At 34.4% G+C, this 57,671-nt stretch carries 54 protein-coding genes, 2 tRNA genes and 1 pseudogene (2 of these 57 cut by a window edge); 25 read left to right on the top strand and 32 right to left on the bottom strand.

Annotated elements, in window-relative coordinates; genetic code table 11:
* The 3 genes from CXF59_RS12245 to CXF59_RS12255 all read right to left on the bottom strand — a co-directional run.
* Window positions 1-1,851, bottom strand: the 5' portion of a protein-coding gene (locus tag CXF59_RS12245; RefSeq protein ID WP_101138041.1) for a TonB-dependent receptor. 987 nt of this gene lie to the left of the window's left edge; the window shows 1,851 of its 2,838 coding nt (coding positions 1-1,851); its start codon is at window positions 1,849-1,851; the stop codon falls past the left edge of the window.
* Window positions 1,852-2,517: 666 nt separating this feature from the next.
* Window positions 2,518-3,558 (bottom strand): Gfo/Idh/MocA family oxidoreductase, encoded by a 1,041-nt coding sequence (locus CXF59_RS12250; protein ID WP_101138042.1) that lies wholly within the window; start codon window positions 3,556-3,558, stop codon window positions 2,518-2,520.
* Between the two features lie 357 nt (window positions 3,559-3,915).
* Complete coding sequence (locus CXF59_RS12255; protein WP_101138545.1) at window positions 3,916-4,986, bottom strand: NADH:flavin oxidoreductase/NADH oxidase; 1,071 nt, start codon at window positions 4,984-4,986, stop codon at window positions 3,916-3,918.
* Window positions 4,987-5,188: 202 nt separating this feature from the next.
* Here CXF59_RS12255 and rseP point away from each other — a divergent pair, with 202 nt between their 5' ends.
* From rseP to CXF59_RS12330, 15 genes are all read left to right on the top strand, one after another.
* Window positions 5,189-6,532: an RIP metalloprotease RseP gene (rseP, locus tag CXF59_RS12260; RefSeq protein ID WP_101138043.1), complete on the top strand. Its 1,344-nt coding sequence runs from the start codon at window positions 5,189-5,191 to the stop codon at window positions 6,530-6,532.
* Between the two features lie 103 nt (window positions 6,533-6,635).
* A tRNA-Asn gene (locus tag CXF59_RS12265) sits at window positions 6,636-6,709 on the top strand.
* A 226-nt stretch (window positions 6,710-6,935) separates the two neighbouring features.
* Entirely contained in the window at window positions 6,936-8,150 is a 1,215-nt protein-coding gene (locus tag CXF59_RS12270) for a site-specific integrase (protein WP_101138044.1), read from the top strand.
* 339 nt (window positions 8,151-8,489) lie between these two features.
* Window positions 8,490-8,876 (top strand): hypothetical protein, encoded by a 387-nt coding sequence (locus CXF59_RS12275; protein WP_101138045.1) that lies wholly within the window; start codon window positions 8,490-8,492, stop codon window positions 8,874-8,876.
* Between the two features lie 126 nt (window positions 8,877-9,002).
* The gene (locus tag CXF59_RS12280; protein WP_157824578.1) at window positions 9,003-9,641 is read left to right on the top strand and encodes a hypothetical protein; all 639 of its coding nucleotides are present in this window, start codon (window positions 9,003-9,005) and stop codon (window positions 9,639-9,641) included.
* Between the two features lie 237 nt (window positions 9,642-9,878).
* Window positions 9,879-10,223 (top strand): hypothetical protein, encoded by a 345-nt coding sequence (locus CXF59_RS12285; protein WP_101138047.1) that lies wholly within the window; start codon window positions 9,879-9,881, stop codon window positions 10,221-10,223.
* A gap of 107 nt (window positions 10,224-10,330) precedes the next feature.
* Entirely contained in the window at window positions 10,331-11,224 is an 894-nt protein-coding gene (locus CXF59_RS12290) for an AAA family ATPase (RefSeq protein ID WP_101138048.1), read from the top strand.
* Window positions 11,205-12,182 (top strand): DUF3871 family protein, encoded by a 978-nt coding sequence (locus CXF59_RS12295; RefSeq protein WP_101138049.1) that lies wholly within the window; start codon window positions 11,205-11,207, stop codon window positions 12,180-12,182. The genes CXF59_RS12290 and CXF59_RS12295 overlap by 20 nt, the downstream gene beginning before the upstream one ends.
* 72 nt (window positions 12,183-12,254) lie before the next feature.
* Window positions 12,255-12,503, top strand: coding sequence for a hypothetical protein (locus tag CXF59_RS12300; protein ID WP_198554693.1), 249 nt, complete (start codon window positions 12,255-12,257; stop codon window positions 12,501-12,503).
* Between the two features lie 456 nt (window positions 12,504-12,959).
* Entirely contained in the window at window positions 12,960-14,483 is a 1,524-nt protein-coding gene (locus CXF59_RS12305; protein WP_101138050.1) for a hypothetical protein, read from the top strand.
* A 66-nt stretch (window positions 14,484-14,549) separates the two neighbouring features.
* Window positions 14,550-15,209 carry a GIY-YIG nuclease family protein gene (locus CXF59_RS12310; protein ID WP_101138051.1) on the top strand — a complete coding sequence of 220 codons (660 nt, stop codon included), beginning with the start codon at window positions 14,550-14,552 and terminating at the stop codon, window positions 15,207-15,209.
* 162 nt (window positions 15,210-15,371) lie between these two features.
* Complete coding sequence (locus tag CXF59_RS12315) at window positions 15,372-18,536, top strand: DNA methyltransferase (RefSeq protein WP_101138052.1); 3,165 nt, start codon at window positions 15,372-15,374, stop codon at window positions 18,534-18,536.
* A 3-nt stretch (window positions 18,537-18,539) separates the two neighbouring features.
* Window positions 18,540-18,872 carry a hypothetical protein gene (locus CXF59_RS12320; RefSeq protein WP_101138053.1) on the top strand — a complete coding sequence of 111 codons (333 nt, stop codon included), beginning with the start codon at window positions 18,540-18,542 and terminating at the stop codon, window positions 18,870-18,872.
* A complete protein-coding gene (locus tag CXF59_RS12325; RefSeq protein WP_101138054.1) occupies window positions 18,862-19,542 on the top strand; it encodes a hypothetical protein in 681 nt (226 codons plus the stop codon). Before CXF59_RS12320 ends, CXF59_RS12325 begins: the two co-directional genes overlap by 11 nt.
* Window positions 19,542-20,453: a DUF5655 domain-containing protein gene (locus tag CXF59_RS12330; protein WP_369828569.1), complete on the top strand. Its 912-nt coding sequence runs from the start codon at window positions 19,542-19,544 to the stop codon at window positions 20,451-20,453. The genes CXF59_RS12325 and CXF59_RS12330 overlap by 1 nt, the downstream gene beginning before the upstream one ends.
* A 41-nt stretch (window positions 20,454-20,494) precedes the next feature.
* Here CXF59_RS12330 and CXF59_RS12335 read toward each other — a convergent pair whose 3' ends face one another.
* Window positions 20,495-21,787 carry an AAA family ATPase gene (locus CXF59_RS12335; RefSeq protein ID WP_101138055.1) on the bottom strand — a complete coding sequence of 431 codons (1,293 nt, stop codon included), beginning with the start codon at window positions 21,785-21,787 and terminating at the stop codon, window positions 20,495-20,497.
* Between the two features lie 760 nt (window positions 21,788-22,547).
* Between CXF59_RS12335 and CXF59_RS12340 the strand changes: the two genes are divergently transcribed.
* The 3 genes from CXF59_RS12340 (at window position 22,548) to CXF59_RS12350 (ending at window position 24,275) form a co-directional block, all read left to right on the top strand.
* The gene (locus CXF59_RS12340; RefSeq protein ID WP_157824579.1) at window positions 22,548-22,979 is read left to right on the top strand and encodes a hypothetical protein; all 432 of its coding nucleotides are present in this window, start codon (window positions 22,548-22,550) and stop codon (window positions 22,977-22,979) included.
* A gap of 4 nt (window positions 22,980-22,983) precedes the next feature.
* The gene (locus tag CXF59_RS12345) at window positions 22,984-23,916 is read left to right on the top strand and encodes a carboxylesterase (RefSeq protein WP_101138057.1); all 933 of its coding nucleotides are present in this window, start codon (window positions 22,984-22,986) and stop codon (window positions 23,914-23,916) included.
* Between the two features lie 287 nt (window positions 23,917-24,203).
* Window positions 24,204-24,275 (top strand) — tRNA-Arg (locus tag CXF59_RS12350).
* Window positions 24,276-24,747: 472 nt separating this feature from the next.
* On the opposite strand, the gene CXF59_RS12360 is transcribed toward CXF59_RS12350, so the two are convergent.
* Window positions 24,748-25,146, bottom strand: a complete 399-nt coding sequence (locus tag CXF59_RS12360; protein WP_101138059.1) for a DUF2452 domain-containing protein — start codon at window positions 25,144-25,146, stop codon at window positions 24,748-24,750.
* Between the two features lie 640 nt (window positions 25,147-25,786).
* Between CXF59_RS12360 and CXF59_RS12365 the strand changes: the two genes are divergently transcribed.
* The 3 genes from CXF59_RS12365 to CXF59_RS12385 all read left to right on the top strand — a co-directional run bounded on the left by CXF59_RS12365 (window position 25,787) and on the right by CXF59_RS12385 (window position 29,295).
* Window positions 25,787-26,260: a hypothetical protein gene (locus CXF59_RS12365; RefSeq protein WP_157824580.1), complete on the top strand. Its 474-nt coding sequence runs from the start codon at window positions 25,787-25,789 to the stop codon at window positions 26,258-26,260.
* Window positions 26,261-27,589: 1,329 nt separating this feature from the next.
* Window positions 27,590-28,705, top strand: a complete 1,116-nt coding sequence (locus CXF59_RS12380; protein WP_101138063.1) for a PQQ-dependent sugar dehydrogenase — start codon at window positions 27,590-27,592, stop codon at window positions 28,703-28,705.
* Window positions 28,706-28,839: 134 nt separating this feature from the next.
* A complete protein-coding gene (locus CXF59_RS12385) occupies window positions 28,840-29,295 on the top strand; it encodes a cytochrome c (protein ID WP_101138064.1) in 456 nt (151 codons plus the stop codon).
* Window positions 29,296-29,557: 262 nt separating this feature from the next.
* Here CXF59_RS12385 and CXF59_RS12390 read toward each other — a convergent pair whose 3' ends face one another.
* Window positions 29,558-31,648 (bottom strand): TonB-dependent receptor, encoded by a 2,091-nt coding sequence (locus CXF59_RS12390; RefSeq protein WP_232758849.1) that lies wholly within the window; start codon window positions 31,646-31,648, stop codon window positions 29,558-29,560.
* A gap of 312 nt (window positions 31,649-31,960) precedes the next feature.
* Here CXF59_RS12390 and CXF59_RS12395 point away from each other — a divergent pair, with 312 nt between their 5' ends.
* From CXF59_RS12395 to CXF59_RS12405, 3 genes and pseudogenes are all read left to right on the top strand, one after another.
* Window positions 31,961-32,986, top strand: coding sequence for a hypothetical protein (locus CXF59_RS12395; RefSeq protein ID WP_101138066.1), 1,026 nt, complete (start codon window positions 31,961-31,963; stop codon window positions 32,984-32,986).
* A gap of 11 nt (window positions 32,987-32,997) precedes the next feature.
* Window positions 32,998-33,852: a polysaccharide deacetylase family protein gene (locus CXF59_RS12400; RefSeq protein ID WP_101138067.1), complete on the top strand. Its 855-nt coding sequence runs from the start codon at window positions 32,998-33,000 to the stop codon at window positions 33,850-33,852.
* A gap of 381 nt (window positions 33,853-34,233) precedes the next feature.
* Window positions 34,234-34,620: pseudogene (locus CXF59_RS12405) on the top strand (transglutaminase family protein); the annotation flags it as partial.
* A 105-nt stretch (window positions 34,621-34,725) separates the two neighbouring features.
* Here the strand turns inward: CXF59_RS12405 and CXF59_RS12410 are convergent.
* The 26 genes from CXF59_RS12410 to CXF59_RS12535 all read right to left on the bottom strand — a co-directional run bounded on the left by CXF59_RS12410 (window position 34,726) and on the right by CXF59_RS12535 (window position 57,441).
* Window positions 34,726-36,015, bottom strand: coding sequence for a murein hydrolase activator EnvC (locus tag CXF59_RS12410; protein WP_198554694.1), 1,290 nt, complete (start codon window positions 36,013-36,015; stop codon window positions 34,726-34,728).
* Between the two features lie 23 nt (window positions 36,016-36,038).
* Window positions 36,039-36,812, bottom strand: a complete 774-nt coding sequence (locus CXF59_RS12415; RefSeq protein WP_101138069.1) for a DUF4292 domain-containing protein — start codon at window positions 36,810-36,812, stop codon at window positions 36,039-36,041.
* Between the two features lie 10 nt (window positions 36,813-36,822).
* Entirely contained in the window at window positions 36,823-38,163 is a 1,341-nt protein-coding gene (locus CXF59_RS12420) for a lipopolysaccharide assembly protein LapB (protein ID WP_101138070.1), read from the bottom strand.
* 76 nt (window positions 38,164-38,239) lie between these two features.
* Window positions 38,240-39,256 carry a sugar phosphate nucleotidyltransferase gene (locus CXF59_RS12425; protein WP_101138071.1) on the bottom strand — a complete coding sequence of 339 codons (1,017 nt, stop codon included), beginning with the start codon at window positions 39,254-39,256 and terminating at the stop codon, window positions 38,240-38,242.
* A gap of 117 nt (window positions 39,257-39,373) precedes the next feature.
* Window positions 39,374-39,808, bottom strand: coding sequence for a dUTP diphosphatase (gene dut / locus CXF59_RS12430; protein ID WP_101138072.1), 435 nt, complete (start codon window positions 39,806-39,808; stop codon window positions 39,374-39,376).
* A 143-nt stretch (window positions 39,809-39,951) separates the two neighbouring features.
* Entirely contained in the window at window positions 39,952-41,409 is a 1,458-nt protein-coding gene (locus CXF59_RS12435; protein WP_101138073.1) for a lipopolysaccharide biosynthesis protein, read from the bottom strand.
* 38 nt (window positions 41,410-41,447) lie between these two features.
* Entirely contained in the window at window positions 41,448-41,945 is a 498-nt protein-coding gene (locus CXF59_RS12440) for a hypothetical protein (RefSeq protein ID WP_101138074.1), read from the bottom strand.
* An 11-nt stretch (window positions 41,946-41,956) separates the two neighbouring features.
* Window positions 41,957-42,400 carry a GNAT family N-acetyltransferase gene (locus CXF59_RS12445; protein ID WP_101138075.1) on the bottom strand — a complete coding sequence of 148 codons (444 nt, stop codon included), beginning with the start codon at window positions 42,398-42,400 and terminating at the stop codon, window positions 41,957-41,959.
* Between the two features lie 88 nt (window positions 42,401-42,488).
* Window positions 42,489-43,349 (bottom strand): ATP synthase F1 subunit gamma, encoded by an 861-nt coding sequence (atpG, locus tag CXF59_RS12450; protein WP_101138076.1) that lies wholly within the window; start codon window positions 43,347-43,349, stop codon window positions 42,489-42,491.
* Window positions 43,350-43,420: 71 nt separating this feature from the next.
* Entirely contained in the window at window positions 43,421-44,998 is a 1,578-nt protein-coding gene (gene atpA, locus CXF59_RS12455) for a F0F1 ATP synthase subunit alpha (protein WP_101138077.1), read from the bottom strand.
* A gap of 38 nt (window positions 44,999-45,036) precedes the next feature.
* Window positions 45,037-45,570 carry an ATP synthase F1 subunit delta gene (gene atpH / locus CXF59_RS12460; RefSeq protein WP_101138078.1) on the bottom strand — a complete coding sequence of 178 codons (534 nt, stop codon included), beginning with the start codon at window positions 45,568-45,570 and terminating at the stop codon, window positions 45,037-45,039.
* 4 nt (window positions 45,571-45,574) lie between these two features.
* On the bottom strand, window positions 45,575-46,075 hold the full coding sequence (locus CXF59_RS12465; protein WP_101138079.1) for a F0F1 ATP synthase subunit B: 501 nt from the start codon (window positions 46,073-46,075) through the stop codon (window positions 45,575-45,577).
* A gap of 86 nt (window positions 46,076-46,161) precedes the next feature.
* Complete coding sequence (gene atpE / locus CXF59_RS12470) at window positions 46,162-46,353, bottom strand: ATP synthase F0 subunit C (protein ID WP_101138080.1); 192 nt, start codon at window positions 46,351-46,353, stop codon at window positions 46,162-46,164.
* 34 nt (window positions 46,354-46,387) lie between these two features.
* Window positions 46,388-47,539, bottom strand: coding sequence for a F0F1 ATP synthase subunit A (gene atpB, locus CXF59_RS12475; protein ID WP_101138548.1), 1,152 nt, complete (start codon window positions 47,537-47,539; stop codon window positions 46,388-46,390).
* A 578-nt stretch (window positions 47,540-48,117) separates the two neighbouring features.
* On the bottom strand, window positions 48,118-48,342 hold the full coding sequence (locus CXF59_RS12485) for an AtpZ/AtpI family protein (protein ID WP_101138082.1): 225 nt from the start codon (window positions 48,340-48,342) through the stop codon (window positions 48,118-48,120).
* Window positions 48,311-48,718 carry a polymer-forming cytoskeletal protein gene (locus tag CXF59_RS12490; protein ID WP_101138083.1) on the bottom strand — a complete coding sequence of 136 codons (408 nt, stop codon included), beginning with the start codon at window positions 48,716-48,718 and terminating at the stop codon, window positions 48,311-48,313. The genes CXF59_RS12485 and CXF59_RS12490 overlap by 32 nt, the downstream gene beginning before the upstream one ends.
* A gap of 2 nt (window positions 48,719-48,720) precedes the next feature.
* The gene (locus CXF59_RS12495; RefSeq protein ID WP_101138084.1) at window positions 48,721-51,354 is read right to left on the bottom strand and encodes a tetratricopeptide repeat protein; all 2,634 of its coding nucleotides are present in this window, start codon (window positions 51,352-51,354) and stop codon (window positions 48,721-48,723) included.
* Between the two features lie 87 nt (window positions 51,355-51,441).
* Window positions 51,442-52,137 (bottom strand): ABC transporter ATP-binding protein, encoded by a 696-nt coding sequence (locus CXF59_RS12500; protein WP_101138085.1) that lies wholly within the window; start codon window positions 52,135-52,137, stop codon window positions 51,442-51,444.
* Window positions 52,138-52,197: 60 nt separating this feature from the next.
* The gene (locus CXF59_RS12505) at window positions 52,198-53,667 is read right to left on the bottom strand and encodes a DUF5687 family protein (RefSeq protein WP_101138086.1); all 1,470 of its coding nucleotides are present in this window, start codon (window positions 53,665-53,667) and stop codon (window positions 52,198-52,200) included.
* 47 nt (window positions 53,668-53,714) lie between these two features.
* The gene (locus CXF59_RS15460) at window positions 53,715-53,960 is read right to left on the bottom strand and encodes a hypothetical protein (RefSeq protein ID WP_232758853.1); all 246 of its coding nucleotides are present in this window, start codon (window positions 53,958-53,960) and stop codon (window positions 53,715-53,717) included.
* Complete coding sequence (locus CXF59_RS12510; RefSeq protein WP_232758855.1) at window positions 53,945-54,421, bottom strand: hypothetical protein; 477 nt, start codon at window positions 54,419-54,421, stop codon at window positions 53,945-53,947. Before CXF59_RS12510 ends, CXF59_RS15460 begins: the two co-directional genes overlap by 16 nt.
* 114 nt (window positions 54,422-54,535) lie before the next feature.
* Window positions 54,536-55,075, bottom strand: coding sequence for a hypothetical protein (locus CXF59_RS12515; protein ID WP_101138087.1), 540 nt, complete (start codon window positions 55,073-55,075; stop codon window positions 54,536-54,538).
* 6 nt (window positions 55,076-55,081) lie between these two features.
* Complete coding sequence (locus CXF59_RS12520) at window positions 55,082-55,753, bottom strand: hypothetical protein (protein ID WP_101138088.1); 672 nt, start codon at window positions 55,751-55,753, stop codon at window positions 55,082-55,084.
* Between the two features lie 9 nt (window positions 55,754-55,762).
* Window positions 55,763-56,422 (bottom strand): hypothetical protein, encoded by a 660-nt coding sequence (locus tag CXF59_RS12525; protein ID WP_101138089.1) that lies wholly within the window; start codon window positions 56,420-56,422, stop codon window positions 55,763-55,765.
* A complete protein-coding gene (locus CXF59_RS12530) occupies window positions 56,419-57,090 on the bottom strand; it encodes a hypothetical protein (protein WP_101138090.1) in 672 nt (223 codons plus the stop codon). Before CXF59_RS12530 ends, CXF59_RS12525 begins: the two co-directional genes overlap by 4 nt.
* A gap of 9 nt (window positions 57,091-57,099) precedes the next feature.
* Window positions 57,100-57,441, bottom strand: coding sequence for a PadR family transcriptional regulator (locus CXF59_RS12535; protein WP_101138091.1), 342 nt, complete (start codon window positions 57,439-57,441; stop codon window positions 57,100-57,102).
* Between the two features lie 130 nt (window positions 57,442-57,571).
* Here CXF59_RS12535 and CXF59_RS12540 point away from each other — a divergent pair, with 130 nt between their 5' ends.
* Window positions 57,572-57,671: the 5' end (the start) of a ferredoxin--NADP reductase gene (locus CXF59_RS12540; protein ID WP_101138092.1), read on the top strand. Its footprint extends 950 nt past the window's final position; only the first 100 of its 1,050 coding nucleotides appear in the window; its start codon is at window positions 57,572-57,574; its stop codon lies off the right edge, out of view.

Genomic DNA, 57,671 nt, shown 5'->3' on the forward strand with positions numbered 1-57,671 from the left:
GCCTTTAAAACCAAAATTCTCAAAGGGTACTTTCTCGCTTTTGCCAAAGGAAATTGTTTCATAAATTCCGTTTTTGTACATGCCCTCTCTTTGATAATTCGTACTGGAGAAAGATTGCGCCAAATAGAACTCAATTTTGTCATAAGAAAATTTAAACTGAGTAAAAGCATCAAAAATAGTGGCAGCATACTTATAATTGTATCCATAAGCATCTCCTACAACAACCTGTCTGTTTGGATTATTCAAATCAGATTGAGCCTGATTACCGCTATAGAAACCATCAATATCCTCAAAATAGGCACCGCCCAACAGATCCAAAAGCTGTTGGTAATTATGCGATTTCAAATTCCGCAACGACCCTCCCGCATTCATAATAAGATTTTCATTTAGTTGCGTATTGAAATTAGAAGAAGCCACCACCGTTTGATCGTCCGTCCGGTCTTCGTATAAAACATAATGACTTTTGGCTGCTTCATACCCCGTGATATTTCCATTGGAATCTATTATTGCTTTTTGATTGGCCTGATACAGGGCATTCCAATCAATTTGGGAATTTGCCAAAAACTGAAGACGGCTCTTTTCTGCATTTTCATTATCTGGCGTAAAAGCTCCTGAATATTCTCCCTCGTCTTTTCCGTAAAGCGAACTGTAATAACTGGGTAGTTTTCTAAAGTAAGTTGGATCTGGACTGTTGGCATTTTGGTAATCCAGGTTGCTGTTGCCTATTTTGCCGAACTGAACCATCACACTGGAGTTAAGATTACTGTGATCATTAATCTTAAAATAATGATTCAGCATCAAGATTGGTTCTTCAATAGTTTTTACTCTAGCATTTCTTTTCTTTCCGTCCTGATATCCCCAATAGGAGTTGTAGGTTTCGCTGGTCAATTCAGTCACCTCAGCGCTATTTGGCGAATTTTTTCCTCGGCTGTTTGGAGTATAAAATCCTGTAAAATTCAGGGAATGACTATCGTTTAATTTCTTTTCGACACTCAAAAAAAGAGAATTCCCATCGTAAGTCGTTCCTTCAAAATAGCCTTCATCTGCATATCGCTTTCCCGCCGAAACTACGAAAGCCCACCCGCTGTTACCCATTCCTGAGGCAAAGGTCCCCATCATGCGTCCCCTGTAATTCGTGTTGGTTGCCGAAACAGTAATTCTTGTTCCTGTTCTATAAATGGAAGCACGGGTATTGATTTCCTGAGTCCCTAATATTCCACCAAAAGTATAATCGGAAGGAGCGGTCCCAATAGCAAATTCCTGGTTTCGAGTGGCATCGTTTAGTCCACCCCAATTGCCCCACTGCGGCCTGCCATCATAAGATTTATTCATGGAAACCCCATTGATCATAGTCATCGCATTTTCACTGTCCAGTCCCCGAATCCGGAAACGTACCTGACCCCAATTGAAAGCGGCAGCTTGTTGAAACGCATCTTTAGAAGACTGCAGCAATCCTGAAGTACTCTCTGAACCGCTATTGTCATCAGTTAACTCATTTTCGAAAAGTCGGATTAAACTCCTTTGCTGGTCTAAAATTTCATCTTCTTCCAGCATTATCGTGCCTAAATCAAGTAGTTGCCCGATACGGATTGTTACCGGAAAAAGCGCGTCTTTGTAGCCTTGACTGTGGAAAAGCAGCAATTGATCACCCACAATTAAGTCGTCAAAACTAAATTGTCCGTCGGAGGCGGTCAGCTGCATGGCATTCGTGTTTTGAACAGAAACGACTACATAAGCTAAAGGCCGCTGTGTTTTGGCATCCAATACCGTCCCTGAAATTCCCGTTTTGTTTTGTGCGAAAGCAAATCCCATTTGTAAAACAACAAAAAACATCAACCCAGCTTTTTTCATAAATCCATTTTCTTTATCACCACAATAAGTCCACCAACCAATTTGGGGACTTTATCTTTTAAATAAAATAGGATAGATTTTACTACCAGGCATAAAAAAAATCCAAAATAGGATAATGCATCGGCAATAAAAGAAAAGTGTTTTTGGTAAATTTGGTTTAAAACCAAAAAGGACTAATTTGAAAGCGGTTCTAAAAGTGGTATTTAGAAACCAAGAGAATAGTTCTATTCTTTTTTTCAAGTTATAAATGTAATTAAAATACAATGCCTTTGTTAATTTTTGATGAAATAATATAAATAATTGTTAATTTAATCGTTTTTTACACGTTAGACCTCTTGTAATACTGTGTTTGAGATAAAGAAAATATTTTATCTAGAGACAAATTGTTACCTGTAAAGCACCTCTGTTTTTCTGGAGAAGGTAAAAAAGCTGATTTTTAAAACATTAAGGAATTAAGGTTACCTGAGAATAAACTTTTAATTTTTCTTAATCTCTTAACAGTTACTTTTTTAAAACTGGAATAATAACTAACTCGTCGAATGTAGTTATCAACAACGTCCGTTCAGTTTATCCCGAACTTATTCTCGATACATCTCGCTAAAAAGCGTGATACTCGACCTGAGGAAGGTTTTCATCAAAAACAAATTAAACCCCGGGGGTCAGCGACTATAAATCAATCACTTTTTTCTGAGCACTGCTTTGAATCGCCGCTTCAATAATTTGCATAACCCTCAGCCCGTCTTGTCCGGTAACGGGTTCTTCTTTGTCGTTTGTAATGGAATCGTATACCCCATCAAAAAAGTCGTAATAATTCCCCTGTAGAGTCGGTATTTTACCCTGCACTACTTTGCCGTCAATTTCGGTATGTACGAGCCCTTCTTTTTCGATAGACTCGGTTCCCCAACTCTCCAGATTCGGTTTTTTGCCCAATTTCAAATCGTCTTCCTGCACATCGCCCCGTGGTTTCAGGAACGATCCTTTTTTACCGTGAATGGTATAAGCCGGATTCGCTTCCCGAACAAAAAAACTAGCTTTTAACCGCACTCGAAAATTGGTGTAATACAGTAAAATGTCAATCCAGTCGTCCACCAAAGAGTGTTCACGTGTCGTGCGGATATCAGCATTAACAGCTTGCGGAAATCCAAATAAATACAACGCCTGATCAATTAAATGTGGGCCTAAATCTTTTAGGATTCCTGCACCGGCATTGGCAGTTTCTTTATGTTGCTTCGGACTCAAAAGCGGGTTGTAGCGGTCGAAATGGAATTCAGCTTCGACGATGTTACCCAATACACCATCCAAAAGAACCTGGCGCACTGTTTTAAGATCGCTATCCCATCTCCTATTTTGGAAAACTGAAAGTTTCACTTCTTTTTCCGTGGCCAAGGCAACCAGTTCCTCTGCTTCAGCCACTGTGGTGGTAAAGGCTTTTTCTACTACGACATGTTTTCCCGCCAACAGCACTTTTTTGGCATATTCAAAATGGGTTCCCACCGGCGTGTTCACGATGACTAACTGAGCATCAGACGCCAAAACGCCCTCTAAAGTGCTATAGCTCTTTACGTTGGGGTAATCCTGTTGAATCAATTTTTTACTTCGCTCCCAAGACCCGACCAGTTCGAATCCAGGGTGAAATTCAAGAAATGGTGCATGGAATACTTTTCCGGACATACCGTAGGATAGCAAGGCTGTTTTTATTTTTTGCATACTTTTTATTTTATAGCGGTAAGGTTTTTTACCACATAAAGAAGTGAGTTAATTTTGATTAAACCGAGAAAGCTTCGCTTTAACAAAAAGCAAACTTATTATAAACTTTTCTTTTAAGCATCTACGTCCTATAAATCCATTTAAACATTCGGGCGCTTTTAAAAGCCAAGCTTAAATTATTTCGTGTTTTCGGCATTTGCTATCGGGCAACATAGCTATGCGATGTCAAAAAAAAGGTGAAGCGCCTTGTAAGGCTTGTAAATTCTATGTGTCTCGGTGTTTAAAAAACTAACCAGTCTCAACTTTTCTAGATTACTTAAGAGTTAAAAACAGCATCAATTTAATGAACGTCTCTGCTTATTTTGTTTTAGCGCGTTCGTACTGTTTTGGCCAAGAGACATCTTCATTTAAATCTCGAGCAAAAGTTAAAGCTAAATAAGGATTTCTCAAAGATTCTCTAGCAAATAAAACCAAATCTGCTTTTCCAGAGCTAATGATTTCTTCTGCTTGATGGGCTTCAATTATTAGGCCTACAGCTCCAGTTAGGATTCCGCTTTCTTTTTTGATTTTTTCAGCAAATGGCACTTGGTAATTAGGAGCTACAGGAATCTTTTGATAAGGTACCAAGGCACCAGACGAAACATCGATTAAATCAACTCCTTTTTCTTTTAAGATTATAGAAAGCTGTACAGATTCTTCTGTATTCCAACCTCCATCTGCCCAGTCTGTGGCCGAAATACGGACAAACAACGGCAATTCTATTGGCCATTCCGATTGTACTGCTTCGATCACCTCAAGTGTCAGACGAATTCTGTTTTCAAAACTTCCTCCATACGCATCCGTTCTAACATTGGATAAAGGAGAAAGAAACTGATGCAATAAATACCCGTGAGCCGCATGAATTTCCATAACCTGATACCCTGCTTTTACCGCTCTTATAGTTGCTGCCTTAAAATCAGCAATCACTTTATGGATGCCATTTTCATCTAATGCAATAGGTGCTTTTTCTGATTCATGATAGGCAATCCCACTAGGAGCTACTGAATCCCAACCTCCTTGATCAGCGGCTACCTTTCGTCCACCACTCCATGGAGATGCTGCGCTAGCTTTTCTACCAGCATGCGCCAATTGAATTCCAGGAACTGAATTTTGACTCACGATAAATTGATTTATTTGAGCTAATTTTTCTATATGCTCCTCTTTCCAAATACCTAAATCTTCTGGAGAGATGCGTCCTTCTGGAGAAACACTAGTGGCTTCTTGGATTATTAACCCTGCACCACCCGCAGCACGACTACCTAAATGCACTAAATGCCAATCATTAGCAAAGCCATCGACAGCTGAATATTGACACATCGGTGAAATAACAATTCTGTTTTTAAGCGTAAGGCTTTTTATCTGTAAGGGGGAATATAATAGAGGTGACATAATGATGATTTTATAAAATATGAGTTGAAATTTTAATCGTTCTAAATGCGATACCGTAAAGTTACGCGACATCCAGCCAAGTAAAAAACCATACAGCATAATTGTTGACTAAGCAATTGTAAAATAGCGTAATTATAAGACTTTCAAAATAAAATAGAAAACCCTACTTTTGTGCAATTCAAATAAGAACTTAAAATAAAAAATGGATATATTTATCAAGCTTTCGCAATTTTTAATGAGTTTATCATTATTAATAATACTTCACGAATTAGGACACTTTATTCCCGCTAAATTATTTAAAACCAGAGTCGAAAAATTCTATTTGTTTTTTGACGTTAAATATTCTCTTCTAAAAAAGAAAATTGGAGATACAGAGTACGGTATCGGATGGTTGCCTCTGGGCGGATACGTTAAAATTTCAGGGATGATTGACGAAAGTATGGACAAGGAACAAATGGCTTTGCCCCCTGAACCTTGGGAATTTCGCTCTAAGCCAGCTTACCAACGTTTGATTATCATGTTAGGTGGGGTGACGGTCAACTTCATTTTAGCCTTCATCATATATATTGGGATGGCGTTTGCTTACGGAGACACTTATATTGCCAATGCAGACATGAAAGACGGTCTATTAATTGAAAATCAGGCATTGCTGAACGCCGGTTTCAAAACGGGTGATAAAATCATTTCTGTTGACGGCACAAAAATAATGAAGTTTGACAATGACATCAATATGAAAGTTGTTTTGGGAAAAGAGATCCTTATCGAAAGAAACGGAACCCAGCAAACCATAAAAATGCCTATTGATTTTATCGATCAATTGTCTAAATTTGAAAAAGGAACCTTACTGGACATCAGAAGGCCGTTTGTGATTGGTGCGGTTACTGACGAGTCTACCAATAAAGATTTACAAGCCAAAGATGTTGTAGTTACCCTTAATGGTCAAGCTGCAAAATACATAGATCAGGCAAAAGCTATATTAGAAAACAACAAAGGAAAAACCATTTCTGCAACGGTATTGCGCGATCAAAAAGAGAAAAAAATCCAAGTTACAATTAACAATGACGGAGTGTTAGGAGTTAAACTTGCTGGATTAAGTTTTGCTTCCATGGAAAAATTAGGCTACTACAAAGTAAGCCAACAAGAATTTGGTTTCTTAGAATCTATTCCAGTAGGGATTATAAAAGGAAAAAACCAAGTGGTAGGATACGGAAAACAACTAAAAATGATTTTCAGTCCTAGCACAGGGGCCTACAAACAAGTGGGTGGTTTTAAAGCCATATTTGATATTTTCCCTAGTACATGGAGCTGGGAAACGTTCTGGAACATCACGGCTTTATTATCAATTATGCTTGGGGTAATGAACTTATTGCCTATTCCAGCACTCGATGGAGGTCATGTCATGTTTTTATTATATGAAATTATCAGCGGTAAAAAACCAAGCGACAAGTTCCTTGAAAATGCACAAATGGTTGGTTTCGTATTACTTATATCACTGTTATTATTTGCCAACGGAAACGATATTTACAAGGCAATTGTAGGGAAATAAAAAAAATTAAAAAAAGTTTAATTTTTGTTTGCACAAATCAAATGATAGCCTATCTTTGCACCGCTTTACAACTGTAACAAACGTTACAATTTATTGCTCAGTTTCCTTCTTAGCTCAGTTGGTTAGAGCATCTGACTGTTAATCAGAGGGTCCTTGGTTCGAGCCCAAGAGAGGGAGCTTTTATTAAAAAGACTTTACAGCAATGTAAGGTCTTTTTTGTTTTTAAGCCATAGTGAAATCAGTATTTCACGGAGATTCAGTAGATAAAAGCTAATTCTGGATTTTGCCAAATTGCCAAGTTATTTTACTAAAAAAAGGCAACATATTAGGCATCATCTCTTTTTCTAAAAGGCATCACTTTTTTTATCGTAACCATTTGCATGTCTGACTAAAACAAAAAGTTATGACTACAGACAATTTCAAAATTCTATTTATTGAAGGAAAGAATAGAAAAAACAAGAAGAATCAATCTCCATTATTTTGCCGACTAACCCTAAATGGGAACAGAAAACAGCTTAGCACAGGCATTAATATTGAGTCCGAGCATTGGGATACCAAAGACCAAGTAATTCTAAAATCCCACAAATCTGCAATTCTATACAACTCTCAACTTGACAAGATAAAATCTAAGGTCAATAGTATCTACATGATTTTAAGATTACAAGAAAATCCTTTTTCTATTGAAGACATTCACGACAAATACTTTGGTAAAGAACTAAAGAAAAGTGAATTTATTCTCTCCTATTATAAACAGTATCTCTCCAAAATTAAAAAACTAGTAGGACTAGAAATCAAAGATAATACCTATAACAAGTTCGTATATGTAGGCAACCACTTAGAAGCTTTCCTCAAATGGAAATATAAGAAAACAGATTACCCACTAAAAGAACTAAGTCTACAGTTTTTAACTGATTTTGACTACTATCTTAAGACAGAAAAGAAGCAAGAGCAAATTACGATCAACAAAACCATTCAAAGACTAAGAACACCTATAAAGCAAGCTATCTCAGAAGGCTATTTGGATAGAGACCCGTTTATAATGCACAAGTCTAAAACAGTCCGTAAAACCGTTATATTCCTTTCTACAGAGGAACTCAAAACCCTTGAAGAAGCTGTATTACTACAAAATAGACTTAGTATAATTCAAGACTTATTCATTTTCTGTTGTTACACAGGATTAGCCTATAATGAAATGGCACATCTTGAGAAATCGAATATTCAAATAGGTTTTGACAATGTTAACTGGATTCAGATGAAGAGAGAGAAAACACAACGTCAAATCTCCATTCCAATACTTCCTAAAGCTCAAGAGATAATTGAAAAGTATTCAACTGACGGCAACCTCATATTCCCATCTATAAGCAATCAGAAATTCAACTCGTACTTAAAGGAGATTGCGGATATAACTGGAATTGAGAAAAGATTGACACATCACACCGCACGTAAAACCTTTGCCTCAACTGTCCTCCTATACAATGATGTTCCAATGGAAATCGTATCAGAGTTATTGGGGCATTCCAACATGCTTATTACACAGGAAAGTTATGGGAAAGTAGTGCAAAGAAAAGTGAGCGACGAGATGAAGAAATTAAACTTAAAAATTAGTAAAAATCACTAAAAGTTGGTATTGTATATGTTAAATAATATCTATTTATTTGTTCAATATGCCTAATTCTTTAAACTATTTCCCTACAGATGAGCAAACTCGTAATGAAATGCTTTTTAAAAGAATTTACTTTGTAAATAACCATCGCGCAACAATTTAACAACCTAAATTCAATTAGTATTATCCCATAAATAGATTTATCACAAAACTACTTCTACTTTCATTTCTTATAATTTTGCATTTATCAGCGTTTGGGCAATACAACATTAAAACGATTAATCGACCTGACGACATACACACTGGAGTATTTTAACTGCCAGAGACAATTAAATATTAACTTAAATCAATACTATGTTTGGATTCGCTAAAAAAATTAAGGAATATTCTAAATTGGGTTCAGCAATGAACGAACTGAATAGACAATTAGATTTACTTGGAAATCATATTGAAAACAGCACTTTTCCAAGTGACTTTGATGAGAATGTAATAGGTCTAACGTTCATTATTCGTAATGAAATTTTAAATAGAATGGACGAATATAATTGGAATATGGAAGGACCTATTTTGGTTGCCTCTATACATTCCCGTAACATTACCCTATTAGAAGCTTACAGTGTAATAATCACTAAAACACGTAATCTTTCACTTCAATTGGAACCAATGGTTCAGAAAGGAGTGGAAGATATTTTAGCTAAAGGTGAAGCTTATTATGAATTAGAAAGAATTTCGAGAAAGTAAATAAAAAAACAACGGATAAAACTTGCTATAATTAATTTGACCAATGCCTTAATGGAAAAATGGTTTTGCATTTGATTGAAACAATCAAAAAATTTAATTAAACAAACAATAATTAATTTAATAAAGATGATGTACCTTATTTTATCAGCAGTAATACTTATTGCAAGTAAATTTATCTACGATAGCTTTTTGACTAATAACACAGAAAAAAATTGGGACGCCTACAAAAAAAGTAATCCTCACGGATCAATCGTATCTGAACACAGCAATGCATTCAATTTAAATACTAATGCAAAACTAAGAACGGATGGTTATTATTTATCCATTTTTAATGGAACTGATTACAATGGAGATATTTTCAAGATGTTTTTCATAATGTTTTTTACTAAAAACGGATTTGTAGCTATCGATGAATTTGAGAATTTAGAGAATTATATGGATCTTAATAAAAATGATTTCAAACAAGTTTTAATAAATGCTGATTTAGTTTTAGAAGCTGATATAGCGTCAGGTATCGTAAAGTATCAAATTAAAAATGGAGGGATTTCAATGCAGTTTTATGACCCTAACGAATATTCTAATTTAGATCTTAATAACAATTCGTTATTAGAGCCAAACGTCTTTAATGAATGGAAGGGTACGATTCTTCATAACGGACTTCTACTAACATTTTCAGAATCTTTCTATAATGAATCACTTAAAGACTATACAAAAGAGAGTAGAATAAAAGATTTAAAATTTGAATTTACACAAATTAAATTTTAATAAAGTAAATAAGAGCAGCCAATACGGTTGCTCTTTTTGGTTTAACACAATTCCAAAAATATTTTTTTAAAAATTTTTCAAAGCAAGCGTAACCTAAGCTAAATTCATGCCCCGACTTTCATAAGGTTTTGGGCGATGCCCCTGCCAGAACATGGGGAGAGTTGAATCTTCATCCTCATAATTCCGCCAAGGGCAATGTCTTATCGTATTGTATAATCTTATAAATCACAAAAAACTATGGTAAGTGTAATTGGTTACAAATCTATTGAAAAAGAAGACGGAGAGAGCTTCTTAGTGTTGGTACTACAGGGAGGAGTTGAGTCTGTAAAAAGTCAAGCTACGGGTAAAATGTATTTTACTGCAAGAACGGTTAATGTACCCGCCACCTTTGACGAAGAAACGTGTAAAAGTCTGATCGGTTCACAATTTGAAGGTATTGTTAAGAAAGTGGCTAGCGATCCTTATGAATACACGATAAAGGAAACTGGCGAAGTTGTCGAACTAAATTTCCGTTACGAATTTGTAGCAGATACTGAGGAAATAATTAAAGAACAAGTTGTTGCTGCAGAATTCGTCGCATAGAAATTCGCTAAATAATGATAAAGGTCTCCCTAACAAGGAGACTTTTTTTGTTTAGTGCATAACGGAAATGCAAGATTACCTCCTATTAAACATTTAAATCTAAAATCATGAAATTACAAAAGGCAGAACGCCATCAAGTTAAATTACGCATTGGACTTTCAGGTCCTAGTGGATTTGGGAAAACCTATTCCGCATTATTATTAGCGTACGGAATTACAAATGATTGGAACAAAATTGCTTTGATCGACACTGAAAATAAATCAGCTAGTTTGTATTCCCATTTAGGGGATTTTAATACCCTTTCATTAGAAGAACCATTTAGCCCAGAACGCTATACTACGGCTATTCAGCTATGTGAAAACTCAGACATAGAAATCATCATTATTGATAGTATCAGTCAAGAATGGATGGGAAAAGGCGGTTGCTTGGAAATTCACGAACAGTTGGGTGGTCGATTTCAAGATTGGGCACGTGTAACTCCTCGTCACCAATCTTTTATAGATGCTATCATATTGTCTAAATGTCATATTATCACTACTTCAAGGAGTAAAGTGGATTACAGCTTAGACAAAGATGGTAATGGGAAAACAAAAGTAATGAAATTGGGTACTAAGTCAATTACAAGGGAAGGTTTTGAATACGAGCTTACGGTCAATTTTGAACTTCTAAACGACAATCACCTCGTGTCAGCATCTAAAGATAGAACAGAATTATTTTCTGGAAAACCTGAATTCATTATCAACTCATCAACAGGGAAAAAACTAATCAAATGGTGTAATCAAGGAATTTCAATTGAGAGAATAAAAGATGAAATCAGCTCTTGTGAAACAGCTGAAGGATTAAAACAGATCTACAATAAATATCCAAATCTAAGTACTGAACTTTACTCTATTGTAATGGCTAGAAAACAGATTTTAGACCAAACATCAGCACAATTAATCTACGAAGAAGAAATTATTAAAAACTTAAACCCACTAGAAAATGAATTTAGTATTAAATAATCACAGTAGTCAAATTATAGATAAAGCAGAAGTTATTGTTTTTCCAAAAAGGAATTTCATAGAAGCAAATACAACTGAAGTATCCCTGAATCACCTCAAAAACGACTGTACTATTCCTGTTTTTGCAAAAGACAACGAATGTACCATAAGTCACTATGAATTTATCAACAGTGCCAAAGAAGTTGTGGAAGATATCTTAAATTACAAAGGCGTTTTAAAGCCCGATATACGAGTTTCTCATGTAATAAAAGGAAGAATACCAACTGCAATTGGAAAGCCTGCAAAGGACCTCCTAGAATACGAAAAAACCATTTATTATGAGCGAATGGCATTTGTTATTGAGGTACCTGAAATTAGCGAAGTTATTAATGGGAATAAACTCAACTTGACCATTGGCGGAGTGAGAAGTTACAATCAAGAGAACCTCTTCAGTAAAAAATCTATGGAGAAATTTAAAGTTTTTGTGGGCTTCCAGAACACGGTTTGCACAAACCTTTGCATAAGTACTGATGGACTTAAAGAAGATCTTCGGGTCAGCTCAATTATGGAGTTAAGAGCCAAAATTTACGAGCTCATTAATAATTACAAGAAGAAAGAACACCTTATTAATATGGAACGTATGTTTCGTTACTCCTTAACAGAAATTCAATTTGCACACCTAATTGGTAAGATGAAGCTATTCGCTTATTTGAGTAAAGAAGAGAAGCAGATGCTTTTTCCTTTAGTAATGAAAGATAGCCAATTAAACATAGTTGTCAAGGATTATCATACAGATGCTCACTTTTCTAAATCCGAGAACAATACCATTAGCTTTTGGAACCTTTACAACCTGTTCACTGAAGCTAATAAGAGCACTTACATTGATAGTAACTTAGAAAGGAATGTAAATGCGTATGCTTATGTAAACTACCTGTTAAACAGCGTTAAAAAGGAGGAATTGAACTATTTCATCCATTAATATTATATAGCATTTTTATCGGTAAATAGGTAACAAACTTACCCACTAATAAACAATAATATCTCTATAAAAATGACAAAAAGAGAGCTGGCAGAGCTGTTAAAATTCAGTTCTCCGCGAGAAATCTATGTAATTACGCATTATAATGTACTGAAACGTGTCTTTTGTCCTTTTCGCGTGACTGTTTTGCAAGAAATTGGAACACTAAAGAGAGGACAGATTGTTTTAGTGCAAGAAATCAAGGTTACCTATGAGTTAAAAACCGTTTACATAATTAATAATGACGCCTATTTTTACTATCACTTTGATATTATAATGTAATTAGGCAAAGCTGTTATGCTGTATTTTGTATAGTATAAAACTTTTGAGACGGTTTCAGCTTTATCAAAAAACCCCTGAAAACGTAAATAGCTATTGTTTTAAGTTGCACAAACTACATTTATTGCATTTTTAAGTGTAGTTTTGCTTCTTATTTTAAGAATAAGTAAGTTATTTAACTTTTAACATGATAATAACTTAATAAATATTAGGAATTGTCAATAATATTTACTATCTTTGTGCTTATAGAATCGAGCTAACTTCATAAGGTTCGTGATCACAAAAGAAAATACAAAAAATCTACAAAACACATAACATCACTTCCGCTTTTTATTAAGCTTAATTCCATTTTGCAAATTATCTAAGTACACTTTTACCTGAAAAGAATCAGTCAAAAGCAATAAAGCATTTAGAGTAATTGCATTTCAAATTTTTTTTTATTCAATTAATTTTTAAGAAATGGTTTTAAAACACGATGAGTCTCAGAATAACACTGGGCAAATGGCAATGGTAAATTGCAATGACAAATTAATTAATCAATCAAGTACTTCAACTCCCTCTCCTTCTTACTCCTATTCATCTATGTCTCCCTTCATATATGTTACTGATGATAGAATAGAGGACAAACCTCTTGAAAAGCCAGTAAAATCAAGGGTTAAGGAGTGCTATGACATCGAAATGACAGGTGAAAATCATACAGGTTTTCCGCTATTTTTTCAAAGCAATATAGCCACAATCTTTATTCCTAAAAAGGTCAAAACTCATTTAGAAAGATTTGTGCCAAACCAGTATTTGAAAAATATTGACAGGGATAAAAATATTGCCATTGAAAAATGCCTCGCCTTTGTTTCAAACCTATCTTCAACATACTATGCTGATGATAGATTTAAGAGTTTGTCCTCAACAAACCTGGACGAACAAAGTAAAAGAGGAAGAGACAATACATTTGTCTATAACCACATTATTAAAGCGCTTACGTATTCTACGAATACTATAGAAGCAATAATTATGGTTAAAAAAAATAAATTTGGAAACGAAACCTACCAAGAAGGCGTAGTATGCAAAGAATACGGCTTCACAGACGCCTATTTTAAGGGCGATTTAGTCGAGTATATCATCAAAGACAAAGGAATTCTTCAAAAAAGAAATAAGTTCTTTTACAGTCAGTTAAAAAAGGCTCATGACAATCCCATAGCAAATAACTTAATTAGTTTGTATTCTACAATTGAACTTCCAAGTCATGCTGAGATCAGACTACAGGGGAAAAGATTAACAAAAGTAAATTATAGAACTAAAAAAGGTAAGATCCTTACATTCTTAAATAAACACCCGAAGTCATATTATAAAGATGCCAGTGCAAGAAGTTTTGTTGAACAAAACATAAAGTTATTTGATTATTTAACCAAGCGAGGATTTATGATTCCAATCATAGGTACAGATAAATCTGGTGGAAGAGTAGTAGACAGCTTTACTCTAATGCCAAGTTGGATTAGAAGCCTAGTTAAAATCGATGGAAAATCTATCGTTGAAGTTGATTACAGTGCTTTGCATCCAAATATCGCAATGTCACTTTACGGAGGTTTAAGAAAATATTTGACTCATATTCAAGTTGCAGAGAATAGCAATATTGACTTGTCTAATGTTAAAATAGCACACCTCTCTTATTTCAATGAAAGAGTGCAAGGAATGAAGCGTAGCCCCATTTATAGCTACTATAGTGAATCAGAAATGGTGATGAATGAAGCAATCATTAAGGAGAAACAAATGAGCTTAAAAGAGTATAGAATCACCTCTATGAGGATGTTTGCTAAAGAAGTTGAAATAATGACAGAATGCATTAAACAGCTAAATTATAAAGGGATTTACGTTGGATATGTCTATGACTCTTTGTTTTGTGAAGAAAGTGATGCAAAATTAGTAGCAGAAATAATGAATACAGTTGTTTTAAAGTTTAATGTATTCACAACCGCAAAAATAGGATAGAAATAACCCTATACTTTATTAAAACAACTGCCTTTTATCAATTTCAAAATTAATTACTTATCACATATGGAAAACACTATAAATACTTATATTATATACAAAGCGCAAAACACTTTTACAAGTGAAACATACATCGGCGCAACTACAAAATCTCTTGAGGAGAGAAAAGCAGACCACCTACAAAAAGCCAATAAAAAAGTGGGTGGTTATTTTCAAGAAGCAATCGGTACTTATGGTTCTGATGCTTTTACTTGGGAGCAAATTGACATAGCTTCAAGCAGTGACGAGCTCGCATCTAAGGAGATCAACTATATTTCAGAGTATTCCGCCCTTGAAAACGGCTATAACTCCGACAAGGGTGGTGGCATCAAGAAAACTGTCTATAAATATAATTTAAATGGCTCATTAAATGCCACATTTGAAAACTTGACCCTCGCATCAGAAACAATATCAGTAAGAAAACAAGATATATCCCGTGCCTGTTGGAGTGTTAATAACAAATTAGGAGATTATTTATGGAGCTATGAATATGTAGAGCCATTTATTCCTACAGAAGATTACAGGCGTAAAGTAGTAGTACAGTATTTATTAGATGGTACTGTTGTGTCTAAATTCCTTTCAGTTGCAGAAGCTTCAAAGGAAACTGGAGTTTCAAAAACCTGCATTTCAAAATGTTGCCGTGAAGAACGGGATAGTTCCGGAGGTTTTATCTGGGAGTATTTGTAAAAACTAAGACGGTGTAATAGCCGTCTTTTTTTGTTTAATATATAAATAGCTTTCAAAGTAATATTGAATAAAGTAAAAAGCGTGAGAAATATTGTGCAAAATAAAATATACTTCCAATAAAGATTACTATTTTTAACGGTACAAAATAAGTCTTTCAATAAAATGGCATTATATCAAAAATCAGTTCTTAATAAATATCTCAAACAATTAGAACAACCTAAAGTAAGTAAGGCTTACAAAAAATATGTCAAGTATTTTCTAAATCCAACAATTCAAAATAACATTCGTAATTCTAAAGAAGAGGAGTACCAAGGTATTTTTCTAACTGAATTGTTTGTAAACGTGTTGGATTATACTTTAAAGCCCAATGTTGACTTTAATTTAGTTGCAGAATATAAAAATCAAAGCAATTCACGTAAGGCTGACGGTGCAATACTAAACAACAATTTAGCTATAGGAGTAATTGAGTTAAAAGGAACAAAAACCAAAGATTTAGAAAGTATACGCCAACAAGCTTTTGATTATAAAGCCAATCATAAAGAATGTACTTATGTAATTACCTCCAATTATGAAAAGCTACGTTTTTACATTAACGATGCTACCGAGTTTGAAGAGTTTAATTTGTTTGAACTAACAGAAGACCGTTTTGAACTTTTGTATTTATGTTTGCAAAAGGATAATATTTTAAATAATATTCCTTTAAAAACAAAAGAAGCGTCTATTGTTGTAGAAGAGGAAATAACAAAGCAATTCTATAAAGACTACTCTATTTTTAAAAGGGAATTATTTAGAGATTTAGTCAAGCGTAATGCAAAACGATTAAAAAGCACTTTAAGTCTCACAGATATTGAGATTGACGAAGAATCTAAAGCAGAACAATTAAGTTTAGATAAAAACTTAAAGCTTACTTTATTTAAGAAATCACAAAAATTAATAGATCGTTTCTTATTTGTTTTCTTTGCAGAAGACAGAGGATTATTACCGCCTAACAGCACTATACAAATACTTAATAAATGGAAATCTGATGTAGATTTTGGAGATGAAAGACCGCTTTACGATATGTTTAAGCAGTATTTTAGGTTTTTAGATACTGGAAGACAAGGAACAACAAATAGAGCCGAAATTTACGCCTATAATGGTGGTTTATTCAAAGAAGATTCTCTTTTAGATAAGCTCGAAATTGACAACGAATTACTATTCAAACACACGCAAATACTGGCTTCTTATGATTTTGAAAGTCAGGTAGATGTTAATATTTTAGGACACATTTTTGAAAACTCACTTAATGAAATTGAAAGCGTAAATGCTGAAATTGAAGGAGGTGATTTTGACAAACAAAAAAGCAAACGTAAAAAAGACGGCGTTTTTTATACTCCGAAATACATTACCAAATATATTGTAGAAAACACCATTGGTAAACTGTGTGAAGAAAAGAAAGCGGAACTTGGATTTAAAGAAGAAGAGTACTTTAAAGGACGTAAAAACAGACAACAAGCCACTATTGTAAAATTAATAGAAATATTAGATACCTACAGGGATTGGCTATTGCAACTCACCATTTGTGACCCAGCTTGTGGTAGTGGTGCTTTCCTAAACCAAGCTTTAGATTTCTTAATAAAAGAACACAATTATATTGATGAACTAAAAGCCAAAATATTAGGTGGAGGATTAGTCTTTAGTGATATTGAAAATACCATTCTTGAAAACAACATTTATGGAGTTGACCTTAACGAAGAAAGTGTAGAAATTGCCAAACTCTCGTTATGGCTGCGTACCGCACAACCACGACGTAAATTAAACAACCTAAATAGTAACATAAAATGTGGGAATAGTTTAATTGAAAGTAAAGCAGTTGCAGGAAATAAGGCCTTTAAGTGGCAAGAACAATTTCCTATGGTTTTTGCAAAAGGTGGTTTTGATGTAATTATTGGGAATCCACCTTATGTGAATGCAAATGATATTAAAAAAAATTCAACTGCAGAGGAATATAATTATTTAAAGTCAAAATACAAGATTGCTAAAGGGACAGTTGATTTGTATTTGTTTTTCTTCGAAAAAGGGTTAAAAATATTAAAAGAGGATGGGCTATTAGCTTATATTACACCTAATAGATTTTTATCAGCTAGTTATGGGAAAGCTTTTAGAGAAATTCTTTTAGCTGAATATAAATTAATTTCATTAATTGACTATAGTGACAAAATTGTTTTTGCCGATGCAAGTACATATCCAGTAATTTCTTTTATTAAAAATGAAAAGTCTTCAAAAAAATATGATTTACTAACTGGAAAGTTTGATGAAAGTACTAAAAATTTGATTTCAAATTATTATCCATCCGATAAGTTAAGTATTTTAGATGACTCGATTTTGGGGTTCTTATTAAATGACAAAATAAATTTAACCCTTAAAGTTTTTGAACAATCTGAATCCTTAGAAAATTGCGGGAAAATTAGTGCTACATCAACTGCGAGTGAGGCTGATTTATATTCTAACCTTATCTCAGATAATATTGGATATAAGCTAATTAATACCGGAACAATAGATCCTTATTCTTCATTTTGGGGTTTGAATTATCTAACTGACAAAGGAGTAAAATATTTATTCCCTTATTTGCCAAAAGATTCAGATGTAATATCTAAAAACAGACATAGTTTATATAGTAACAAGAAAATAATTATTTCAAAAATCGGATTACAATGCGAGGCTTTTTATGATAAAAATGCAGAATTTGCTTCAATAAATACAAATTGTATTTATAATTTTTCAGATTTATTTATACCAGAATACTTAGTTTGTTGGTTAAATTCCAAACTTTATAATTACACTTTTGAGTGTCTTTTTGATGGTTTAAGAATGTCTGGAGGATACTTATTGTTTTCAGCTCCAAATTTGAAAAACACTAAAATAAAAAAAATCTCCCTCTCCAAACAGGAAAAATTTATATCTAAATCAGATTTAATGTTGTCTTTGAATAAGGAATTACAAGAAAAAAATTCAAAATTCACAAAATACCTGCAATCCCAATTTACAATAGAAAAACTAACTAGAAAGTTAGAAAATTGGTATTATTTATCGTTTGGAGATTTTATAAAAGAAATAAACAAAGGCATAAAAGAAACCAATAAAGAACGTATTAAAAATGAACTTCAACCCATTAAGGAATTAACCAAACTAGATGAAATGGACTGGATGGATGTTTTTGAAACTAAAAAAGCAGAAGCCCAAGCCTTAAAACAACAAATTGACTCCACTGATAGAGAAATCGATGCAATGGTGTATGAATTATATGGATTGAGTGATGAGGAAATTGCAATTGTGGAAAATAGTTAGGGTATGGCTAGAAAAAAAGAAACTATTAATCAAAAGATAGAAAACAATCCCTTCACAGCAATGACTGGCTTTTTTTGTGCAGGGTTTGGTTTATGTTTTCTTATAATGCAATTTTATTATAACGATAGAATTAGTGACATTAAAGAAAGGTACGTGGATAAACTTGAGCAAGAAAAGAAAATATTTCAAAATAATTTAGATAATAAAGCTTTAGAAATCCAACAACAGGAAAGAGATCGTTATTATTTAAAAATAGAAGAAAACTCTATTAATGGTAAGTTACTTGAAAAAATCCTTGATTATAATGAGATGAAAGGAGGGAAATATGAAAAATAATAAAATTAAAAATTTGATATTTATCGTTTTATTTTCATCAATGTTATTGTTTTTGTACCTCTTATATGCAGAAATGAAAGATGATAAGCTGTTAATTGAAAGCTTAAGGCAAGAAATGAAATTAAATGATAGTCTAAGTGATTATAAAATTAAAAAGTATGCAAAAATCATAGAAACTAATAATTACAAGTTTGATTCATTGAATAACAGTAAAAATTCAGTTAGAGGATTCACCATAGGTAATAAATCTATAAGTATTGATGAATTATTAAATATTGCAAATAATGCATTAGAAGCAAATAGTAGATTACAAAATGAAGTTGCGAATGATAGTTTAATCCTAAAAAAAATTGAAGAAAATTATGGTATTAAAACTTATAGGGATTCTAAGGGAAAAATCGTTATACAGTCAAGTTCACAATCAAAAAATGATCCATTAGAAAACAGTCAAAATGAAAAAATTATAAAATTGAGTAACGAATTAGATGAAAAAAAATTCATTTTAAATAATTTACAAAAAAGATACAATTTTAAGTATGATGTTAAGACTGAAAAAGATAAAATAAAATCAACGATATATGTAACTAAATTAGATTCAGCATTATGGTTATATCCATATTATAAACACAAAATAAAAGAAGATAAAAAAGGTAATATTATAATTAAATAATGGATATGGTTTTATACAACAATAATTCCTCTAAACTTAACCACGTAAAGGAAAAGCCATTTAAGTTAGAGCGGGAAATTCAATCTATTTTTGAAAACAATCTTCAAGAAGTGATGAGCTTGCAATTAGTAAAGTCAGAATTTGCTATAAAAAATAAGCGTATTGATTCACTAGCTTACGATAAACAAACTAATGCATTTATCATTATTGAGTACAAAAGAGACAAAAACTACAGTGTAGTAGACCAAGGTTTAACGTATCTTAATTTAATGCTTCAAAACAAAGCTGAATTCATACTTACTTACAACGAAACATTAAAAGACACTTTACACAGTAAAGATGTAGATTGGTCACAATCAAGAGTTGCATTTGTTTCTCCAAGCTTTACAGAAAATCAAATTTCTGCAAGTGATTTTAAAGATTTTGGTATAGAATTATGGGAAGTAAAGCAATTTGAGAATAATACTATAAGTATCAACAGTATTAAAAAGAGTAGTGGAGCACCAAGTATAAAACCACTTTTAGAAAACAGTGAGAAACTAAAGGAGGTAAAAGAAAACATAAAAGTATATACAGAGGAAGACCATTATAGTAAAGGCTCTGACACTTCTATTGAATTATACGAAAAATTTAAAGTTGCAATAATAAATCTTGCAGATGGTATAGAAATTATTCCTCAAAAGTTTTACATTGCTTTTAAGAAAGGCAGTAATATTTCTGATATTGAAATGCAAAAGAAAGGATTAAAGATATTTATAAATGCTAAAATAGGGACATTGGACGATCCGAAAGGTGTAGCAAAAGACGTTTCAAAGATTGGTCATCTTGGAAATGGTGAATATCAAATTCAAATCGAAAATGATAAGGATTTAGAGTATATAATGAGCTTAATAAAGCAGGTGATAAAGTAATTTCTGATATATAGATAATTTGTAATTAAAATCGAACCCTTTTACCCTTTCGAACTTGTGCTTTTCTTTACCAATTCAGCAATAGCGGACTTACCAATTTCAAGATCAGTTCCTTTAAGGGCATCCTCAATTTTTCTATAAGATAAGCCCTGACTTTTTAACTCTAATACCTTATCTTTTAATAGTGGGTTAGCTGATTTAGAAGTTTGAGTCTTTTCACTTCTTTCTCCAGTTGCGGTAAAAATAAGATCGTTATTCATTTTAATCTCATGGGATTTAGTTTTAAAAGATGCGTCCAAAAAGTTTGCTTTTAAAACCCATAAATCCTTGTGATTAGATTTAAATCGATTGGGCCTTAACTCTAGAACAACCCTCATTTTTGCTTCGAATGCCTGGCTTCCTATAATACTATCTTTACTAGGAGCCGACCTTAAAGTGTTTTTACCAATGTGATGGAGGAATAGTATCAAACAACCGTGTTTCTTTGCTAATTGATCGTATTCGTTTAGAAACTGTCTAACTTGTATGTTAGCGTTCAGCTCTTTCGTAAATACGTCTGTAAATGCGTCTATAACGATTAAATCAACTGGTTCCAACTCCAACTTCTCACTTATCTTCTCTAAAAGGAAATCTGTCTCAAACATAAACTCCAAATTGCTTAGAAGTTTTAGATCTAAATCGATTTTATCCTCTGATGGGTCAGTAGCATTATCAATAAACAAATAATCCACTTGCTTTTTAATTGCAAAACTTACTGCATTTGCGTCATCCTCGGTACTTACATACAATACTTTGTTTGTTGTAGCCTCAATTTTAAAACCTAAAAAAGTGTCAAGTTTTAAAACTATAGCTAAACTCAATTGTCTAAGGAATGTTGATTTACCAGAATCTGAAGTTCCAACTAAAGATGCCAACCCTACTTTTTGTAAAAAGGGATTTAATAATTTTGGTATTTCTACAGTGTTTTTATTATAAAGGTCAAAGGCATTTGAAAAAATAGAATCGGCATCCTTAGAAACATTGACATTTTTCTTTCCTGTTTTTGAAATATTATTCTTGCCTTTTAAAACAATAGGCGCAACTATTTCAATAGTAGAATCAATTATCTTAGGTTCTCTGCTATTGTTAAGTGTAGATGGTATTTCGTGAAGGTCTTCAACTTGAATATCGTTTGAGTCAGGTTTCAAAAGATTAGAATTATATTCCTCTATTTGACGCTCCATTTCAGAAGCTTTTTCTGGATTGGTTATTCTGAAAAACTCTATAGATTCTTTTAGCTGTTCAGGACTTAAATTTTTTACAAAACCTTCTAATTGGAATTCGTTAGTAAACATATAAACATACTAAAATTAGTGTCCTATTATACTACTATACTATATACGGACAGGACAAAAATATTATTTTATTCTAAATTACAACAATTAAAACAGATTAAATTGTAGATATAAAAGCTACACAAAAAATAATGAAAGATTAATAAATTATCAATTAAGTACATTCGTATATTTGTATAAATACATTTAAATTAATTATCAATAGGCATCAAATTGGCCATCATATTAGAAGTAAAACAACGTCAAGTCTTGATTTAACTGCTACTCTGTCCCGAGGGGCGAGCCCAAGAGAGGGAGCTTTTATTAAAAAGACTTTACAGTAATGTAAGGTCTTTTTTGTTTTTAAGCCATAGTGAAATTAGTATTTTGCCCCGAAAAACCAAATAAGACAAGAGCTCCAAATAGGCAAACCTCTTTTTCGCAAACGATTCCATGATTTGATTTCCTTCCATCAACCTTCGCATCACGACTTGCGCCATAATTGCATAGCCTGATCTGACCCTCTCCAACCGATATGACATAATTGGTTACGAACCAAAATTATATAATTGTTTGATATTCAATAAACGCTATATTTGAAAAAATATCAATTTAAATAGGATTGAAATTATTTAAAAATCAAGAAGACATGATATATAATAAAATTAAAAACGAGACGCTTATTTTAAAAATAATGCCGTCTCTTATTTTTATTTTTTTCGCTTCAATAACACAAGCACAAACGCTCAAGGTTGGACCGCGAATACAAAAAACACAAAACATGTATTGGGAAAACGGAATTTCGGCCCAATATTCATTTGAAAATTTTAAACCTAATCAATTTTTTGTCGGTTTTGATTTTGTGTCATCCAGACTGGGAACGGCATTTAATTCCAATGCTATCAAGCAGGATAATTACTTACTATCGGCTAGTTGGCATTTTAACAAAAACAAACCCTACCATTTCGTAACAAGACTAAATGCAGGTTACTTCTATTCCGATTTAGAAGAAGATATGTTCAAAGAAATTCCGAACACTGCGTTTCTTGTTTCACCAGAAATCGGTTTTTCATACGATTTTAAAAAATTGCCCATTTCACTAAATGTGGGTACAGGCTATTACATCATTACAGAAAAGGACGGCTATTCTCCAGGAACCTTACAGCCGCTTTACTTTCACCTTGATATTTATTACACATTTTTTAAACCGTAAAACAATGAATAAGTCTAACCTATTAATCGTATTCTTAATCGCAATAGTATCGTATTCATGCAGCGATCCAGCTATTACCGATGATTTATTAGATGGTAATGCCATTTTTGATCCGTCATTATATAATCCCGAACAATTCTTAGTGTCTGCAAAATACCCTAATCCCACGGCAGCTGATTTGGATAAACATATCATACTTGCTATTCATGGCTATTCGGCCACCACTTTTGAGTGGCAAGAATTTGCGGACTGGTCAGCTCCGTCTTCTTCCTCTAGAATTTCGCAGGTTTTACTGGATGGTCACGGAAGAGACTATCAGTCGTTTAAAGCTTCCAAATGGCAAGACTGGAGCTCAGCTATTACAAAAGAATATGAAAAATTAGAGGCGCTCGGATACACTAAAATTAGTATGGTAGGCTCTTCAACAGGAGGAACTTTAATTTTACAATTAATAAGTTCCGGTTATTTTAACTCACATCTGCATCCACAAAATTTATTTTTAGTAGATGCAATCGTGGTTCCTTCCGTTAAACTGCAGTCAGTTGTTGGTTTAATTGGCCCCATGTTGGTCTTTACGGAGGTAGACCAGACTTCTGAAGAGAATAAATATTGGTATCGATTTAGACCACAGGAAACAATTACTGAACTAAATGACGTAATGAAAGTAGTGCGCAAAAATTTAGAAGATGGCGTAAAACTTCCAACCGATACGTACCTAAAAGCATTTCATTCCTTGCACGATCCGGTAGCAAGTTCGACAAGTTCCGTGTTAATTTACAAAGGTTTAAAAACGAGTTCCGGAGGAAATATCGATGTACAATTGATGGATTCTGACATTCACGTTTTTACAAGATTGAATTTGCGTTCTGACACTACACCTTTACAAAAGGCCAATCGGCTGGATGCTTTTTCACAAATTGCAACTAAACTGAAATAGCATTAAAATGTCTCTAAGGAATAATGATCGAATGCACATTTAACTTTTTTGACCATTGTTTTATTTCAGTATTTAAATTCAACTGAAACAGGAAAATTTAGACATAATGATAGCGATTGGATTCTCTTTCTTAAGATCAAATGCCGTTCAAAACCTAAAGATATATCCTGAAATAACAATAAGTAACGTTACTCGAAAAATATAAGGCTTGTTAATCATAGCACTGATAGTTATCGGGAACAGCTTTTTAAAAAGATTTTACAGCAATCTAAGGTCTTTTTTGTTTTAGCCCTGTAGTTCAACGGATAGAATGGGAGTTTCCTAAACTTTTGATCCGAGTTCGATTCTCGGCGGGGCTACAAAACCACTAGAAATAACTACTCCTTCCTTTGGAGCGAAGTATTGATTTACTAATTCCCTTAGATATATTGTGGCCTGTAGTATAACTAGTTCTTCTCGTCAAAAAGAATACAATTCATGTGCTTAAACTACAAAAAAAACATAGCCGGCGACTATAGGTATTCTTCATTTATAATTTTGCCAAGTCATTGAGACATGAGAAAAATTACAACTATCGTTCTTTATTGTTTTATAACAATAAACAATAATTGCTACAATTGATTTGCAAACCGCACACAAGAACTACTCAAGCTCATTACTTATCAAGTCGTTCTAATTTTTTAACTAATGCCTTCCCTGCTATTTTCAATGTGCTTTGTAAAATGCAACATTTCGCGCTAGTCTGTACTCCTAGTTTTGGGCTTTTTTTATTTAGTTGGCTTTTAATAATCAGAACTAACAGCTTATTATTTGCTGTCATACCACATTTTTTTAATTGAGTAATATCCATTTTTTTTCACTGTTTAATTTAAAAGTACCAATGTGTTCTTTATTCCATTCTTGCGGCCCTATCAACGAAAGAAAGTTTAACCCTGCAGCATCTCTATATAAATGGTAAATTTCGCCAATAACTGGTTCAAATGAGAATTTCGAATTATAAACTAATTCATTCCATTCGTATTCTTCCATTAAATTTTGATACTGTATTTTTAGCTCGTTAAACTTACTTTCAAACTGCTTGTTTACATTGCTAATCCCCCTGCTTTTCCACGAGACAACATCATCCATTCTAATCACCGGTGCCCCTACATTAGTACCATATGGCAATACACTTGCATTAAATCCTTCGTCATCTGAATATACAACATTATCCGGTTTTTTACTTTCCATGCTATTTGCTTTTTAAATTTATTATTAAATGAAGACCAAAAATTATTTATTGAAAACAAATAATTAGTTGTTTAACATTTATTGCGCAAAGTTAAACAAAAATAATCAGTTCCCTTTTGGGAAATTAATTTATTTAAAGAAATAATGTATTGATCAAAATCAGTTTAAAACGGGAACAAAAAGTGAACTAATTTAATTCAAAAACAACCGACTGTTTTTATCAATAAGCAATCATAAGTCTAATTCTTAGCTGAAAAAATCGTCGCCATAATTAGAATTGAAAAATGACTGACAGATCACATCGCCCGGAAAACGTTTACCTCAACCGTACCTCCATGTGATTGTGCACCAATGGAAATCGTTTCATCGTTATTGGCTCATTCGAGTAGAGTTATCACACAAGAACGTTACTGAAAAGTAGTACAGGAGAAAATTAGTGCGGAGATGCAGAAATTGAAATAGCGCTAAAAGAGGGTATTACTATTGCCTTTGTTGATTAAATAATCAATATCTTGCTAAATAATAAATTAAGCTCGTTTACGGCGAAAAAACAACCAATTTTGGATAGACTGTAGCCCTATTACGGGCAGGATAACCAAAACACAGTGATTTTAACCACTATTCGATTAAATAAAAAAAAATGACAAGACTACTAATAATATTCATACTTTCTTTAACCCTTTTCAGCTGCAATAATAAATCAAAGGAGTCGCAATTGAAAGAAAAAGAACTTGCGACAGAGCAAGCCGATACAACTCAATCTAGTTTGGGTGCACAAGCAGCCGATGTAGACACACAAATACCTCCAATAGTTACAAAAAATACAAAAAAATCTAAAAATAGAAAATTACGATTTTTACACTATTCAAATGTAGACTTGCGTGCTTATTTTGATGATGGAACTATTATTACCTGTCCACGATGTGATTTGACGAAAGAAAATGTTGAAAACCTTCAAAGTAATATTTCAGAAGAATCACTACAAACATATGAGCTGAAAGACGATGGAAGTTTACTTATTGACGGTTGGAAACATGAATATCCATATGTAAATAAGAAAGAAAGTTATGAAGGATGGGCTATGATTAATTATAAATGGTTCGTCAAGTATTAAATACGCTGCTGTTAACATAAGTTTGAAATAGCCGCTGACGAATTGGTATTAAGTACTATCATCGGGTTGTATAGTAAGTCCGGAATTGACCCATTTAAAATATTCCCTCGCATTCAAACCCCATTGACAACTTGCACGAATAAAAAATCACTATTGGGTTTATAGTTGCCGTACACAAATCAAAAAGGCGGCTGTCCTCTAAATAGCCACATTACAATACCTCAAAAACAGAAACAATCCGAAGCAAGTCGAAAACCATCCTCACCGATGGTTTTTTTTGTTCCCTATTTTATTTTCTCTCTTTTTAATAAAAAAAATACGCTGTCACCCCCTGATAAAAGGCTGAAATTCCATTTTTTATCAATTATTTACAAAAAAAATGAGGCCTTTACGGGAAGCCGTAAGGAAAGCTCAAAACTGGCCTGTACATTTACATTAGGTAACATAAGGTATTGCTTTGCAGCGTCCATTATTCTTGTAGGTTTTTTGGATGTGTACGTAAAGTGAAAAAATGGCTATCGGAAACGATAGCCTTTTTTGTTAAGACCCCTTCGCTTAATTTAGTACAGTGAATGGGACGAAAAGTCTCCGTTTACGGGAAGATGCGTGGAGAGACCAACGAAGCCGGTTATGTTTGCTTAATATCTGAATTTCAGTTATAAAAAAATAAAACTTTGGAGCCAGCACCTTGGAAGAGCGTGTTGATTAAGGGAAGTTTCAATACCGTTATCCATTGGTAACGCTGTTCTTGACTGCAACAGCCGCTTCTGGAGCCCGGGGAAGTTTCCTACCAAAGTTTATCTCAAAGGCTTTTGCCCCCTTTATGGAGTCTGTTTTTCAAATTGGTTTTGGTTAAACAGTTGTCCTGAAGAAAGAGACCGTCGGTAACGATGGTCTTTTTTGTTTTTGATCCGAAGACGATTTATATCCAGGAGCTTTATCCTGCTCTACGCTCCACTCTTATTGATGCCCTTGTTTTTACTACTTCGTATTGGGTTATAGTTCGCCTTACAGAGAACTTTCTAATTTATAAAAACCATAAAAAATGAATGAAAAAATGAAGGCTGAATTGATTTCATCCTCCATTAACAACACCCCTAAGTCCTTCTCCACCTTTGTTGATGTCTTCTTCTGTTGAAACTGAAGCATCCAAAAAACCCCACTGCTTTCAATAATGCTTAAAGAAAACAACAATCAAATCCTTTTAGACATCATGCCTTTTTAAAAAGTAGCTTTTGCAAAGCTTTCTAAATTAGATTGTTTCGCTTCTCTTGTTTTACTATCTTCGAGTGTTAGGATTTATTCAAACCCGATTTAAAAAATAAAATCATGAACAAAATCAAACTATTTGTACTTTCCTTCATTATATATAGTTGTCAAGCCCAGCCCAATCCAAACGATGTCGCGCTTCAGGATGAAGTGAAAAACTATACTTTGGAAACCGTTGTTGATGGTATTCCTATTCCTTGGGGAATGGCCTGGTTGCCGGACCGCTCCATGTTAGTCACCGAGAAAAGCGGAATTTTATACCACATCAAAAACGGTGCAAAAACCGAAGTGAAGAATGTTCCCGCAGTCTACAATCGCGGTCAAGGCGGTTTGCTCGATATTGTGTTGCATCCTGATTATGCTGAAAATGGTTGGATTTACATCACTTATGCTTCCACGGAAGGCGAAGGAGAAGGCGGAAACACCAAACTCATTAGAGCCAAACTGGAAAATGAAAGTCTGACCCAAATAGAATCACTATACAAATGCGGACCAAATACAACCAAGGGACAGCACTTTGGTTCCAAAATCGTTTTTGACAACGATGGCTATTTGTATTTCTCGGCTGGAGAACGCGGGGCAGAGTTTGTCAATCCACAAGACATCACCCGAGACAACGGAAAAATTTACCGCCTCAATGCGGACGGCAGCGTTCCTGCAGACAACCCTTTTGTGGGAAAACCAGGTGCTAAAGAAGCTATTTATTCCTACGGGCATCGCAATCCACAAGGATTAGTCAAAAATCCAGTTACAGGCGCTATTTGGGATCACGAGCACGGTCCAAAAGGCGGGGACGAAATCAACATTATAAAAAAAGGCGCTAATTACGGTTGGCCGATCGTGACCTACGGTATCGATTATGATGGCACGACCATTAGCGACAAAACCCAAAAACCAGGAATTGAAGATCCCATCTATTATTGGGTTCCTTCTATCGCTCCCTGCGGAATGACCTTTGTAACCGGAGACAAATATCCGCAATGGAAAGGGCACTTGCTAGTGGGTTCTTTAAAGTTTCAATATCTTCAATTAGTAAAATTAGATGGGGATAAAATCATTGGTAGACAAAAAATTGCCACTGATATTGGTCGGGTACGTAACGTGGCACAAGGTCCGGACGGTTTTGTTTATCTGGGGGTAGAGGGAAAAGGAATTCTTAAAATTATACCTAATTAAATTGCCTCGAGAAAAAGTCCAAATGGTATTAGTGAAATAATAGCTACAGCTTAACAGATAGTAAGAATCATTTTTAAATCTGTGGCAAAAACATCGAAGCAGCACTTTACGCAATTAAACCTAAAGAGATTAAAATGATAATCCCAAAACTACACCTCGGCATCGCATTGTTTGCATCCGCTTATTTATTTTATTCCAATCCAAGCACTAGTTCAAAAACGAACTACCTTCCTGTTTCTGAAATCCAACAACAAACCCCTTTGCAAAAAAGCATCTCTAACGGAAAAGGAGTCTATGCTGATTTTTGTATGCAATGCCATCTTCCAAACGGAAAAGGAGATGGAGTTAATTTTCCCACTTTGGATGGGTCCAACTGGCTCAAAGAAAAAAGAACCCAAAGTATTCACGCGCTAAAATTTGGATTGAGCGGCCCTATTGTGGTCAACGGTAAGAAATTTAACAACGTCATGTCAGCGATGGGACTTAGTAATCAGGAAGTGACCGATGTGATGAATTACATCATGAATTCCTGGAGCAACAAACAAAAAAAGAGTGTTAGCCTTGAAGAAGTAGCACTGGTAAAAAAGTAAGTAGGTTGAAATTATCAAAAACGTCAGTTCAGTTTATCTCGAATTTATTTCGGGAAGTGTTTTTTTTGTAATGACTGTCTCCAATGTGGCCTAAAACGGAAAATAGCCAACAGATGACACGGATTTGACTGGTGAAAACGGATTTTATTAACTTCTTCAATTACGATCTGCGATAATCCGCTAAAATCCGTTTCATCCACGTTCTATAATATATCTTAAAAAGATAACGGATGCAGCTCATCTTGGAACTAAACTCAAGCTTTTACTTAAAAAGGTAGCTCAAGCTAATCCCTCCATAATAATTCCTAGGATTTCCGGGGTAGTACGCTCGCGGTTGTGCGTTTCCAAAACCTATTGCATTGGGTAAAATACTGGCGGCATACTTTGTGTTTCCAGCATTGTTGATTCCCGCACTTAATTCCGTTTTCAGGCTTTTCAATAGGGTAAAAGCGTAGCTTGCTTTAATATCTAAAAGACTATAGGCTTGGCTGTATTTGAAATTTCGGTCATTCATTGGGATTTTGCCCACTTTGCTAAAAGAAGTATTTAGATTAAAACCGCTTTGGGTACTTACATCCAGTCCTACGTTCCATTGCGCATCAGGGACGCCGGTAAGTTCGTTTCCCGAATAATCATTAGCCCCATCAACAAAATCCTTAAATTTAAACCTATTTACTGTTCCCGAAAAATAAGAACTAAGTTCCCATTGAGCCGTTTTTATAAGCTGATAATTTAATACATATTCGATACCAACATGCGAACTTTCGCCGGCATTGATTCCAATGTATTGATCTTCGGCAGTGCGTCTTGCTACTAGTAAATTACTAATTTGAGCACTAAAGAAAGTCAACTCAGTATACAATTTATTATTCAGGCCATGCATCTTCAATCCCAGTTCATAGTTCCACCCTATTTCGGGTTTTAGATTGGTGTTAATCTCGCCTCCGGGAGTCAACGTTTCCGCAACTGTTGGTGTTGAAAACCCTTTACTAATGGCCGCATATATCGTTTTGGTTTTAGTGAAGCTATAGGAAAGTCCTGCTCTCGGGGACCATACTTCCCCAAAGGTATAGGCCAATTCTGGAACTGTTTCCACTGCCGCAAAAAGATCGCACAAGGAATAGCGTGTGGTATTAAAGGCCAGACCTGTTTCTAAATGAAGTTTTTGGGACAATGAAAAATCAGCTTGTAAAAAATAATTTTGGTAGCTGCTATTCTGTTGCTTGTTGCTGAATTGGGCTCCGGCAATACTCCCTTGATTGGGTTGCGAAGCATATAAATTTTTGAAAAGAGAAAAAGTATATGCATCAAAAGCCATCTCCGTCCCCAAACTAGTCTCAAATGGCACAGACCAGAGTGTGTCTTTGTAATTCAAAGTAGAGCGAAAACCAATACTGTTTGTTTGATCATCTAAGATATCGAAAGGTCTTGGCTCGTAGGCATTTTTAAAATTGGAAAAAACACTAGATTTAAAACTCCATTTTTCAGACAATTGCTGGTGGTACCCAACGCCCATGATTAATTTGTCGTAGGATTCATATCCTTGTGCCTGAGCCCAATTGCTCGCCGCTTTTTCGGGATGATTATTAAAATCGCCCTCGTTAATAGAACTGGGAATGTAGGCTTTGAGGTGGGTATAAATGCCTATAAATGACAATTCTGCTTTGGCGTTTACCTTTTGTTGGCCTTGTAGCGTAAGTGATTTTCGGTCATAAGAGGAATTTTGGCGAAAGCCATCACTTTGTAAATGACTGTAATTAACGGAACCCATGGTGGCGGCTTTACCATAATTTCCAGAAAAGTTTTGTTTCAAGAGTCCAAAACTTCCATAGGTAGTGGTTGCTTTGGTCAAGAATTCATCAGCTGGAACCTCGCGGGCAAACAAATTTATAACACCTCCCAAACCGGAACCAAAGCTGGTGCTATTGGGTCCTTTGATGATTTCGATGCTCCCGATAGTCTCCATATCAATGTCTTCAATCGTCGATTCGCCTTCGGCATTCGTTAACGGGATTCCTTCAAAATATGTTTTTATTTTCTGGGTTCCATACTGGGAACGGGAGCCAATACCGCGAATGCTGATTCTACTAGTGTTTAAAGCACCTTGTTGCATATACACACCGGGAATTTTATTGAGCACTGAAGTCAGAATGACACCGTCACTTTTATCAAGATCCTTTCTGCTGATAACCACTATAGAGGCTGCACTGTTTTGAAGTGTCGCTGTTGTGGGAGAAGCCAGTATGGTTATTGCAGGAAGTGCCGTGGTGTCTTTATTGACCTGACTGAAAACTACCCCGTGATGCACAAACAGAAATAGGATAACGTAAAAAAAATGGAACTGTTTATACACCAACTTTGTTTTAAATAAAGATTAAAAAGGGGTATAAAGCTACGCTATTCTGTTTTGCTATCAAAAATCCGTAGCCAATAAAATTAGTTGTGATTCTATTTTAAAACCAATACCGCTCCTCGAAAAATTATAGCTTGTTTCCTGTATTTCTAATGTGCTTTATCGACCTGCTCTTTTTGCAAAAAACTCATACTACAACTATCTGCGGCACTATCCGTGAATTATATAAAAAATATAGCTTCGGAATACTTTTTTAATACGTACCCCGTTCTTTTAAAACAATACCTTTGCACTAAACACAAGATTTATTTTATGAAAAATTACGCACTTGCACTTCTTATACCTTCGCTTTTCTTTTTTGTTTCCAGCTGTAATAATACCAAAGCTGCCGATGAAAAAAAAGAGTTGAAAAAAATAACTGTTGTCGCCGTTGATTCTGTAAAGAAAAAAGCAATCAATACAATCGACACCGTTGACTACAACAAAAGAATGCTGGCTTTAAGCAATAACGACACCACGGGAAGATGGCCAGTAAAAACGCCTTATCCATTGCCGGGCGCCTTATTGCCTTACAATAGAATCATCGCGTTTTACGGAAATTTATATTCCACAAGAATGGGGATTTTGGGAGAAATTCCAAGAGCCGAAATGATCAAAAAATTACAGGGTGAGGTGGCTAAATGGCAGGCTGCAGACTCTACCACAAAAGCAATCCCAGCGTTACACTATATTGCCGTAACAGCACAAGGATCACCCGGAAGAGACAATATGCACCGCATGCGCATGCCATTCAAACAAATCGACACGGTTCTTAAATGGGCAAAACCTATTGATGCTTTGGTATTTTTAGATATCCAAGTGGGGCACAGTACCGTTAAAGCAGAAGTAACCGAACTGGTAAAATACCTTTCCTTACCTAATGTTCATTTAGGAATTGATCCTGAATTTTCACTAAAAAACGGACACGTTCCAGGTACTAAAATTGGTAGTTTTACCGCTGATGATATCAATGATGCCATTGATATCCTAGCTAAGGTTGTTCGTGAAAATAAGCTTCCGCCAAAAGTGCTTGTCGTACACCGTTTTACCCAAGGAATGATAACGGACTATAAAAAAATAAAAAAACTGCCTGAAGTACAAGTAGTGATGGATATGGATGGCTTTGGGAGCAGAGTCTTGAAAAGATCGACCTACCTGACCTATATCTATAGAGAACCCGTGATGTTTACAGGGTTTAAATTATTTTACAAAAATGACAATTGGAATAATTCAAAAATCTACACTCCTGAAGAGTTGTTGCAATTCACACCAAAACCAAGCTACATTCAATTTCAATAATTTACCGGATAATGAAAAATTATTTCGCCTGCCTGATATTAGGACTTGTTCTTTTGGCAGGCTGCCAATCAAAAGAAGCACAAACTACTAAAGAAGCTCCGCAAAAAATAGCTATGGTAAATGAGGTTGCAAACAAAACAGCCCCGCAAAAAGTGACCAATGATGCGGCCACCATTCTTTCAAAAAAGGAAGTCCCTATTCTGTGTTATCATAACATTAAGAATTTTGAGACCAATGACGGTCCTATGACTAAAGTCTATTCAGTAAAACCGGCGGACTTTGCAGCACAAATGAAGGCATTGTCAGCAGCAGGCTATCATACTATTTTGCCAGCGCAACTATACGACTATTTACTGCACGACGGCCCGCTGCCTTCAAAACCAATCATGATCACCTTTGACGATACCCGCGGAGAACAATACACAATAGGTGCCGCCGAAATGGAAAAATATGGCTTTAAAGGCGTGTTCTTTGTAATGACTGTGTCCATTAACCGTCCCAACTATTTGACAAAAGAACAAATTACAGCACTATCAGATACCGGTCATGTAATTGCAGCGCATACCTGGGATCATCACAGGGTAACGAAATACACTGGTGAAGACTGGAATACCCAATTGGTAAAACCAAAGGCAAAACTGGAAGAAATCATAGGGGAACCAGTGACTTATTTTGCATATCCTTTTGGTTTATGGAATAAGGAAGCGATTCCTGAAGTAAAAAAGAGCGGATACCACATGGCCTTTATCCTTTCGACCAAAAGAGATTCAATCGATCCCCTTTACACCATCAGACGTATGATCGTTTCTGGTACTTGGACAACGGAAGGAATGATGAACTCTACGGAATCCACTTTTAGCAAATAATACCATTTATAATTATTATAAAGTCATTTAGTATAATGCCGATATAATATGAAAATAGTGCGATTTTTATTGGACTATATTGAATCTATAATTGATATAAGTTGAGATGACGCATACGCTGTCGTTCTTTGGCCTATCAATAAAATAATCTGAATTTTAAAGCAGTCCCCTTGCCATTAGAAAATAAAAAAGCCGCAATGATTGTCATCCTGACAACTGTTGCGACTTTTTTACTTAGAACAACATGGTGGCTATACGGTAACTCGTTACTATGCTGTCGCTATAGTCTTCTGCTTTAAAAATTATATCGACAAATTTTGTTCCATCAATTGCTCTCGATATAATTTGGATATCGAATTCCCGTAATTATATTTCTCCCATGTTTTGTTACAACTCCTAAGAACTGCAGGCATTCCTTCAAGATATGTAAGCGGTTATATTTGCCCCAATGAAAGTGGTCTACGGGGTGAAGGTGCAACCCATGCTTGGGTAGAAATTTATACGCCAAAACAAGGTTGGCTAGGCATAGACCCCACTAATAACATTTGGACGATGGACAACCATGTAAAGCTATCGGTTGGATTAAATTTCACCGATTGTACACCCATAAAAGGAACTTTTAAGGGGTTATCAAAACAAACGCTTTCGGTTTTCGTTTCCATTGGGTATGAAGACGGGAGACATTTTGAGGAAATAAATGATGTTCAATTACAAGAGGTGTCGTCTGAATTTCAGAAAGAATTAGATCATGCTGAACAACAACAATAACAACAATAACAACAATAACAACAATAATGGAACAACTTATAACAAAAAAAGCGAATCATACGATTCGCTTTTTTTAGTTTATTGCGCCATACAATAGCGCTATAATTATTTATTGGACAACCAGGACTGTGGATTGGTGTAAGTAGTGTTTTGTAACAGTAAAAATTTAATTACCGTTTTACCCGTATCTCCATTCGTTCTCACTCTGCCTAGACTTTGCTTGATGCTTATCTTATCCCCTTTGTTCACAGACACTGAACTTAAGTTTTGATAGATGGTAAAATAATCCCCGTGTTGTACCATTACAGCTTTATTTACCGGTGACAGCACCATAATACTGGCTACTTCTCCGCCAAAAACCGCTCTTGCCGTAGCGCCTTCATTAGTGGTGATTTCGACACCGCTATTATGAATTACCAGCGTATTGTAAATAGGATGTGCCTGATCTCCGTACCCTAATGATATAAACCCTTTCTCGACAGGCCAAGGAAGACTTCCCCTGTTTGCTTTAAAACTATCCGCAATCAACTTATCTTCTGGCGTCAACGCTATTCTAGAAGAGGATACAGGTTCCTTAGCCACTGCAGCAGCAACTTCTTTAGGACTTGCATTAGATTTTAATGCCAAAGCTCTCGCTTTAGCTTTCTCCAATGCCGCTTTTCTGTTCGCTTCAGCAATCGCTTCGCGAATCAAACGGTCAATTTGTTTGTCGATTGTTTTGGACTCCCGTTGTTTTTTTCGAATGTCAGATACAATTCTGTTTTTATCTTTCTTGATAGAGTTCACTAACTTCTCCTGTTCTTGCTTTTCTTTTACAAGCGTCTCTTTTTCTTTCTTATTTTCAACTAAAAGCTTTTGTTTAGCAACTTTTTGAAGGTTTAATTTATCATTAAATTCAACCAGTTGGGTTGACTTGGTATTTATTTCTTCTCCTTGGTTTTTTCTAAAACTGGTATATTGCTTCAAATACTGCGCTCTTTTATAGGCTTGTAAAAAATTCTCAGCAGACAGTATGAACATCGCCCGGCTTTGTTCTGAACGGCTTTTGTAGGACTTTACAATCATCTGAGCATAATCTTCTTTAAGAACTAAAAGTTCCTTGTTCAGTTTATTAATTTTCATTTGATTAATATACATATCGTTAGCCAAAAGCTTAGTTTGCTTTTCGGTAGTATTAATCAAGGTTTCTTTTAGTCTGATCTTGTTTTTTTGAATTAAAAATATATTCATTGCCGATTTTTCCTTTGACTTAACATTTGTCAACATTTTCTCGTTTTCTCTAATCTCCCTTTGGATTTCGGCTTTTCGTTGTTCTAACTTTTCTTGTTGTGAAGACTGACTCCACATCATAGAAGTCATGCACATAAACAGTAGGCTAAGGAGAAATTTTGGCATCTTAAAAATATATTTTTGCGAATTTACTTAATTATAATTCTATTGTAACCATTTGGAACACTATAAGGAAAAGAAAGTGCTTCATTAAATGTTATGTTATTGTAATCTAAATCAATCACTGATTTCCCTTTAGGCTGAAACGTATTAATCACCACGCTACCTGGCAACATTGTTTCTTTGTATTCCTTGATGTCTGAATAGGCTACCTGAATCATTCTGCCTTCGGCTGTTTGTGTAATTTCTTGTTTTTGAATACTAAAATTTCCGGCGTTGATATAGAATGTTTTTTTTGTATTGTTATTTGCCAAATCATCCAATCGATACAATTGCTCTCCTAACGATTCTTTGTATTTTCCTTTAGACAAATCATCCAAGGCTTCGCCTAACAACATGTTTTGAATTTTGTTAAAATCCAAATCAGTTCCCAACCATTGGCTTAAAGCGCTAAAGTCACCATCGAAATACGTACCTCTTATTTTTTCATAATAACTCACCGATGTTGGTGTTATGCTTGCTTTAGCCATCGTAATCCCAAGAAAACGGATACTAACCAGAATCTGTTCGTCTTTCTTAATTTTGATTTCGGCGGTAACATTCTGTGACGATCGGTCATCTGAATATTTAGCATCAGCCTTTATATATAATGTGGAAAAATCGCTTTTATTGTTATAGTGATTCGCTATTATTTTACTTGACTTTAAATACGTAACCGGAACGGTGGCTCCTGTCACAATCGCTTTCGACTTACACGAAAATAGTAGGACAGCAACTGCCAGTACTGCTAAAAATTTATTCATTTTAATTTTATTATTTTAATAATTGGTTGGCTTTGGAAAAATAGAAATCCTTTTTCTTTTCATCTCCTAAACCATGATACGCTTCACCAAGTTGTATGTTGAAGTTTATTTCTAATGCCTTGTCGTCTACCAGATAATCCAGTCCTATTTCCAACATTTCTTTTGCTTTTTTAAATTGAGCCAATTGATTATATGCTAAACCGGAATAATAATAAAACTGTGGCTGTGCCGGAAACACATCCACCATATCCATGGCTTTTTTTGCTGCCTTTTCAAACTCTTTTATCTCGGTATATGCCTGAAGCAAAAGTAAATTCGTTTCAATATCGATCTCCGTATTTTTAGCATTCGCTTTTTCATAATATCCAATAGCTTTATCCCATTGTTTCTTATTTTGATAAAACTTCCCAATTTCTTTGGCCACATTCACTTCCGGATCGCCATCAAAATAACCAACTGCTTTTTCTAAAGCAGGGGCAAACTGCGGATTTGCATTTACATAGATCAAGAATTCATTTAGAATCCGGTGTTTTATTTTAGAATCTATTTTGGCACTAGCCAAAGCGATATTCATTGCATTTATGGCTTTTTCTCCTTCATTATTCTCCAGATGGTACTTGAACAAACTGACTTGCGCCCATTCGGATGTGGGTATTGCTGTTTCCAATTTTCGTGCCGTTTCCAACACTTTATCGGTTTCATTGTTTTTAGAATACAGATAAATCAGCGAAATATAGTTCGATTCCTCTTTAGGGTACTTTTTGATTTGGTCAATTAAATTGGTGATTTCTGCATTCTGATATTTTCCCTGCGATAAAATCTGCATTTTGTAGGATTCCCTTCGTTCTGACTTTCCGGACGATTCATTGAGTTCATTGATGAGCTCCAATGCTTTGTCAAATTGACTGGTGCTCATGTAAAGCGAAGTCAGATCTTCTTTAAATTTAGCGTCAAACGGGATTAGTTTGCCAATCGTTTTTATGGCGTTGACATAGTCTTTTGTTTCATAATCGACGTCATACATTCCTACCCAAAACCATTTGTTTGTAGAATCAATTTGTGTCGCATGCTCAAAAGAACTATAGGCCTTTTTATACTCTTTTAAGGCCAAGTAATTTTTCCCCAATTCAAAATGAACGGTGGCATTCTCGGGTTCGATTTTTAAACATTGCTCCAAAGCCACAATCGCTTTATCGTAGTTTTCGATTGCTTTTTGCTTTAAGGACTCATAAAAATAATCGCTGAATTTATCACTATTTAACTTTATGTCTTCCGGTTCCGTTTGTGCCAATAGCAATGCTGAATTGCTTAGCAAAACAAGAAGTAGAATATATAAAGCCGATTTTTTCATTGACTCTTTTTTTAAACGCAACAGCTTATGTAAAGCTGTTGCGAAATAGCTTTTTATGCGTTTCGGAGAAAATTCGTTATTCTAATACCGAATAATCTCCAATACTTATGCTAGTAAAATCACCGTCAAAACGAACATGATTTCCGATCATGGCATTGTCCAACTTTGCATTGCTGATGTGTGCGTGTGTCTGAATCAAACTGTTTTTAATGACACTACCGGTAACATGACATCCTTTTCCCAAAGAAACATTTGGTCCTACAGTCGCGTTAATTAAAAACACATCCTCTCCAATATAACAAGGTGGAATAATTGTTGAATTGTCTATTCTGACATTTATCGCCACTAAGGCTGCGTCTTCTTTCTGTAAAAAGCCCAGCATTCTGGAATTCGTTTCTACAGTTACATTTTTATTACCGCAGTCCATCCACTCGTCTACATTACCCGTTTTAAAGACTTTTCCTTTTGCCATCATTGCTTTAATCCCATCATTAATTTGGTACTCTCCACCATTTTGAATGTTGTTGTCTAAAACATTTTGCAGCTCCTCCTTTAAGTCACGTACCTCTTTAAAGTAATAGATTCCAATAACGGCTAAATCGCTGACAAAGTCTTGTGGTTTTTCAACCAGTTCAACAATTTCATTAGCATCATTTAGCTTTACTACACCATAGGCTTCCGGCTGATCTACTTGTTTAACCCAAATAACAGCATCTGCTTCAGGATCAAGGTCAAAATCAGCTCTGATAAGCGTATCTGCATAAGCAATTACAGCTGGCCCAGAAAGCGATTCTTTGGCACACATAATGGCATGACCTGTTCCTAAAGGCTCCAGCTGGCGGTAAATAGATGCTTTCGCACCGAAGCTTTCTGCCAATTCTTTTAGACTTTTCACAAGATCATCTCCGAAAAAAGCGGGATCTCCTAATATGAAAGCGATTTCGTCAATAGGCTCATTTAATATTTTGGCTATATCTTCAACTAAGCGGTGTACAATTGGCTTTCCTGCAATAGGAATCAATGGTTTTGGAATGGTTAAGGTATGAGGGCGAAGGCGAGAACCGCGTCCGGCCATTGGTACTATTATTTTCATTTTTTATTGTTTTAATAACGAAGCTTTCGCAAAGTTCACAAAGTTTATTTATTTCTTTATTCTGTTATTTTTACAGTTGTACAATTGATTCTACAAACTGAATACGGAGTCTTAAAACTACTTCACTCCTGTACTTCCGAATCCGCCTTCTCCACGTGATGTTTCAGATAATTCCTGAACTTCAATCCAGTCAGCGCGTTCGTGTTTAGCAATAATCAGTTGTGCGATACGTTCTCCGTTTTGGATCACAAACGTTTCATTGGATAAATTTACTAAAATCACACCAATTTCACCACGATAATCTGCATCAACTGTTCCGGGGCTGTTCAACACCGTTATTCCATTTTTAAAAGCCAGTCCGCTTCTTGGTCGTACTTGCGCTTCAAAACCTATCGGTAATTCGATAAAAAGACCCGTTTTAACTACTGTTCTCCCTAAAGGTTGTAAACTTATAGGTTCAGTAAGGTTTGCCCTTAAATCCATTCCCGCAGAAGCTATGGTCTCATAGTTAGGCAAAGCATGTTGTGATTTATTGATAATGTTTATTTTCATGTTTTTTATTTTAATTCAGTGACAGGTCTTGACTTGTTCTACTGATGTTTTTATTTATAGCCCTGATAGTAGCGGCATCCTTTTCTTGACTTTTTAGGAAAGAAAAGATATAGCGAATAGCAGGAAATAGCTCCTAACTATTTCTACCCTTTTATAATTTTCATCAGCGTTACTTTTTCATTGTGATAGATAAAATATAGGAACACGATTAATAAACCGATTCCAACATAATAATTCTCTCTGAAACCATAAAACGATACGGCTGAAAAAAGTATCGATAGCGAGAGATAGCCCCCAATTTTTTTTAAATCATAAGGAATGGGATAATATTTGTTTCCCAAATAATAGGAAATAGTCATCATGCTTCCATAAGCAGCAATTGTCGCTATGGCTGAACCATAATAACTCATTGTAGGAATCAGTAGAAAATTAAGTGCTAAAGTAATGATGGCACCCACTATCGAAATATAAGCTCCGATGTACGTCTTGTCAATCAATTTATACCAAACAGAAAGATTAGTATAAATTCCCAAAAAGAAATTAGCTAAAATAATTAACGGTACTACTTTCATCGCTTCCCAATATGAACTGTCTGGAATCATCAGCAGTTTAAAAAGATCAGCAAAAACGATTACCGACAATAATATAAATGATCCGAAAATAACAAAGTATTTGGTTACCATCGCGTAAGTTTGCGGGGCATTTTTATCATCAGAATGGCTGAAAAAGAATGGTTCAATTCCTAGGGTATACGCCGTTCTGTATAAAACCATGAACAAACCAAGCTTATAACAAGCGGAATAGACTCCTACTTCAGCTTCCGCAATGTTAGCCGGCAGCAATTTTGACAAAAGAATTTTATCGAATTGTTCGTTGATGGCAAAGGCAATTCCCGCCACCATTATAGGCGTTCCATATCGCATCATTCGTTTCCACAAATCAGTATCTATCTTCCAGCTCAAGTATACATAGTTAGGAAACAAGGCAACAAAGGTCAGTAAACTCGCAATAATATTAGCTAAGAATATATACCCTATTTGAAAGTTATCCACGTAGACAGAACTCAAAAAACCATGGGGATTTGCTTCTATAAACATGGGGATATAAAGTAAAAAAACAACACTCAGAATCAGGTTAACCAACACACTTCCAATCTTTATTGCCGCGTACGCCATCGGTTTCTGATTCACCCTTAGTTTTGAAAATGGAATGATGACCAAGGCATCTAAAGCCAGAATCCAAATCGTATAAGTTATGTATTGGGAATCGATTCCCGACCAATCGGATAAACTACTACGGAACAAGAGAGCGAGGACTAAAAATAAAATAGTTGTCCAAAAGATTGAAACCATCGACGTCTCCTCTACTACTTTTTTATTGGATTCCTTATTAAAAAACCTAAAAAAGGACGTTTCCATTCCGTAGGCTAGAACAACATTAAAGAATATCATGTAAGCAAAAATAACAGACACTTTACCGTACTCTGCTTTTGGAAGCAAATCAGTATAAAGCCGAACAAAGAAAAAACTGAACATTCTCGGCAATACTGTGGCGAGTCCGTAGATCGCAGTCTGTTTAAAAAGTTTTTTATATAATCCCAAAATGGTACTTCTTATTAATATTTAGAGGACAAAAATAACTAATTCTTTGGTTTAATCTCTGATCGATTAGCAATCATTGGTCTTTCTTTTATTGCCTCGATGGTATAAAAAAAAGTTTCGTTCTTTTTTCTATATTCTAATACCGCCTCGGTGGGTTGTAAATCGAATTTTGGTTTGGCAATAACAGGCGCTTTGTTACCATACTCTTTTAAGGAATCGCTGTCTAAAATTAAATCTTGCTTTGTTGGAACATCATAAAAACGAGCCACAAAAACCCTATCATTCTCTTCTTCAAGTACAGCTACCTGATTTCGAAAATAGACTTTATTCAACGTAATTCCTTTCTTAAGCGGTTTCTCGAACTCGATATAAAAATCATTACCGGTTCCAACTTGACCTCCTCCTGTGTTTATTTTTTGAAAGTACGCCGCCGCTATTTTTTGTGGAAAATCCATTTGACTATTCTGTTTAGACGCACAAAAAGATAGACTTCCTGTCATCAAAATTAAGACCACTATTTTTTTAATATAACCCATTGCAAAATGATTTAAGATAATCCCTCTTCATTGATGATTTTAACGAAATGAAAACCTTTAGGGCCGTAACCTTGATTATAATAAAACCGATGGGCAGTAAAGTTTCCAGTAAAAGCATCTAAAACAATCATACTACAACCTTCTTCTTTTGCCTTTATATCAATGTAATCTGTCAACATTTTACCAAGTCCCTTAGAACGATGTTCTGGATGAACGATAAAATTATCAATCTCAATGTATTTACCCGACCATAATTTTGTTCCTCTCCAATACCCCGTTACGGCAACACATATCTCATTTTCAAACACTGCAAGTTGTTTGTAATTATGCGGAACCATTTCATTAAGATACGATTCATACTTTTCCAATGAAAAGCTTGGATACAGAAACCGCATCATTTCAATATTCTTTAGCATTTCGGCTACGGTGGTGAGTTCTTTCAGATACAATTGCATAGGTATTACCGTTGTTAATTTACAGTCTAAAATTAATAAAAAAAAGCCTCGCAACTGCGAGGCTTTTATAATAAGATAAACAAAATTTTTATCCGTTCAATGCTTCTGCTCCACCAACAATCTCAAGGATCTCATTAGTAATCGAAGCCTGACGTGCTTTATTGTATGTCAATTTCAATTCATTTCTCAACTCAGTCGCATTATCCGTTGCCTTGTGCATAGCAGTCATACGAGCACCATGCTCTGAAGCAAATGAATCTCTGATTGCTTTGTACAATTGTGTCTTCAATGATTTTGGAATCAAAGTCAAGACAATCTCTTCTTTAGACGGTTCGAAAATATAATCGCCAACTGAAGGTGTTAAATCTGCTTTTATTGGTGCCAACGGTAAAAACTGCTCGATTTGAACGATTTGAGTTGCGGCATTCTTAAATTGATTGTAGATCAATTCAATTTTATCATAATCTCCAGAAATAAATTTCTCCGTTAAAGCATCTGCTATCGCAGCTACATTATCAAAAGTTAGATCATCATAAACGGCACTTTGATTGTCAATTATGGTACTAGTTTTAACTAAAACATCATTTCCTTTTTTACCTATTGCAAAAATATCCACTTGTTTTTCAGCATAAAATCCAGAACGACTTTTAGATGCTTTAATTACATTCGAATTAAATGCACCACATAAACCTCTATTTGAAGTAATAGCGACAACTAATACTTTTTTTACTTCACGTTGTGTAGTAAACTCTCCACCTGCATCACCTTCCAGTGTCGCAGAAAGATTTTGTAATAATTGCGTTAATTTTTCGGCATAAGGACGCATGGCTGTAATTGCATCTTGTGCTTTCTTTAGCTTTGCTGCAGAAACCATTTTCATCGCTGATGTGATTTGCATCGTAGATGAAACGGAAGTAATTCTATTACGGATTTCCTTTAAATTTGCCATTTTAATTTATAGTAAAGAGCGAGTCGTGAAAGGTGAATAGTACAACTACTCACTTTTCACTTTTCACTATATTAGTTATATTTTGCTGAAATTTCTTTTGCTACAGTTTGGATTACATCTGTAATTTCATCTGTAAGTTTCCCTGCTTTCAAAGCATCTAGAGTTGCTCTGTGTTTGTTGTTAAGGAATTCTAAGAAATCTTTCTCAAATTCTTTTACTTTATTCACAGGAACATTTCTCAAAAGATTTTTGGAACCAGCATAGATAATCGCAACTTGATCTTCTACTGTGTAAGGATCATTCAAACCTTGTTTCAAGATCTCAACGTTTCTTCTACCTTTTTCAATTACGTTTAAAGTAACTGCATCTAAGTCAGAACCAAATTTAGCAAACGCTTCCAATTCACGGAATTGTGCTTGATCTAGTTTCAAAGTACCTGCTACTTTTTTCATTGATTTAATTTGTGCATTTCCTCCAACACGAGATACCGAAATACCTACGTTAATTGCAGGACGCACTCCAGAATTAAACAAATCTCCATCAAGGAAAATTTGACCATCTGTAATCGAAATTACGTTTGTTGGGATATATGCAGAAACGTCACCAGCTTGAGTTTCGATAATAGGAAGTGCAGTTAATGAACCTCCACCTTTTACGATTGGTTTCAATGAATCTGGTAAATCATTCATGTTTTTAGCAATTCCATCATCAGCAATTACTTTACAAGCACGCTCTAGTAAACGACTGTGTAAGTAAAATACATCTCCCGGGTATGCTTCACGTCCCGGTGGTCTTCTCAATAAAAGAGAAACCTCACGGTAAGCAACAGCTTGTTTAGATAAATCATCATAAACAATTAAAGCTGGACGGCCTGAATCTCTGAAATATTCTCCAATTGCTGCACCTGCGAAAGGAGCATAAACTTGCATCGGAGCTGGATCAGAAGCATTAGCTGCAACGATAATGGTATAAGCCATTGCCCCTTTCTCTTCTAACATTTTTGCAATTCCTGCTACAGTTGACGCTTTTTGTCCAATTGCAACATATATACAAAACACAGGTTTTCCTGCATCGTAAAATTCTTTTTGATTTAAAATAGTGTCAATACAAACAGTTGATTTACCTGTTTGACGGTCACCAATAACCAATTCACGTTGTCCACGACCAACTGGTATCATAGCATCTACTGCTTTTATCCCTGTTTGTAATGGTTCCGTTACCGGTTGACGGAAGATAACTCCAGGAGCTTTTCTTTCCAAAGGCATTTCGTATAAATCTCCACCAATTGGTCCTTTTCCATCAATAGGAAAACCAAGAGTGTTAACTACACGACCTACCATTTGCTCTCCCACTTTAAGAGAGGCAATACGTTGTGTTCTTTTAGCTATAGAACCTTCTTTAATTCCAACTGATGGGCCTAAAAGTACCACACCAACATTGTCTTCTTCAAGATTCAATACAATAGCTTCTAAACCATTGTCAAATTCTACTAACTCACCGTATTGAACATTAGAAAGCCCGTAAACACGAGCAATACCATCTCCAACTTGAAGTACGGTTCCTACTTCCTCTAGCGTAGCGCCAGATTCAAAACCTTCTACTTGCTTTCTTAATATTGCTGAAATTTCAGCAGGTTTGATTTCCGCCATCTTAATTTATAATTTAGACACTTAAATGTGCAATAAAACTAGTTACTTAATTCTCTTTTTAATACTTGTAATCTATTGGCTACTGACGCATTGTATTGCTTGTCGCCTATTCTCAAAACAAAACCTCCAATAATTGCAGGATCTACATGATTTTCTATTGTAATTTTCTTATCTGATAACGACGTGATTTTAGCTAATACCTTAGCTTCTAGCACTGCATCCATAGCAATGGCCGTAGTAACTTGAGCTACCTCCACGCCATTCATAATATCAAATAATTTACTGTATTCTACTGCAACAGTCTCCAAGATTTCAAATCTCTTGTTTACAAATAACAAATGAAATAAACTTTTTGTTACGCCATTAGCATTTGCAAAAATTTCTAGTAAGGCATTCTCCTTAACTTCTACTCTTAAAGTGGGGTTTTGAATAAAAGTGCTTAATTCTACATTTCCACCTATAGTTGACGCGATAAGGTTCATATCATCACTAACTGCTAGAGCTATTCCTTTAGATTCTGCGATCTCTAGAATTGCTTTTGCATAACGAATTGCTGCTCTTGTACTTGCCATAATATTAGTTTAGCTTTACGTCACCTAACATCTTCTCAACTAACTTAGTTTGAGCTTCTTTATTAGATAATTCGTCTTTCAATAATTTTTCTGCGATACTCAACGACAAAGTAGAAACTTGTAGTTTCAACTCAGCCATAGCTGCATTTTTTTCACTTTCAATTGCTGCCTTTGCTTGTTCGATCATTTTCAAACCTTGAGCCTGCGCTTCATCCTTAGAATCAGCAATCATTTTTTCCTTAATTTCACGTGCATCTTTTAGCATGTTGTCACGCTCCATTCTTGCTTCTTGTAAAATACGTTGATTGTCAGCCTGAAGATTTTGCATTTCTTTTCTTGCATTTTCTGCAGAAAGTAATGCATTTTTGATTCCTTCTTCTCTGTCATTTACTGCATCTAGAATAGGTTTCCAAGCAAATTTTTTCAATAAGAAAATTAATCCAACAAAGATCAATACTTGCCAAACAAACAAACCAAACTCAAACTGATGTATTAACTTTTCCATGTTATGTATCTATAATAATATTTAATTTAATAATAAAAACAATAGTTACAACCAACCGTTGTAACTATTGTTTTTTTGAATTTTAATTAAGCAGCAAATAATGCAGCGAAACCAATTCCTTCAATTAATGCAGCTGCGATAAGCATAGCCGTTTGAATTTTTCCTGAAGCTTCTGGCTGGCGAGCAATAGCGTCCATTGCTGAACCACCAATTCTACCAATACCTAAAGCTGCTCCGATTACGATCAATCCAGCTCCTACAAAATTTAAACCTTCCATAATATATATAATTAAAAATTAAACACTCAATTTATTAATGTGCCTCCTCGTGGTGAGGCTCTTCTACTGCAGCTCCAAAATAAAGCGCTGATAACAATGTAAAAATATAAGCCTGTAAGAATGCAACCAATATCTCTAAGATAGAAAGCGCAAATGACAATCCAAATGAGAGCGTGCTTCCCAACCAGCTCTTGAAAATAAACATTAAACCGATGATACTCATCAAGACTATGTGCCCAGCAAAAATGTTTGCATATAGACGAATCATTAATGAAAATGGCTTAATGAAAACCCCTAATAATTCAATTGGTGCCAATACGATACGCATCAATTTTGGCACTCCTGGCATCCAGAAAATATGACCCCAATAGTTTTTATTAGCAGTAAGATTTGTAATTAAAAAGGTCATGACGGCTAATGCAAACGTGATGGTTAAATTACCTGTAACATTAATTCCAAAAGGCATCAACCCAAAAATATTTAGGAATAACACAAAGAAGAAAATAGTTAATAAATAACTCATGTATTTCTTATAATGCTTTTCTCCTATGTTTGGAATAGCTATTTCGTCACGGATAAACAATACTACGGGTTCAAAGATTCTTCCTCCACCAGTAGCAATCCCACCGTTTTTAGAATAAGACCTTGCTAAACTAGCAAATAACAAAATCATTAAAAAAGAAGCGATTAAGATAGATAAAACCGTCTTAGTGATTGAAAAATCAATCGGACGACCATTCGTTGGATAACCATCTTCTCCCTCTGTTAATGTTCCAGAAGCATCTGTCTTATATATTTTCCCATCGTGATGGTTTATTAAATAGAAATTACCATTAGATTCTGCGACTGCTTCTCCATGATTAAATCTAGAAGATGAAAAGAAGTGTATCCCGTTATCCCACAAAATCACCGGTAAAGAAAAACCATAATGCTCCTCTTCTACTTCGTCTGAAAGAAAAGTAAAATCATGAGAATCTAAAACGTGATGACCAATGAACGCTTTAATTTCAGATTTAACATCCGTAGGTTCAGCGTGAGCTCCTTCCTGGCTTTTTTCAGTTGTTTCGTGTGCAACTTCAGTATGAACTTGTACAGAATCCACCTGAGGATTTGCAAAACTCATTAAAGGAAGACATGCTACTAAAGTCGCTATTATAAATCTAAGTGGTCTATTTGAAATCACCATAACTGTTAAATATCTTAATTTTTTACGTTTCTGAAATTTGGTGCAAATGTACATTTTTTATTATTATTCAAAAGAGTATAAAAACTTATTTTTTCAATTCTCTGATGTATTTACTGATTTATTGTTTTTCTTTCAATATTCGTATCGTTAAAACAGTCTCTATTAACAAAAAAAGAATGAACATCCCAAAAAAATTAACTTTCTCAATTGTATTGTTGTACGTCACGATGTGCAAGATAGGTTTTAATATCAAATAACAAAAGACCATTTTGATACTTGTTCCTAAAAGAAAAGACATCCCCACATTATCAAAACTTTTTTCTTTAACTTTTAATAGGACTATGAAAATTAGAGTGGACATACCAAAAAATAATAGATAGAGTACTTCAATTGAATACTGAAAAGACGCAGCACTAATTTTAAATAAATAGAAACTAAATTTGTGTAATAAGTACGCTAAACCAGAAAATAATGCTAGGCTAATAAGAGGTTTTTGATTTTTAAAATTCATGCTTTATTTATTTGCTCACCAAGACATAAAGAACGGAGGCTTTTTTATTTTAATAATTAAAAATTTCTTAAGATTTGTTGATTTCGTTCACTTGCCGAATCACATTATATAACGCCAAAGCAACACCAACCATGACTAAAATTTTATTGTAATATATTTTGGGATTAGGGTAGTTTTCATCTAGCCAGTTTCCTCCATAAGCAAACAAAAAAATGATAACCCCCATTTGAATGGGTATATTAATTAAGGCAATCCATTTGTTAGATGGTTTTTTGTTGGGTTTCTTTTCCATCCGTTATCAAGAAGTTTTCTTCATTAATTTTCATTATACAGGACGCACTAAAATCAGCCCCAGGTTCTACGGATAGTTTCCCTACCGTGACTTCACCCTTGATCACCGCTTGAGCTTTTACGTTAAGTATTTCAGCAACTTGAATAGTTCCTTCAAATTTACCTTCGATATCTGCATTTTTACATTTAATATCCCCAGTTATAGTTCCAGCCGGACCAATCACTAATTTCCCAGTAGAGAAAAAGTTTCCAATCAATTCTCCGTCAAGTCTAAAATCAGCTTGGGATACAATATCTCCTTTTATAATTGTTCCTTCTACAATTCTATTTGTTTTTCCTAAAAGCTCCGTATAGGGCTTTGCTTTTCTATTAAACATTTTTACTCTTTTTTTAATCCTAAATAAATATCAAGATTTTTTTTAATTTGGACCACTTTATAATTTTCATTGGTAAGGATAATAGCAGATGTCGCTATTTTAAAATCCTTGTTTTCTTTTAGAATTGTACTAATGTTTTTAGCATATAATTCCGAATTTATACCGTGAATCGTTATGAAACTTTCCGTATCGCTATACCCATCTATGGAATACTTTAAATCCTGAAAGGTAGCACCAGTCATGAATTTTTTAATCTTTTCTTCCATTGCTTTTGTACCTTTTTCGTCTGATACCGGTACTTTGTAAAGCACTTTCCAGTTTTTAGTGTCCGTAGTAGTGAAATCTAGTTTTTCTAAAAAAGGAATTTGCTCCTTCAAAATTTGCTGCGCTTTTTTACCCTCTTCACTATTTGGATAATTATCCGCCACAAACTGCAATGCGTTTTTATAGGCTATTAGTCCTTTAAGTTTACCAATTGTACTCGCTTTCAGTAGCTCGAATTTAGAAACGATTTCATCCCCTGAGAACTGATTGATCAACCCGTCAGATTGTTCTAAAACGGCCGCAAACTGTTCCTCTTCATATTGTCTGTATAATGTATCATAAGCTCCTTCCGGGGTATCTTTCAATACGGCTCCCTCAGGATTTGTGTTGTTTATTATTTGAGCATAGCGGGAATTTGGAAATTGGGAATTAATCCTGCCTTTCATTGCTTCTGCTTTGCCGCTGTTTGTGATTTGGTATATCTTGTATAAATTATACATTGCAGGAAGAATCAATTTTTCTTCCGGATTATTTTCCAATAATTGCTCCAGCTTGTTCGCTGCTAATTCGTATTCTTTGAACTTTTCCTTGTAAATTACCCCAAGTTGATAATAGGCTTTATTGCGTTCTTTTCCGATACTGTCAATTACCTCTTGCGAAGTGGGGAGTTGTTTTAAATAAAAATCAGCAGTATATTCTTCGACTACAGTATTCTCTTCCTCTTTCAATTTATCTTCCTGCTGCGCTACATCAGTATCCAAAGTTTCTTTTGAAACCGAATTGGTCTTACCTACTGCTAATAGCCTCCAATTACCTCCTAATATTCGATTTCCCCATGTTCTTTTGAATTCCAATTTCCCAAAAGAAACAGTCGTAGGATTATAAAAATAGAAAACACTTGCCGATGCATTTGAAGCAGTCATAGAAGGGGGAGCAAACGGCGAATTGCGCATTGGGTTTCCTAAGTTTTGACCAGAAACGGCAGGGTCATTAGCTCCTGTCTTACTGTTTCTATCTATATTCTCTTGCTTTTCTTTAAGTTTCTCTTCTACAATCCTTTTGGCTTCATCCTTCTTTTTTAAGGTGTCAATATAGTTTTCGAAATAGCTGACTCTGCCTCCTTCTGACATGGAAACAACGTGTAAAATACTGTCATTTCTTGAAGCGATTGCTTCATACAGAATTACTTCGTCTAAATCTTTTCTGATCTTTTCAATGTGAATGAATTCTCTGGTTTTAAGGTCAAGATTCACTAATGTACTGTCGTAATATTTTGCCGCAACCGGGTATGCTGCATTTCTAAAATACATGTTCCCCATATTTCTGTAGTTCGAAGCTATTAAATACTGGTCAGCAGATGCTTTTTTTAGAGAAATATTATAAAAGTCCAACGCTTTTTTCTGATTGTCCTGTTTGTCGTAGAAAACACCCATTTGATAGTTTAAAACATCTAGGAACGGCCTGTTTTCTCTGTCGGCAATTAGTTTTCTGTAGGTTTTCAGAAAGGAGGTAGTATCCCCGTTTTGATAGTCAAACAACTGCGCTTTTCTAGCCTGTGCTTGAATAACATATTTTCTATCCGATTTTCTGTTCATGTTTATTACCGATTCATAGCTATAAATCGCGCTGTCTTTCTTATCTAACTCTTCGTAAAGTTGACCGAGTATAAATCGATATCTTGCTTTTTCTCTATTTTGTTTAGTGAATTTTTCGGCTACTTTTAATCTGATCAGAGCGGAGTCTTTTTCTTCCAGATTCAAGTATGCTTCAGATAAAAGGGCATTGACATTGGCAACGACCTGCTTTTTAAGTTTTTGCTCCTTCAAAAGAGTCGTCATGTTATTTACAACCAAAGCATCATTACCCAAGCGCATATTGGTTTTTCCTCGCCAAATCTTAGCTTCATAAATCTTGCTGCTGTTTGGGTATTTATATAATATATAATTGAATGCGTCTAATGCGGGAATAAACCTTTGATCGTAGTATCTGGCTTTACCCAAAAGCAAATACGCTTCATCTATTTGAAAGTTTCTTTCTCTTCCATCGATATTCATAGAATGCTTCTGAATCGCCTTGGTTGCCTTAGTTTCGGCTAATTCAAAATCAGAATTTTTTGCTTTTTCTTCTGACGTAACTTCATCCGTGACTTGCATCCTCTCTATAGGCAAACGTTTCCAGAAATTGTCTTTGCTATTGGCTTCTATCCCTACAACCCCTTTATCTAAACCAATTTCACCATTGTATAAAATATTATATCTAGTGTGTAAAGCATGGGAATTCCTGGACAAGAAACTGCTGTTTTTAGTAGAACAGGCTACCAAAAAAAACAACAATCCTAACGGAATTGAGTATTTAAATGAGTTGATTTTCAATGATAAACGTTTTTAACATTAAACTTTTAAAAATGTCTTTTAGTATAATGACTGGTAAAAATACGTTTCTTTTTGAAATATAGAGATTTAAACGGCGAAAAACGTTTCTAACTCCTTTAGAGTCTCTTCAGAAGTATGGATGTCTTTCACAAGCTCACCTTTGTTTAAAGCCACAATCCTATTACAAACATCCACAGTATGTTGCAAATCATGACTGGAAACCAGGATTGTTATATCAGGGTTTTCTGAAAGTTCTTTTATTACTTTTTTTAATCGGTTTACGGTTGAGGGATCTAAATTAGCAAAGGGCTCGTCCAGAATGATCACTTCCGGATTTCCTATAAGGGTGGCGATTATACCCACTTTCTTTTGATTTCCTTTCGACAAATCACGTAGATACTTTTTGTTTTTGAGGATTTCCCCATTGAAAAACTCTTCGTGTTTGGCCAGTAAAGCATCAACGTCAGCTTTGTTTTGTCCGCGCAAATCACCTATAAAATAAAAATATTCCTCAGGAGTAAGATAGCCTATCAAAAAACTTTCGTCTAAAAAAGAAGCCGTGAATGGCTTCCAAGCTTCACTCACGTTTACCTGAACGTCATTATTAATGATACTTCCAGTTGAAGGTTGAATCAAGTCCAATAACAGACTAAAAAACGTAGTTTTTCCTGCGCCGTTATTCCCAACAAGGCCCAAGCTTTCTCCTTTTTTTATTTCTAGGTTATCTATTTTTAATACGGTTGTTCCGTTATATGTTTTCGAAAGGTTACTTACTTGTATCATTTTTGAAAAATTTATTCAGTTAATTATTGATTTCGTTTGTCGCTTGGTGAAAATAGAAGTTTATCCTTTTTGTTTGTAAGCAGCGATTGTTGCGTATTTCTCGGACTTATAGATTTTTTCGATCAAGGAGAAAGCTTTGTCTTTTAAAGCAAACCCTAAAACTCCTACCGATGCTACTAATGCTAATCCCACATTGGCATTTGCTAAAGTTGAGCCTATCCAATACAATAAAACAGGTAACACCAGCTGCGGTATCGAAATCAGCATAGTTTTCATATTAAATGCTTTTTTGTCACCAAAAGCACCTTTACCAGAGCTCAGGTCAATTGGTGTTTTCGTGTAAGCGCCACCCAACAAAACCAGATGTGAATTGACTCCAATATTATAAATTGCACCTACAACAATGGTTAAGTACACCTGCAATCCAAAGTAGAGGTAGAAAGATGCAATTGTTGTACTAACTATTGTAGCAATTACCATCAGCCACCATTTAGAACTCAAATAACCTTTGTAAGGAATGTTTTGGGTCATCATTAACTGGTAATACGCACTATCCCAGCTAGGAACAAATTGTCCAAAGGTGATCAGAAACCCACCCGAAACAAAAATTCCAGCAAAAATGTGCATTATAGGATTGTTATACGCTTCGATTCCGTTTGTAAAGAAAAGAAGACCGTAAAAAAGAAACATAACGCTTAATCCCACAGTAGTCTTAGATCGTTTATTCCTTTTGATTAATTTGATATCATTTTTTAAGAACGTCCCGATAGTTCCAAACTGGTTCAACCAAGTCAGCTCCTCTGTTTTGGCAACATCATGTTTGCCAGTCAATCCCGCATCGAGGTATAAATCACTCTTAAAATACTGAAACGTAACATAATATAAAACGACTAAAACCAATACCGGAATGGTAAAAGCCCAATAGCTACTAAAAATAGCCTCAAAAAACGGCGCTGTATAATCCGTAATATTGAATAATCCATAATATTGTAAGCCGGCTAAAACAGCAACAATACCAAGGAAAACAGGAAATAGGTTGTCTTTATTGCTCAATATTATGTTTAGAAAATTATTAATGTACAGCAATGAAAACAGCCCAGTAAACCAAAGTAATACTGATACTGCATCATAACCTTCGACGATTAAAACTATACTAAATGGAATTAGGAAAAAGCCGTGTATTAAATTGAAGAATGATAAAATAGTTTTTCCCAAAGAGAAATGTACGATCGTGGATTTTTTTATGGGAAAAATCAATAAGGGACGAATATTCATCACGGGGATTTTTTGCAGCATAAATCTGATAATTAAATCAGCAAGTATATAGTAAATCATAAATTTATTTACCGTTAGGATAGGATCCAAGTCCATTTTCTTTGGAATATAAAAAGCTAGGACTCCCAATGCCAAAAAAACCAACATGAAATAAACGGCTATAAACCCCATCAAGATTTTTACAGCCAAATTAGTTCCGAAGGAAGCTGATCTTGTAAAAGCCTTCCATTCAAGATAAATAAAACGTTTGAACATAATTTAATAGTTTAGTCTTGTTATAAGTAATTAAAAATAAGAATATGTTACAGTTTTGCCAACTTATATTCTGGATAAGTGGCCAGTAAGTAATCTTCTGCCTTAGATGGAATAACTTTAAAGATGATAAAAAGCACTAGACTAAATAGCACCAAAAAGAAACTTGAGCCAAGTATGTAATAGTCATCTCCTAAAAAATTATCTGTGTGATTAAAGATTTGAACGAATATATGAAACGGAAAAATAATGATTCCGGCAAAACCGCCATATTGATGAATTATTTCTTCAAACAACCATCTTTTTTCTCCTGCTTGTTTTTTCCTTTTTTGAGTAAACTGTTTTTGACTAACTTATAAAATGCCAGCCCTAATAAAATACTATAGAAACTAATAAAAATCCATTCGCTATAAATACCTATTTTCAAAACACTAAATAATAGTAAAGTGATTGCAATCGTCAACACAATCTTAGGGACTCCAAAAAAGTCTTTAAAATGATGCCAAACTAAGCCATTGTATTTTTTACTCAAAACAACTTGGCGTTGTTCGACCACATCCATAAAACCAAAAACGCCAAATTTCTTGAATTCGGTATTTAGGGCTTGGTCAAAAGTAAGCTTTGGGTTTTCCTGCCATTGCGTTTCAATGGCATTTGCTAAATGATCCACTAGCTCTGATTGTAAGTCATACCATTCTACATAATGCTGGCGAGTGAAAGTGAAAAGATGGTCTATTTGAGGGGCGGTTAGTTTCATGATTTGTAGATGTTTAGTTTTTTTTCAAACTGAATATGGTTACTCACCAATTGAAAACTTAATAAAAGATGGAATAGCATTAAAGACTCACAAATAACGAGTATTACTTGATTATTAATAGTTGTAGGCGTAGAAAAAAAATGGATATATATAAAATAGGTACATCATTACTCTTGTTTTAAAGAGGTGATTAAATGACGTATTTAATTTTGATTTCCAGATTCTTATGGAACTGAAAGTCAGCAATAAATATCCCACAATATATAGAAATCGAACTCCTTTTTGAAATTGAGACGTTAGAAACTGCGGATTATAATATTCTTTAAGAACTAAAAAAGTAACTAAAACAGTTGTACTTATTAAAAACCCGATAAATAATTGTTTTTTTATTAGAGCAAGCTTTTTATCTAAAATCATTTTTGGATAGCTATTACTAATTCCTGTAAAAAATAAATTCGAAGGTTTTAATTGTGGCTCCCATCTTTTAAAAACCATTTGTACGTTTACTTCAAATGAAAGACTATTTCCTTCCATTAAAACCTCGATTTCTGTAGCAATATGGTCTACTAATTCGAGTTTGATATCGTCATAAACAACTCCGTTTAAAACTAAAGTTTCTTCTATCGTTATAATTTGTTGGTTGGTTAGTTTCATAGCAAATTAAGTGAGTTGGTATTGTCTTTTTACGTTCTCGATTGTCTTCTTTTGAAGATGAATTCCTGTAACTAAAAATAAGATTCCAACTACCCATAAACAACAAAAAGCTAATATTAAAAGTGGATGCAATTGAACCGACTCCTTACAAGAATTTAATAGATACATTACCCAGTACATCAATCCGAAAATTCCTGTGAAAGTACCATGACTAATATTCAATTCTAAAAAACGTTTCCCTTTAATTTTTCTATTTGTAAAAAAAGAATAGAGTGCTGGAATAAAAAGTATTGCTAGTAAAAGGAATAAATTTTCAACAAACTTTACTGGTTCATCAAAATAAAAAGATGCCTTAAAAGCTAAAAAGGCTAACAGAATACATAAAATAATTTTGGTAAATTTAAAATACTCTGCAACCATTTTTAATTGTGCTCTTTTAAACTCTTTTCTAAGAATTTGAGTACGCTCCTCTTCAATTACTTTAAATCCGTTTCTGCCAAATTTATCTTCAGCATAGTATTTTACCTGATGAAAAGTCAATTCAGGATCTTTTTTCCAGAACTCTTCCATACTAGTTATCATGTGATCGGTCAGCTCTATTTGTAACTCATACCATTTAATATCCTTCGAAATGATATAATTTTCAACATATTCTATTTGGTTGTTGGTTAGTTTCATCTTTAAAAATTAAGTTAATTGGTATTGTTTTTTGGTATTTGAAATGACTTTATTAGTCAAATGATAAGCTGTTACTATCAGTAATATGCCTACAACAAATAAACTACAGGCAATCAACAATCCATATTGGATTTGGAAATAATCTTTTGAAATCATTAGCAAGCCATACCAACCGAGCAAAAAACTACTATTCATTCTGAACATCATTTCTACAGATAAAAATCTCTCGTCTCCAATTTTTTGAAACAAAAGCCAAATAACCATATGAATGATGCCTAGTATTAAGAAAGTGTTAGACAAATATTTTATGTATTGAGCAGCATTCTCAAAATAAAACGAAAGTTTATAAACTACAATTAACCCTAAAAAGCTTATGATTATTTTTGGGAATTTCAAATATTCCGCAACTGCTTTACGTTGACTTCGATTGTATTCTTTTACGAGAATCTTTGTTCTTTCTTTTTCAATTTCTTTATATTCATTTCGTCCAAAACGATTTTCAGCATACTGTTTTGCCTGATAAAATGTTAGATCAAGATCTTTCTCCCAAATCTCCTCTACAATAGAGATAAAATGGTCGGTCAATTCCACTTCTAGTTCATACCATTTGATGTCAAATGATTGCATATATGTATTAACATCTCCTATTTGTGTTGGGGTAAGTTTCATATAACTTTTATTTTATTTTCAAATTTTATATGTTTGAAAGCTATGTTTAAATAGAACCCTGAGATAAATAATAAAGTGATTGGAAAAAAAGTGCTCATAAAATGAAAATCAAAAAAAGCGGTGTTCCCTTTAAATCGAAATAAACCTGTAGCGATCAATACTAGATTGAAAATTTGTAAAAAGCCATTTTGATTGAATAAATAACTATATGTAGATTCTTGTTTGGATTGCCATAGCCTAAATTTAGCATAGATCAGCAACACAATTCCTAAAATCCCCATTACCCTCAGTAATGTATTCAATACCACAAGCACTTCCTGATTTGCATTGCTTTTAAAGATTAGGGTAATAGCTACTGCCGTTCCTAATCCTAAACAAAAAGACATCAAGAAAACGTGCTGAATCATTTTAATGGATTTTTGAATCACTATCTTAGGAATTGATTTGTTATTTCTAATCCAAAAAGAGCTACTTGGTGTAAGTTCGTTTTTCCATTTTGCGAAAACTTTTTTTAAGTTTTCTTCAAATGAAAACTGGCTTTCGTCTATTATAGATTCAATTTCTGTAGCAATATGATCTAATAGTTCCAGTTTGATATCGTCATAGACAACTCCGTTTAAAACTAAAGTTTGCTCTATTGTGGTTATTTGTTGGTTGGTTAGTTTCATCTTCAAAAATTAAAATTCTAAATTCGGTTTAGGATTCACTAAACTTTGCATGGTTCTGATAAAGTCTTCCAATTCCGCAAGTCGGTTAACGGTTTCTTCAGTACCCGCTTCCGTCAGTTTATAGTATTTCCGCATACGGTTATCCACCTTTTCTATTTCTACGTCAAGCAAGCCCTCAGCTTCCAGTTTGTGTAAGGCAGGATATAAAGCACCTTCGGTAATATTGAGTTCCCCTAGCGTAATGGCTTTTACTTTTTGTGTAATTTCATAACCGTACATCTTACCGTTTTCTTCCAATAATTTCATGATGATGGTATTCAAACTTCCTTTATACAACTGTGAATTTTTCATAAGCTAACTCCTTTAATCAAACCAAATATACATAAGATTCTTATACATAACTGTTCTATGTATAAAAAAATTCAAAGACTTTGATTTAAGAAACCTATTCTGTTTAGTATATTTGTAAAAAAATTAAACTATGTCCTCATTTTTAAAACTAATTATAAAGGAAATCCGACGCGAAACCAAGGATGCTGTTTCCATACTTTTTAACGTTCCTGAAGAATTAAAGTCCAAAT

This window comes from Flavobacterium sp. ALD4 (assembly GCF_002836475.1).
In the GTDB taxonomy this organism is placed as follows: Bacteria; Bacteroidota; Bacteroidia; order Flavobacteriales; family Flavobacteriaceae; genus Flavobacterium.

What these genes read in the sequence shown, in the direction of transcription:
- CXF59_RS12500 (WP_101138085.1), bottom strand. Translation starts at nt 52,137, where the DNA reads ATGATACAAGTAAGTAACCTTTCGAAAACATATAACGGAACAACCGTA.
- CXF59_RS12310 (WP_101138051.1), top strand. Translation starts at nt 14,550, where the DNA reads ATGGAAAACACTATAAATACTTATATTATATACAAAGCGCAAAACACT.
- rseP (WP_101138043.1), top strand. Translation starts at nt 5,189, where the DNA reads ATGGATATATTTATCAAGCTTTCGCAATTTTTAATGAGTTTATCATTA.
- CXF59_RS12520 (WP_101138088.1), bottom strand. Translation starts at nt 55,753, where the DNA reads ATGAAACTAACCAACAACCAAATAGAATATGTTGAAAATTATATCATT.
- CXF59_RS12345 (WP_101138057.1), top strand. Translation starts at nt 22,984, where the DNA reads ATGAATAAGTCTAACCTATTAATCGTATTCTTAATCGCAATAGTATCG.
- CXF59_RS12465 (WP_101138079.1), bottom strand. Translation starts at nt 46,075, where the DNA reads ATGGAAAAGTTAATACATCAGTTTGAGTTTGGTTTGTTTGTTTGGCAA.
- atpE (WP_101138080.1), bottom strand. Translation starts at nt 46,353, where the DNA reads ATGGAAGGTTTAAATTTTGTAGGAGCTGGATTGATCGTAATCGGAGCA.
- CXF59_RS12285 (WP_101138047.1), top strand. Translation starts at nt 9,879, where the DNA reads ATGGTAAGTGTAATTGGTTACAAATCTATTGAAAAAGAAGACGGAGAG.
- CXF59_RS12380 (WP_101138063.1), top strand. Translation starts at nt 27,590, where the DNA reads ATGAACAAAATCAAACTATTTGTACTTTCCTTCATTATATATAGTTGT.
- CXF59_RS12360 (WP_101138059.1), bottom strand. Translation starts at nt 25,146, where the DNA reads ATGGAAAGTAAAAAACCGGATAATGTTGTATATTCAGATGACGAAGGA.
- CXF59_RS12340 (WP_157824579.1), top strand. Translation starts at nt 22,548, where the DNA reads ATGTATTGGGAAAACGGAATTTCGGCCCAATATTCATTTGAAAATTTT.
- CXF59_RS12275 (WP_101138045.1), top strand. Translation starts at nt 8,490, where the DNA reads ATGTTTGGATTCGCTAAAAAAATTAAGGAATATTCTAAATTGGGTTCA.
- CXF59_RS12400 (WP_101138067.1), top strand. Translation starts at nt 32,998, where the DNA reads ATGAAAAATTATTTCGCCTGCCTGATATTAGGACTTGTTCTTTTGGCA.
- CXF59_RS12315 (WP_101138052.1), top strand. Translation starts at nt 15,372, where the DNA reads ATGGCATTATATCAAAAATCAGTTCTTAATAAATATCTCAAACAATTA.
- CXF59_RS12525 (WP_101138089.1), bottom strand. Translation starts at nt 56,422, where the DNA reads ATGAAACTTACCCCAACACAAATAGGAGATGTTAATACATATATGCAA.
- CXF59_RS12445 (WP_101138075.1), bottom strand. Translation starts at nt 42,400, where the DNA reads ATGCAATTGTATCTGAAAGAACTCACCACCGTAGCCGAAATGCTAAAG.
- CXF59_RS12535 (WP_101138091.1), bottom strand. Translation starts at nt 57,441, where the DNA reads ATGAAAAATTCACAGTTGTATAAAGGAAGTTTGAATACCATCATCATG.
- CXF59_RS12250 (WP_101138042.1), bottom strand. Translation starts at nt 3,558, where the DNA reads ATGCAAAAAATAAAAACAGCCTTGCTATCCTACGGTATGTCCGGAAAA.
- CXF59_RS12395 (WP_101138066.1), top strand. Translation starts at nt 31,961, where the DNA reads ATGAAAAATTACGCACTTGCACTTCTTATACCTTCGCTTTTCTTTTTT.
- CXF59_RS12505 (WP_101138086.1), bottom strand. Translation starts at nt 53,667, where the DNA reads ATGTTCAAACGTTTTATTTATCTTGAATGGAAGGCTTTTACAAGATCA.
- CXF59_RS12300 (WP_198554693.1), top strand. Translation starts at nt 12,255, where the DNA reads ATGACAAAAAGAGAGCTGGCAGAGCTGTTAAAATTCAGTTCTCCGCGA.
- CXF59_RS12330 (WP_369828569.1), top strand. Translation starts at nt 19,542, where the DNA reads ATGGATATGGTTTTATACAACAATAATTCCTCTAAACTTAACCACGTA.
- CXF59_RS12425 (WP_101138071.1), bottom strand. Translation starts at nt 39,256, where the DNA reads ATGAAAATAATAGTACCAATGGCCGGACGCGGTTCTCGCCTTCGCCCT.
- atpH (WP_101138078.1), bottom strand. Translation starts at nt 45,570, where the DNA reads ATGGCAAGTACAAGAGCAGCAATTCGTTATGCAAAAGCAATTCTAGAG.
- dut (WP_101138072.1), bottom strand. Translation starts at nt 39,808, where the DNA reads ATGAAAATAAACATTATCAATAAATCACAACATGCTTTGCCTAACTAT.
- CXF59_RS12295 (WP_101138049.1), top strand. Translation starts at nt 11,205, where the DNA reads ATGAATTTAGTATTAAATAATCACAGTAGTCAAATTATAGATAAAGCA.
- CXF59_RS12325 (WP_101138054.1), top strand. Translation starts at nt 18,862, where the DNA reads ATGAAAAATAATAAAATTAAAAATTTGATATTTATCGTTTTATTTTCA.
- CXF59_RS12320 (WP_101138053.1), top strand. Translation starts at nt 18,540, where the DNA reads ATGGCTAGAAAAAAAGAAACTATTAATCAAAAGATAGAAAACAATCCC.
- CXF59_RS12290 (WP_101138048.1), top strand. Translation starts at nt 10,331, where the DNA reads ATGAAATTACAAAAGGCAGAACGCCATCAAGTTAAATTACGCATTGGA.
- CXF59_RS12280 (WP_157824578.1), top strand. Translation starts at nt 9,003, where the DNA reads ATGATGTACCTTATTTTATCAGCAGTAATACTTATTGCAAGTAAATTT.
- CXF59_RS12365 (WP_157824580.1), top strand. Translation starts at nt 25,787, where the DNA reads ATGACAAGACTACTAATAATATTCATACTTTCTTTAACCCTTTTCAGC.
- atpG (WP_101138076.1), bottom strand. Translation starts at nt 43,349, where the DNA reads ATGGCAAATTTAAAGGAAATCCGTAATAGAATTACTTCCGTTTCATCT.
- CXF59_RS12305 (WP_101138050.1), top strand. Translation starts at nt 12,960, where the DNA reads ATGGTTTTAAAACACGATGAGTCTCAGAATAACACTGGGCAAATGGCA.
- CXF59_RS12440 (WP_101138074.1), bottom strand. Translation starts at nt 41,945, where the DNA reads ATGGGTTATATTAAAAAAATAGTGGTCTTAATTTTGATGACAGGAAGT.
- CXF59_RS12420 (WP_101138070.1), bottom strand. Translation starts at nt 38,163, where the DNA reads ATGAAAAAATCGGCTTTATATATTCTACTTCTTGTTTTGCTAAGCAAT.
- atpA (WP_101138077.1), bottom strand. Translation starts at nt 44,998, where the DNA reads ATGGCGGAAATCAAACCTGCTGAAATTTCAGCAATATTAAGAAAGCAA.
- CXF59_RS12415 (WP_101138069.1), bottom strand. Translation starts at nt 36,812, where the DNA reads ATGAATAAATTTTTAGCAGTACTGGCAGTTGCTGTCCTACTATTTTCG.
- atpB (WP_101138548.1), bottom strand. Translation starts at nt 47,539, where the DNA reads ATGGTGATTTCAAATAGACCACTTAGATTTATAATAGCGACTTTAGTA.
- CXF59_RS12410 (WP_198554694.1), bottom strand. Translation starts at nt 36,015, where the DNA reads ATGCCAAAATTTCTCCTTAGCCTACTGTTTATGTGCATGACTTCTATG.
- CXF59_RS12515 (WP_101138087.1), bottom strand. Translation starts at nt 55,075, where the DNA reads ATGAAACTAACCAACCAACAAATTATAACGATAGAAGAAACTTTAGTT.
- CXF59_RS12335 (WP_101138055.1), bottom strand. Translation starts at nt 21,787, where the DNA reads ATGTTTACTAACGAATTCCAATTAGAAGGTTTTGTAAAAAATTTAAGT.
- CXF59_RS12485 (WP_101138082.1), bottom strand. Translation starts at nt 48,342, where the DNA reads ATGGAAAAGAAACCCAACAAAAAACCATCTAACAAATGGATTGCCTTA.
- CXF59_RS12385 (WP_101138064.1), top strand. Translation starts at nt 28,840, where the DNA reads ATGATAATCCCAAAACTACACCTCGGCATCGCATTGTTTGCATCCGCT.
- CXF59_RS12530 (WP_101138090.1), bottom strand. Translation starts at nt 57,090, where the DNA reads ATGAAACTAACCAACCAACAAATAACCACAATAGAGCAAACTTTAGTT.
- CXF59_RS12490 (WP_101138083.1), bottom strand. Translation starts at nt 48,718, where the DNA reads ATGTTTAATAGAAAAGCAAAGCCCTATACGGAGCTTTTAGGAAAAACA.
- CXF59_RS12255 (WP_101138545.1), bottom strand. Translation starts at nt 4,986, where the DNA reads ATGTCACCTCTATTATATTCCCCCTTACAGATAAAAAGCCTTACGCTT.
- CXF59_RS12270 (WP_101138044.1), top strand. Translation starts at nt 6,936, where the DNA reads ATGACTACAGACAATTTCAAAATTCTATTTATTGAAGGAAAGAATAGA.
- CXF59_RS12510 (WP_232758855.1), bottom strand. Translation starts at nt 54,421, where the DNA reads ATGAAACTAACCGCCCCTCAAATAGACCATCTTTTCACTTTCACTCGC.